This is a genomic window from Pseudomonas sp. Irchel 3H7, from assembly GCF_900187605.1.
GTDB lineage: Bacteria > Pseudomonadota > Gammaproteobacteria > Pseudomonadales > Pseudomonadaceae > Aquipseudomonas.
In genome coordinates this window covers 371017-414075 of sequence record NZ_FYEA01000004.1, presented here as the reverse complement: position 1 = coordinate 414075, position 43059 = coordinate 371017, and the positions used below count along the sequence as shown (strand labels likewise).

41 protein-coding genes and 1 pseudogene (1 of these 42 only partly in view) are annotated in these 43059 nt (G+C 59.4%); 24 read left to right on the top strand and 18 right to left on the bottom strand.

Features of this window, described 5'->3' with window-relative positions:
- Nucleotides 1-514 precede the first annotated feature (514 nt).
- Nucleotides 515-880 carry a DUF6124 family protein gene (locus CKW38_RS10415; RefSeq protein WP_256588361.1) on the top strand — a complete coding sequence of 122 codons (366 nt, stop codon included), beginning with the start codon at nucleotides 515-517 and terminating at the stop codon, nucleotides 878-880.
- 169 nt (nucleotides 881-1049) lie between these two features.
- Here the strand turns inward: CKW38_RS10415 and CKW38_RS10410 are convergent, their stop codons facing one another.
- The gene (locus tag CKW38_RS10410) at nucleotides 1050-1766 is read right to left on the bottom strand and encodes an SIMPL domain-containing protein (RefSeq protein WP_095112689.1); all 717 of its coding nucleotides are present in this window, start codon (nucleotides 1764-1766) and stop codon (nucleotides 1050-1052) included.
- A gap of 317 nt (nucleotides 1767-2083) precedes the next feature.
- Between CKW38_RS10410 and CKW38_RS10405 the strand changes: the two genes are divergently transcribed.
- The 4 genes from CKW38_RS10405 to CKW38_RS10390 all read left to right on the top strand — a co-directional run bounded on the left by CKW38_RS10405 (nucleotide 2084) and on the right by CKW38_RS10390 (nucleotide 6661).
- Nucleotides 2084-3346: an ATP-binding protein gene (locus CKW38_RS10405; RefSeq protein WP_007915316.1), complete on the top strand. Its 1263-nt coding sequence runs from the start codon at nucleotides 2084-2086 to the stop codon at nucleotides 3344-3346.
- Complete coding sequence (locus CKW38_RS10400) at nucleotides 3339-3899, top strand: response regulator transcription factor (RefSeq protein WP_003221630.1); 561 nt, start codon at nucleotides 3339-3341, stop codon at nucleotides 3897-3899. The genes CKW38_RS10405 and CKW38_RS10400 overlap by 8 nt, the downstream gene beginning before the upstream one ends.
- A 96-nt stretch (nucleotides 3900-3995) precedes the next feature.
- A complete protein-coding gene (locus CKW38_RS10395) occupies nucleotides 3996-5723 on the top strand; it encodes an ABC transporter ATP-binding protein/permease (RefSeq protein WP_095112688.1) in 1728 nt (575 codons plus the stop codon).
- 191 nt (nucleotides 5724-5914) lie between these two features.
- Nucleotides 5915-6661 carry a FadR/GntR family transcriptional regulator gene (locus tag CKW38_RS10390; protein WP_176472316.1) on the top strand — a complete coding sequence of 249 codons (747 nt, stop codon included), beginning with the start codon at nucleotides 5915-5917 and terminating at the stop codon, nucleotides 6659-6661.
- Between the two features lie 6 nt (nucleotides 6662-6667).
- Here the strand turns inward: CKW38_RS10390 and CKW38_RS10385 are convergent, their stop codons facing one another.
- The gene (locus CKW38_RS10385) at nucleotides 6668-7030 is read right to left on the bottom strand and encodes a hypothetical protein (RefSeq protein WP_095112687.1); all 363 of its coding nucleotides are present in this window, start codon (nucleotides 7028-7030) and stop codon (nucleotides 6668-6670) included.
- Between the two features lie 207 nt (nucleotides 7031-7237).
- On the bottom strand, nucleotides 7238-7618 hold the full coding sequence (locus CKW38_RS10380; RefSeq protein WP_095112686.1) for a hypothetical protein: 381 nt from the start codon (nucleotides 7616-7618) through the stop codon (nucleotides 7238-7240).
- A 297-nt stretch (nucleotides 7619-7915) separates the two neighbouring features.
- Between CKW38_RS10380 and kdgD the strand changes: the two genes are divergently transcribed.
- From kdgD to CKW38_RS10355, 5 genes and pseudogenes are all read left to right on the top strand, one after another.
- Entirely contained in the window at nucleotides 7916-8827 is a 912-nt protein-coding gene (gene kdgD / locus CKW38_RS10375) for a 5-dehydro-4-deoxyglucarate dehydratase (RefSeq protein WP_007915340.1), read from the top strand.
- A 75-nt stretch (nucleotides 8828-8902) separates the two neighbouring features.
- A complete protein-coding gene (locus CKW38_RS10370; protein WP_095112685.1) occupies nucleotides 8903-10348 on the top strand; it encodes an aldehyde dehydrogenase family protein in 1446 nt (481 codons plus the stop codon).
- Nucleotides 10349-10479: 131 nt separating this feature from the next.
- Nucleotides 10480-11871: pseudogene (locus CKW38_RS10365) on the top strand (MFS transporter); the annotation flags it as partial.
- A gap of 11 nt (nucleotides 11872-11882) precedes the next feature.
- Complete coding sequence (gene garD / locus CKW38_RS10360) at nucleotides 11883-13436, top strand: galactarate dehydratase (RefSeq protein WP_077571106.1); 1554 nt, start codon at nucleotides 11883-11885, stop codon at nucleotides 13434-13436.
- A 646-nt stretch (nucleotides 13437-14082) separates the two neighbouring features.
- Entirely contained in the window at nucleotides 14083-15024 is a 942-nt protein-coding gene (locus CKW38_RS10355; RefSeq protein ID WP_007915344.1) for an AEC family transporter, read from the top strand.
- 83 nt (nucleotides 15025-15107) lie between these two features.
- Here CKW38_RS10355 and CKW38_RS10350 read toward each other — a convergent pair whose 3' ends face one another.
- The 6 genes from CKW38_RS10350 to gatC form a co-directional block, all read right to left on the bottom strand.
- Nucleotides 15108-15485, bottom strand: a complete 378-nt coding sequence (locus CKW38_RS10350; protein ID WP_007915345.1) for a carboxymuconolactone decarboxylase family protein — start codon at nucleotides 15483-15485, stop codon at nucleotides 15108-15110.
- Nucleotides 15482-16543, bottom strand: a complete 1062-nt coding sequence (locus CKW38_RS10345) for a calcium/sodium antiporter (protein ID WP_095112683.1) — start codon at nucleotides 16541-16543, stop codon at nucleotides 15482-15484. Before CKW38_RS10345 ends, CKW38_RS10350 begins: the two co-directional genes overlap by 4 nt.
- A 46-nt stretch (nucleotides 16544-16589) precedes the next feature.
- On the bottom strand, nucleotides 16590-16964 hold the full coding sequence (locus CKW38_RS10340) for a septal ring lytic transglycosylase RlpA family protein (RefSeq protein ID WP_095112682.1): 375 nt from the start codon (nucleotides 16962-16964) through the stop codon (nucleotides 16590-16592).
- A gap of 145 nt (nucleotides 16965-17109) precedes the next feature.
- Complete coding sequence (gatB, locus tag CKW38_RS10335; RefSeq protein ID WP_007915352.1) at nucleotides 17110-18555, bottom strand: Asp-tRNA(Asn)/Glu-tRNA(Gln) amidotransferase subunit GatB; 1446 nt, start codon at nucleotides 18553-18555, stop codon at nucleotides 17110-17112.
- Nucleotides 18556-18565: 10 nt separating this feature from the next.
- Nucleotides 18566-20017, bottom strand: coding sequence for an Asp-tRNA(Asn)/Glu-tRNA(Gln) amidotransferase subunit GatA (gene gatA / locus CKW38_RS10330; RefSeq protein WP_095112681.1), 1452 nt, complete (start codon nucleotides 20015-20017; stop codon nucleotides 18566-18568).
- A gap of 16 nt (nucleotides 20018-20033) precedes the next feature.
- The gene (gene gatC, locus CKW38_RS10325; RefSeq protein ID WP_007915356.1) at nucleotides 20034-20321 is read right to left on the bottom strand and encodes an Asp-tRNA(Asn)/Glu-tRNA(Gln) amidotransferase subunit GatC; all 288 of its coding nucleotides are present in this window, start codon (nucleotides 20319-20321) and stop codon (nucleotides 20034-20036) included.
- Nucleotides 20322-20532: 211 nt separating this feature from the next.
- Here gatC and mreB point away from each other — a divergent pair, with 211 nt between their 5' ends.
- The 8 genes from mreB (at nucleotide 20533) to tldD (ending at nucleotide 31810) form a co-directional block, all read left to right on the top strand.
- Entirely contained in the window at nucleotides 20533-21570 is a 1038-nt protein-coding gene (mreB, locus tag CKW38_RS10320; protein ID WP_002555108.1) for a rod shape-determining protein MreB, read from the top strand.
- Nucleotides 21571-21711: 141 nt separating this feature from the next.
- Nucleotides 21712-22854 carry a rod shape-determining protein MreC gene (gene mreC, locus CKW38_RS10315; protein ID WP_081498748.1) on the top strand — a complete coding sequence of 381 codons (1143 nt, stop codon included), beginning with the start codon at nucleotides 21712-21714 and terminating at the stop codon, nucleotides 22852-22854.
- The gene (mreD, locus tag CKW38_RS10310; RefSeq protein WP_077571118.1) at nucleotides 22854-23345 is read left to right on the top strand and encodes a rod shape-determining protein MreD; all 492 of its coding nucleotides are present in this window, start codon (nucleotides 22854-22856) and stop codon (nucleotides 23343-23345) included. Before mreC ends, mreD begins: the two co-directional genes overlap by 1 nt.
- Before the next feature lie 37 nt (nucleotides 23346-23382).
- Complete coding sequence (locus CKW38_RS10305) at nucleotides 23383-23979, top strand: nucleoside triphosphate pyrophosphatase (protein ID WP_095112680.1); 597 nt, start codon at nucleotides 23383-23385, stop codon at nucleotides 23977-23979.
- A 58-nt stretch (nucleotides 23980-24037) separates the two neighbouring features.
- A complete protein-coding gene (rng, locus tag CKW38_RS10300) occupies nucleotides 24038-25495 on the top strand; it encodes a ribonuclease G (protein WP_007915369.1) in 1458 nt (485 codons plus the stop codon).
- A 75-nt stretch (nucleotides 25496-25570) separates the two neighbouring features.
- On the top strand, nucleotides 25571-29377 hold the full coding sequence (locus tag CKW38_RS10295; RefSeq protein ID WP_095112679.1) for a YhdP family protein: 3807 nt from the start codon (nucleotides 25571-25573) through the stop codon (nucleotides 29375-29377).
- A gap of 125 nt (nucleotides 29378-29502) precedes the next feature.
- Nucleotides 29503-30363: a carbon-nitrogen hydrolase family protein gene (locus CKW38_RS10290; RefSeq protein WP_095112678.1), complete on the top strand. Its 861-nt coding sequence runs from the start codon at nucleotides 29503-29505 to the stop codon at nucleotides 30361-30363.
- 4 nt (nucleotides 30364-30367) lie between these two features.
- A complete protein-coding gene (gene tldD / locus CKW38_RS10285) occupies nucleotides 30368-31810 on the top strand; it encodes a metalloprotease TldD (RefSeq protein ID WP_007915374.1) in 1443 nt (480 codons plus the stop codon).
- Between the two features lie 51 nt (nucleotides 31811-31861).
- On the opposite strand, the gene yjgA is transcribed toward tldD, so the two are convergent.
- Nucleotides 31862-32386: a ribosome biogenesis factor YjgA gene (yjgA, locus tag CKW38_RS10280; RefSeq protein WP_007915377.1), complete on the bottom strand. Its 525-nt coding sequence runs from the start codon at nucleotides 32384-32386 to the stop codon at nucleotides 31862-31864.
- A 108-nt stretch (nucleotides 32387-32494) separates the two neighbouring features.
- Here yjgA and pmbA point away from each other — a divergent pair, with 108 nt between their 5' ends.
- The 6 genes from pmbA (at nucleotide 32495) to CKW38_RS10250 (ending at nucleotide 37864) form a co-directional block, all read left to right on the top strand.
- Nucleotides 32495-33841 (top strand): metalloprotease PmbA, encoded by a 1347-nt coding sequence (gene pmbA / locus CKW38_RS10275; protein WP_095112677.1) that lies wholly within the window; start codon nucleotides 32495-32497, stop codon nucleotides 33839-33841.
- Nucleotides 33842-34091: 250 nt separating this feature from the next.
- The gene (locus CKW38_RS10270) at nucleotides 34092-34499 is read left to right on the top strand and encodes a hypothetical protein (RefSeq protein WP_007912436.1); all 408 of its coding nucleotides are present in this window, start codon (nucleotides 34092-34094) and stop codon (nucleotides 34497-34499) included.
- The gene (locus CKW38_RS10265; RefSeq protein ID WP_095112676.1) at nucleotides 34480-35856 is read left to right on the top strand and encodes a lyase family protein; all 1377 of its coding nucleotides are present in this window, start codon (nucleotides 34480-34482) and stop codon (nucleotides 35854-35856) included. Before CKW38_RS10270 ends, CKW38_RS10265 begins: the two co-directional genes overlap by 20 nt.
- Nucleotides 35857-35886: 30 nt before the next feature.
- Nucleotides 35887-36327 carry a hypothetical protein gene (locus tag CKW38_RS10260; RefSeq protein ID WP_007912432.1) on the top strand — a complete coding sequence of 147 codons (441 nt, stop codon included), beginning with the start codon at nucleotides 35887-35889 and terminating at the stop codon, nucleotides 36325-36327.
- 1 nt (nucleotide 36328) lies between these two features.
- Nucleotides 36329-36940 (top strand): superoxide dismutase, encoded by a 612-nt coding sequence (locus CKW38_RS10255; protein WP_042704935.1) that lies wholly within the window; start codon nucleotides 36329-36331, stop codon nucleotides 36938-36940.
- Between the two features lie 30 nt (nucleotides 36941-36970).
- Nucleotides 36971-37864, top strand: a complete 894-nt coding sequence (locus tag CKW38_RS10250; protein ID WP_007912429.1) for a ZIP family metal transporter — start codon at nucleotides 36971-36973, stop codon at nucleotides 37862-37864.
- A gap of 94 nt (nucleotides 37865-37958) precedes the next feature.
- On the opposite strand, the gene CKW38_RS10245 is transcribed toward CKW38_RS10250, so the two are convergent.
- The 8 genes from CKW38_RS10245 to lptC all read right to left on the bottom strand — a co-directional run.
- A complete protein-coding gene (locus CKW38_RS10245; protein ID WP_007912428.1) occupies nucleotides 37959-38234 on the bottom strand; it encodes an HPr family phosphocarrier protein in 276 nt (91 codons plus the stop codon).
- 15 nt (nucleotides 38235-38249) lie between these two features.
- Nucleotides 38250-39107 carry an RNase adapter RapZ gene (gene rapZ, locus CKW38_RS10240; RefSeq protein ID WP_007912427.1) on the bottom strand — a complete coding sequence of 286 codons (858 nt, stop codon included), beginning with the start codon at nucleotides 39105-39107 and terminating at the stop codon, nucleotides 38250-38252.
- A 2-nt stretch (nucleotides 39108-39109) separates the two neighbouring features.
- On the bottom strand, nucleotides 39110-39574 hold the full coding sequence (ptsN, locus tag CKW38_RS10235) for a PTS IIA-like nitrogen regulatory protein PtsN (RefSeq protein WP_007912426.1): 465 nt from the start codon (nucleotides 39572-39574) through the stop codon (nucleotides 39110-39112).
- A 12-nt stretch (nucleotides 39575-39586) separates the two neighbouring features.
- On the bottom strand, nucleotides 39587-39895 hold the full coding sequence (gene hpf, locus CKW38_RS10230; RefSeq protein ID WP_007912419.1) for a ribosome hibernation-promoting factor, HPF/YfiA family: 309 nt from the start codon (nucleotides 39893-39895) through the stop codon (nucleotides 39587-39589).
- Nucleotides 39896-39968: 73 nt separating this feature from the next.
- Nucleotides 39969-41462, bottom strand: coding sequence for an RNA polymerase factor sigma-54 (locus CKW38_RS10225; protein ID WP_042704934.1), 1494 nt, complete (start codon nucleotides 41460-41462; stop codon nucleotides 39969-39971).
- A 187-nt stretch (nucleotides 41463-41649) separates the two neighbouring features.
- Nucleotides 41650-42375 (bottom strand): LPS export ABC transporter ATP-binding protein, encoded by a 726-nt coding sequence (gene lptB / locus CKW38_RS10220; protein WP_007912415.1) that lies wholly within the window; start codon nucleotides 42373-42375, stop codon nucleotides 41650-41652.
- Nucleotides 42375-42920, bottom strand: coding sequence for a lipopolysaccharide transport periplasmic protein LptA (gene lptA / locus CKW38_RS10215; protein WP_007912414.1), 546 nt, complete (start codon nucleotides 42918-42920; stop codon nucleotides 42375-42377). The genes lptB and lptA overlap by 1 nt, the downstream gene beginning before the upstream one ends.
- On the bottom strand, nucleotides 42907-43059 hold the final stretch of the coding sequence (lptC, locus tag CKW38_RS10210; protein ID WP_007912413.1) for an LPS export ABC transporter periplasmic protein LptC. It continues 420 nt past the right edge of the window; only the last 153 of its 573 coding nucleotides appear in the window; its start codon lies beyond the right edge, outside the window — the gene reads right to left on this strand; its stop codon occupies nucleotides 42907-42909. The genes lptA and lptC overlap by 14 nt, the downstream gene beginning before the upstream one ends.

Below are 43059 nucleotides of genomic sequence, written 5' to 3'. Positions count from 1 at the left end.
ACATCGTTGGGTTTTACAACAACGAACGGCTGCACTCGAAACTGGGATATCTGCCACCGACCGTTTACGAGCGGGCGATGGCGTCAAAACCACCTATCGAGGTGTCCGGAATTAGTTGACCACTGCAACTCTCCCAAACACCACGGTCAGTCCCCTCTCCCTCTGGGAGAGGGCTAGGGTGAGGGTTGGCTTTTGGCTGTTTAAATCTGTGTCAGATAACCAGAACCTTCCCACAAGGTTTTCAGGTTGTCCGTCGGACGTGCGCTCTCTAGGCTCTGGGTGTCGCTGAATGTTCAGTGATCGGGTGTGAGAACCCGCCGAGCTTGAAACTAGCACCAGTAAGACCATAATTGCGGCCGGTTTATTAGCCGTCGCAATGCCTTATGGCGGCTGTGTGCGGGCAGACTTCGGTCTGGCCGGTTTTCTGCTCACCGGTTTCTCACTCCGCACATAGCTGCCACCCTTTGCCACGTGAGAAATGGCTAAGGGCGGCTCGAATGACGAGCAGATTTTCATGAAAGATAAAATTGTCCCCGATCCCCCTATCGATCCCACATCCCCACTCGAAGAAGCCATCCGCGCCGACGACCAGATCAAAACCCGCGAAGCCATCAAACGCGCCCTGGATTTCTATCTCAGCCCCGACCCGGTCAAGCCCCGGCAACCCAGCACGATGTTCCTGATCCAGCCAAACATCGACACCGAAAGCCTGCTGGCGCATGCCTGTGAATCACTGGCGTCGGCGAACACGTTAACCGGTAACTTTGCCGATCAACTGGGCCGGCCCGAGCGTAATACGGCGTTGGCGATTCAGCAGATCATCATGCTGGCCGAGTTGGCGGTGAATCGGGCGCTGGATCGGGTTGATCCGCAGACCTGAGACCGCGTTATCGTTCTTCGCGAGCAGGCTCACTCCTACAAGGGAGCGCATTCCAAACTGTAGGAGTGAGCCTGCTCGCGATGGCGGCGGAACATTCACCACAAAATCCAGGCACAAAAAACCGCCGACCCTTCACAGATCGGCGGTTTTTCATTCAGCCCTCTTCAAATCACTGCATCAACACTTCAATCGAGCCATCGGCGGTCATGCTGACCTGGCTGGTACCCGCTTCAACTTCTGGCGTCACTGGCGCCGAGTCCATCGCCGCCGCTTTCATCATCATCGGTGCGCGCAGGTACGGTTGTGGATAACCGTTGCTGTTGAGGTTCAGGTTGACGATTTTGTAACCCTTGCCGCCCAGTGCATCGGTGGCCAGTTGCGCGCGGTTTTTGAAGGCGGTCACGGCTTCTTTGAGCAACTGGTCTTCGCTGGCCTTGCGGGTCGGGTCGGCGATGGCGAAGTCCATGCCGCCCATTTTCAGGTCGCCCAGCAGTTCGCCGGTGAGTTTGGACAGGGCGGCGAAGTCAGAGCTTTCCAGGCGCAGTTCGGCGCGTTCACGCCAGCCGGTGATCTTCTGGCCTTTGGTGTCGTAGATCGGGTAACTGTTGCGGCTGCCTTGGCGCAAGGTGATGTCTTTGACTTGCTTGGCCTGGGCCAATGCCTTGTTCATGGTGGTGCTGACGTCGGCGGCGAGTTTGGCCGGGTCGGTGTTTTGCTCTTCGGTGTAGAGGGTGACGATCATCAGGTCGCGGGCGACTTCCGTGCTGACTTCGGCGCGCAGGGAAATCTGGTTGTAGTGCAGCTCATCGGCGGCCAGGGCCGGAAGGCTGGCGATGCTGCCGACGGTCAGGGCGAGAAGGGCGGCGCTGCGGCGGAATGTGTGCATGAAAGCTCCTTGATGAGGGCGCAGGTGATGGTTCGGGGGCCTGCGTGAAACCATCAGACTCTAGCTTTTATGATCCGGTTCGCCCAGTTACAACTTCTATACACATCGGCGGGTCAGCTGTGCAGCCCTTCGCGAGCAGGCTCGCTGCCACCTTTGAAATGCATTCCCCCCTGTGGGAGCGAGCATGCTCGCGAAGAGGCCCTTATAGCCGCCGAAGATGTCTTCGCCATGTGGTCGTTTGCCGCACTTTCGCCTCTCAAGGCCGTGGCTTGGTTATACTCCGTGCGATCCGCCTGGAGCGCTCATCAGGAGAGCTCATGCTCGCCCCCGTACAATTGACTTCCGCCACTCGCCAGAACCTCTGGCGGCTGACTTTTATTCGCACTCTGGTGCTCGCCGCGCAGGCCGGTTCTGTAGGCCTGGCCTACTGGCTGCAACTGCTGCCGTTGCCGTGGGTGCAACTGGCAATGACCCTTGGCTGCTCGACGCTGCTCTGCGTGTTTACCGCGGTGCGTTTGCGTACCTCGTGGCCAGTGACCGAACTCGAATATGCGCTGCAACTGGCCTGCGATCTGGTGATCCACAGTGCGCTGCTGTACTTCTCCGGCGGTTCGACCAACCCGTTTGTTTCCTATTATCTGGTACCGCTGACCATCGCCGCGGTGACACTGCCGTGGCGCTATTCGGTGATCCTCTCCGGCATCGCGCTGGCGCTGTACACGGTGATGCTGACGCGGTTCTATCCGCTGGAAACCCTGCCGGTCGCCCGCGAGAATCTGCAGATCTACGGCATGTGGCTGAGCTTCGCGCTCGCCGCGGCGGTGATCACCTTCTTCGCCGCGCGTATGGCTGAGGAGCTGCGCCGTCAGGAAGAATTACGCGCTATCCGCCGTGAAGAAGGCCTGCGTGATCAGCAATTGCTCGCCGTCGCCACCCAGGCCGCTGGCGCCGCCCATGAACTGGGCACACCGCTGGCGACCATGAGCGTGTTGCTCAAGGAAATGCAGCAGGACCATCCCGACCCGATGCTGCAGGACGACCTGAAGGTGCTGCAGGATCAGGTCAAACTCTGCAAAGAAACCTTGCAGCAACTGGTGCGCGCCGCTGAAGCCAACCGGCGTCTGGCGGTCGAGATGCAGGACGTCACCGACTGGCTCGATGAAGCGCTGAACCGCTGGCACCTGATGCGTCCGGAGGCCAGTTATCGCTTCCACCGTCTCGGCCAAGGCACCGTGCCGCGCATGGCGCCGCCGCCGGATCTGACCCAGGCCTTGCTGAATCTGCTCAACAACGCCGCCGATGCCTGCCCGGAAAACCTCAAAGTGACCCTGGACTGGGACGTCGAGAACCTGACCATCAGCATTCGTGACCACGGCGCCGGCGTGCCGCTGGCCATCGCTGAGCAGATCGGCAAACCGTTTTTTACCACCAAGGGCAAAGGTTTCGGCCTGGGCCTGTTTTTGAGCAAGGCCAGCGTGACACGCGCCGGCGGCTCAGTGAAACTCTATAGTCATGAGGAAGGCGGCACGCTCACCGAGCTGCGCCTGCCCCACGGCGCCCGAGGAGACCAACATGAGTGACGAAATCCAAGTCGAAGGCGAAGAACTGCCGCATTTGCTGCTGGTCGACGACGACGCAACCTTCACCCGCGTCATGGCCCGTGCCATGGCTCGCCGTGGCTTTCGCGTCAGCACCGCCGGTTCCGCCGAAGAAGGCCTGACCATCGCCCAGGCCGATCTGCCTGATTACGCTGCGCTCGATCTGAAAATGGACGGCGATTCCGGTCTGGTACTGCTGCCCAAGTTGCTGGAGCTGGACCCGGAAATGCGCGTGGTGATTCTCACCGGATATTCGAGCATTGCCACCGCAGTCGAAGCGATCAAGCGCGGCGCCTGCAACTACCTGTGCAAACCGGCCGACGCCGACGACGTGCTGGCCGCGTTGCTCTCCGAGCATGCTGATCTCGACAGTCTGGTGCCGGAAAACCCGATGTCGGTTGACCGCCTGCAATGGGAACACATCCAGCGTGTGCTCACCGAACACGAAGGCAACATCTCCGCCACTGCCCGTGCCCTGGGCATGCACCGCCGCACCCTGCAGCGCAAACTGCAGAAGCGCCCGGTTCGTCGCTGAACCTGCGCTGAACGACTATCGCCAGCCCTCGCGATAAAACGCACCGATCATCTATGATCGGTGCGTGTCTGTTCTTTTCTATATCGAGCCTTATCCATGAATCAGAACGCTGAATATTCCGCGGTCAACGATGCTGTGCGCGGGCAGTTTTTTCGTAAAGTGTGGGCGATGACCACGCCTTACTGGCGCAGCGAAGAGAAGGGCAAGGCCTGGACATTGCTGATTGCCGTGATCGCGTTGTCGCTGTTCAGCGTGGCGATCTCGGTGTGGATCAACAGTTGGTACAAGGATTTTTACAACGCTCTGCAAAAGAAGGACGAAGCGGCGTTCTGGCAGTTGATCCTGTATTTCTGCGGCATCGCCACGGTGGCGATTCTCGGCGCGGTGTATCGCCTGTACCTGACGCAGATGCTGACGATTCGCTGGCGGGCGTGGCTGACCGAGAACCACTTCAAGCGCTGGCTCGGCCACAAGAACTACTATCAGCTGGAGCAGGGCGGTTACACCGATAACCCCGACCAGCGGATTTCCGAAGACCTCAACACCTTTACCGCCAACACCCTGAGCCTTGGCCTCGGGCTGATTCGCACGGTGGTCAGTCTGGTGTCGTTCTCGATCATTTTGTGGGGCGTTTCCGGCAGCATCGAAGTGTTCGGCATCGAGATTCCCGGCTACATGTTCTGGTGTGCGCTGATTTATGCCGCCGTCGGCAGTTGGCTGACGCACCTGATCGGTCGACGCTTGATCGGCCTGAACAACCAGCAACAACGTTTCGAAGCAGACCTGCGTTTCTCCATGGTGCGCGTGCGCGAGAACGCTGAAAGCATCGCCTTGTATAACGGTGAACCGAACGAAAATCGTCGTTTGAGCAGCCGTTTCGGGCTGGTCTGGCACAACTTCTGGGACATCATGCGCGTATCCAAGCGCCTTACGTTCTTCACTTCCGGCTACGGCCAGATCGCAATCATCTTCCCGTTCATCGTCGCGGCCCCACGTTATCTGGCGGGCAAGATCGAACTGGGTGAGCTGATGCAAATCAACTCGGCATTCGGCAACGTGCAGGAGAATTTCAGCTGGTTCATCAGTGCGTATTCGGATCTGGCCGCGTGGCGCGCAACCTGTGATCGTTTGCTGAGTTTCCGCCAGGCCATGACCGACAACGAAGAGCGCACCCCGGCGATCGACGTGCAGAATCAGGGCAGCGAACTGCAGGTGCATAACCTTGGTCTGGACCTGGCCGATGGTCGTCATCTGTTGACCAATGCCGACATGACCGTGGAGCCGGGTGATCGGGTCATGCTCAGCGGCCGTTCCGGCAGCGGCAAGTCGACGCTGTTGCGGGCGATGGGGCATTTGTGGCCGGGGGGGCACGGCAACATCCGCTTGCCGGCGGCGCGGTATCTGTTCCTGCCGCAAAAGCCGTATCTGCCGATCGGCACCCTGCGCGAGGCACTGAGTTATCCACAACCGGGTGACACCTACGCGTCTGAACGTTATGCACAAGTGCTGGAAACCTGCCGTTTGCCGCATCTGGTCGCGCGGCTGGACGAGGCCAATCACTGGCAACGCATGCTCTCGCCGGGTGAACAGCAACGCTTGGCCTTCGCCCGTGCGCTGCTTTACGCACCGCAGTGGTTGTACATGGACGAGGCGACTTCGGCGATGGACGAGGAAGATGAAGCGACGCTGTATCAGGCGTTGATTGATCAGATACCGGGGCTGAGCATTGTCAGCGTCGGCCATCGTAGCAGTCTGAAACGCTTCCATCCACGGCATGTGCGGATCGACAGCGGCCATTTGGTTGAACAGACCGTGACTGCCTGATCAACACACATCCCATGTGGGAGCTGGCTTGCCAGCGATGGCGTCGGTTTAGTCGACATCTTCATCGACAGGTATGGCCTCATCGCTGGCAAGCCAGCTCCCACAGGTTTTGTATGGAAATGGAAAGTGATCGTACAACCCGCTTGAGCTATGATGCCCACAAGCCGAATTTTCGAGACTAGATGCACACCATGGAAAACCTGATCGACACCCCGCGTCTCCCGCGCAAGCGCCGCAGTCTGGCCCAGGAACTGGTGACGGTGCTGAGCGAGCAGATCCGCGATGGCCTGCTTAAACGCGGTGACAAATTGCCTACCGAGTCGGCGATCATGGAAGCCCATGGCGTCAGCCGCACCGTGGTGCGCGAGGCGATTTCCCGTTTGCAGGCAGCCGGCCAAGTGGAAACTCGCCACGGCATCGGCACCTTCGTACTCGACACGCCAAGTCCGAGCGGTTTCCGTATCGATCCGGCCACCGTCGTCACCCTGCGTGATGTTCTGGCCATCCTCGAATTGCGCATCAGCCTCGAAGTCGAATCTGCCGGCCTTGCCGCGCAACGTCGCAGCGCCGAGCAACTGGCGACCATGCGCGCCGCGCTCGATGCGCTTAATGAAAGCGCTGCCCATGCCAGTGATGCTGTGGCGTCGGACTTTGCTTTCCACCTGGAAATCGCCCTGTCCACCGGCAACCGCTACTTCACCGACATCATGACCCACCTGGGCACCAGTATCATTCCGCGTACGCGGCTGAATTCGGCGCGATTGGCCCATGATGATCAACAGCACTACATGAGTCGCCTGAGCCGTGAGCACGAAGAAATCTACGACGCGATTGCCCGTCAGGATTCCGATGCAGCGCGTGCGGCGATGCGTCTGCACCTGACCAACAGCCGTGAAAGACTGCGCCAGGCCCATGAAGAGGCGCAGGCGCAGGGTTAGTATTTATTAGTGTTTGAGGTAAACCCGCAGCTCCGGAGACTCAGCCGTATTACCTGACGAGGTCTGCACGCTATAACTCAATTTAGCGGTGGCACTTGGTACGATCTTTTCTGCAAATATCTTTTTCGGGATCTCGAATACAAATGGAGCATCGGCGGGTGACCCTACGGCAAGTTCCCAGCTGTATTCATTCCCTGTGGAAGTGCTGACCTTGAATGTGATCTTGTCTCCCTTGCTAACATTTGGATATGACTGGACTTCGCCGTGGGCAGGATCAACCAGGTTGTGAACGTAGAGTGTGAACTCTCCATTGTGCTCGATGGCTTCGCGGAGGCGGGGGGTAGCGAGGGCTTTTACTTGAACATTCATGATCGAAATTCCTTTTATAACCAATCAAACCTTTGCAATCGCGTAGTGATGACACACTACGATCGGAGTCGGTTTGTTATCTCCTGAAGTCATTAGCTCAGGAATACCCATTCTTACGCACCTGTACGAAATACCAGTCTCGACGAACGGTTATCACGCGAAGCGCCTGTGCCAAAGCGTTGTGAGCTGGTCAATCGAAAATCATGATCAAGTTTCGATCCGCAACCTCAACACTTCCGAAAACGGCTCCATGCTCGACTCGTCGCAAAACTTGTAGCGCAGTTCAACCACCCTGTTCAGGTACGGCCGCAGCGCCTCTTTAGGTATCTGCAACTCGATCCCCGTGAGCTTTTCCATCTCGTCCTCGGCATCGTCCCAAGTGCCCGTGTCCACTTCTTCACCAATCCATTCCGGCTCTTCCGGGTCGCCGCCGAGAATCGGGTAGACGCTCCAGTTCGCCGGAAAATCGCTGGAATCCGGGACTTGTACGATCAAGACATCAGGCAGCGTCGATAGCTGAAGCGTGAGGGTGCAGGAGGACTGAGCAGCCATTTTCGAGAGAGTCGGAGCAGCGTAATTCGTGGACATTTCGGGTTCCTTCGAGTGATCCGCCACGATACTTCGTGGCGGTCGTCACACATTACGCGGCGTAGCAACGGCGCTCAGTAAACGAATCTTGACCAGACGTTTCTGCAATCGAACCCAGTAATCACGGGCCTTTGCGAGAATTCGCGCTAGGGCTTAAACACTTTTGTCCGACAAAAAACCACCCACAACGATGAAATGCAGTTGACGGTTATCTTTTAAGTTGTACGATGACCTACAACTTCAGCGAAGGCTGAACGATCAACTCACAAAAAACGTTGCTACCAGGGTGTTCGAATAATGAATCCACAAGAACTGAAGTCCATCCTCTCTGCCGGCCTGCTGTCTTTCCCGGTGACCGATTTCAACGCGCAGGGCGATTTCAACCGCGCGGGCTATATCAAACGCCTGGAATGGCTGGCTCCGTATGGCGCTTCAGCCTTGTTCGCCGCCGGTGGCACTGGTGAGTTCTTCTCCCTCGCCGCCAGCGAATACTCGGAAATCATCAAGACTGCCGTCGACACTTGCGCAACGAGTGTGCCGATCCTAGCCGGTGTCGGTGGTTCGACTCGTCAGGCCATCGAATACGCTCAAGAAGCCGAGCGTCTGGGCGCCAAAGGTCTGTTGCTGCTGCCGCACTACCTGACCGAAGCGAGCCAGGATGGTGTTGCCGCTCACGTTGAAGCCGTGTGTAAATCGGTCAACATCGGCGTGGTCGTCTACAACCGCAACGTTTGCCGCCTCAACGCACCGCTGCTGGAACGTCTGGCCGAGCGCTGCCCGAACCTGATCGGCTACAAGGATGGTCTGGGCGATATCGAGTTGATGGTGTCGATCCGTCGCCGCCTCGGTGATCGCTTCAGCTACCTGGGTGGTCTGCCGACCGCCGAAGTCTACGCCGCAGCCTACAAGGCGTTGGGCGTGCCGGTTTACTCCTCGGCGGTGTTCAACTTCATCCCGAAAACCGCGATGGACTTCTACCACGCGATCGCTCGAGAAGATCACGCCACCGTCGGCAAGATCATCGACGACTTCTTCCTGCCGTACCTCGACATCCGCAACCGCAAGGCCGGTTATGCCGTGAGCATCGTTAAGGCAGGCGCGAAAATCGCTGGCTATGACGCAGGCCCGGTGCGGGCACCGCTGACCGACCTGACTGGCGAAGAGTACGAAATGCTCGCCGCGCTGATCGACAAGCAAGGTGCGCAGTAACACCCGATAAAAGCGAGGCCGCTGAGCAATCAGCGGCTTTTTGCGTGAAGGCTTTGAGATTTGAGGGCTGCCCCTGTGACAACTGCAAAACGCTACGACAACTACATCAACGGCGAATGGGTTGCCGGTGCCGACTACTCGGCCAACATCAACCCGTCGGAACTGAGCGACACCATCGGCGACTATGCCAAGGCTGACCTGACTCAGGTTCACGCCGCCATCGACGCTGCTCGCGCGGCATTCCCGGCGTACTCGACTTCGGGCATTCAAGCCCGTCACGATTCGCTGGATAAAGTCGGCACGGAAATTCTCGCCCGTCGCGAAGAACTCGGCACCTTGCTGGCCCGCGAAGAGGGCAAGACTCTGCCCGAAGCCATCGGCGAAGTGACCCGCGCCGGTAACATCTTCAAGTTCTTCGCTGGTGAATGCCTGCGTCTGTCCGGCGACTACGTGCCGTCGGTGCGTCCGGGCGTCAACGTCGAAGTGACCCGCGAAGCACTGGGCGTGGTCGGTCTGATCACCCCGTGGAATTTCCCGATTGCGATTCCGGCGTGGAAGATTGCTCCGGCGTTGGCCTACGGCAACTGCGTGGTGTTGAAGCCCGCCGATCTGGTGCCGGGTTGCGCTTGGGCACTGGCGGAAATCATCTCCCGCGCAGGCTTCCCGGCCGGCGTGTTCAATCTGGTGATGGGCAGCGGCCGTGTGGTCGGTGATGCCTTGGTGCAGAGCCCGAAAGTCGACGGCATCAGCTTCACCGGTTCGGTGGGCGTGGGTCGTCAGATCGCGGTCAACTGCGTCTCGCGCCAGGCCAAGATTCAGCTGGAAATGGGCGGCAAGAACCCGCAGATCATTCTCGATGACGCCGACCTCAAGCAAGCGGTCGAGCTGTCGGTGCAGAGCGCGTTCTACTCCACCGGCCAGCGTTGCACAGCGTCGAGCCGCTTGATCGTCACCGCCGGGATTCACGACAAGTTCGTTGAAGCCATGGCCGAGCGCATGAAGTCGATCAAGGTCGGCCACGCCCTGAAATCCGGCACCGACATCGGTCCAGTGGTTTCCCAGGCGCAGCTGGAACAGGACATGAAGTACATCGACATCGGCCAGTCCGAAGGTGCGCGTCTGGTCAGCGGTGGTGGTCTGGTGACCTGCGATACCGAAGGCTACTTCCTCGCGCCAACGCTGTTTGCCGACAGTGAAGCGTCGATGCGCATCAGCCGCGAAGAGATCTTTGGCCCGGTGGCCAACATTGTTCGCGTGGCCGATTACGACGCGGCGCTGGCGATGGCCAACGACACCGAGTTCGGTCTGTCGGCGGGTATTGCGACCACTTCGCTGAAGTACGCCAACCACTTCAAACGTCACTCGCAAGCCGGGATGGTGATGGTCAACTTGCCGACCGCTGGCGTCGATTACCACGTTCCGTTCGGTGGCCGTAAAGGTTCATCCTATGGATCACGTGAGCAAGGCCGTTATGCGCAAGAGTTCTACACCGTGGTGAAAACCAGCTACATCGGCTCCTGATAAACGCAATAACCCTGTAGGAGCTGCCGAAGGCTGCGATCTTTTAAGATCAAAAGATCGTCCGATCGCGGCCCGAGCCTTCGGCAGCTCCTACAGGGAATAGATGCAAGACCAAAGAAGATTCACCCGCGCATAAAAATAATCAGTGGGAGTACCTCTACATGCAATCGTCCAAGCCGACTCACGTCCGCTATTTGATCCTGCTCATGCTGTTTCTGGTGACCACGATCAACTACGCCGACCGTGCCACGATCGCCATTGCCGGCTCCAGCCTGCAAAAAGATCTGGGCATCGACGCAGTCACCCTCGGCTATATCTTCTCCGCATTCGGTTGGGCCTACGTGGCCGGGCAAATTCCCGGTGGCTGGCTGCTCGATCGCTTCGGCTCGAAAAAAGTCTATGCCCTGAGCATTTTCACCTGGTCGCTGTTCACCGTGCTGCAAGGCTTTGTCGGTGAATTCGGCATGTCCACCGCCATCGTTGCGCTGTTCATGCTGCGTTTCCTCGTCGGTCTGGCTGAAGCGCCTTCGTTCCCCGGCAACGCGCGTATCGTCGCCGCATGGTTCCCGACCGCTGAACGCGGCACCGCTTCGGCGATCTTCAACTCGGCGCAATACTTTGCCACCGTGTTGTTCGCACCGCTGATGGGCTGGATCGTGTATTCCTTCGGTTGGGAGCACGTGTTTATCGTTATGGGGATTCTCGGGATCATCTTCTCGCTGGTCTGGCTGAAAGTGATCTACAGTCCGCGTGAACACCCGCGTATCAACGAAGCCGAGTTCAAACACATCGCTGAAAACGGCGGCATGGTCGACATCGATCAGAAGGGCAAAAAGTCCGACGGTCCGAAGTGGGATTACATCCGTCAGCTGCTGACCAACCGCATGATGCTCGGCGTGTATCTGGGCCAGTACTGCATCAATGGCATCACCTATTTCTTCCTGACCTGGTTCCCGGTGTATCTGGTGCAAGAGCGTGGCATGACCATTCTCAAGGCTGGTTTCATCGCCTCGTTGCCGGCAATCTGCGGCTTTATCGGTGGGGTGCTCGGCGGGGTGATTTCCGATTACCTGCTGCGCAAGGGCCACTCGCTGACCTTCGCGCGCAAAGCGCCGATCATTGCCGGCCTGCTGGTTTCCAGCAGTATCGTTGCCTGCAACTATGTTGAAGTGGAATGGATGGTGGTTGGCTTCATGGCCCTGGCCTTCTTCGGCAAAGGCGTTGGCGCGCTGGGTTGGGCGGTGGTTTCCGACACTTCGCCAAAACAGATCGCCGGTCTGAGCGGTGGCCTGTTCAACACTTTCGGCAACATTGCTTCGATCACCACGCCGATCGTGATTGGCTACATCATCAGCTCCACCGGTTCGTTCAAATGGGCGCTGGTGTTCGTCGGTGCCAACGCACTGGTCGCGGTGTTCAGCTATCTGGTCATCGTTGGCCCGATCAAACGTGTGGTACTCAAAGAGCCGCCAGCCAACGGCGGTGTTGAAGCCAGCGGTAAATTGTCCCAAGCGCATTCCTGAGGAGCGGCGTCATGCAGTTGATTGAACATTCCGACTCGCCGCGCCACATCCGCCTGCACGAGCGGGACAATGTGGTGGTCGTGGTCAACGACCAGGGCGCACCGGCCGGCACTGAGTTTGCCGATGGCCTGGTGACGCTGGAATTTGTGCCGCAGAGCCACAAGGTCACCCTCGAAGACATTCCCGAGGGCGGCCAGGTGATTCGCTACGGTCAGGTGATCGGCTACGCATTGCAGCCGATTCGCCGTGGCAGTTGGGTCAAGGAAGATCAACTGCGCATGCCGACCGCGCCGCCGCTGGACAGCTTGCCGCTGTCCACCGAGGTGCCGGACGCGCAGGCACCGCTGGAAGGCTTCACCTTCGAGGGCTATCGCAACGCTGACGGCACCGTCGGCACGCGCAATATTCTCGGGATCACTACGACCGTGCAGTGCGTCACCGGCGTGCTTGATCACGCGGTAAAACGCATCAAGGAAGAGCTGCTGCCGAAGTACCCGCATGTCGATGACGTCGTGGCGCTGACCCACAGTTATGGCTGCGGCGTGGCGATTACTGCCACCGACGCTTACATCCCGATTCGCACCGTGCGCAATCTGGCGCGTAATCCGAACCTCGGTGGCGAGGCGTTGGTGATCAGCCTCGGTTGCGAGAAATTGCAGGCCGGGCAGGTGATGCACGAAGACGATGCTTCGGTGGATCTCAGCGATCCGTGGCTGTATCGCTTGCAGGATTCCAGTCACGGCTTCACCGAGATGATCGAGCAGATCATGGAATTGGCTGAGGTCCGTTTGAAGAAGCTCGACCAGCGCCGCCGCGAAACCGTGCCGGCGTCCGAGTTGATCCTCGGCATGCAGTGTGGCGGCAGCGATGCGTTCTCCGGGATCACCGCCAACCCGGCGCTGGGTTATGCCTCGGACTTGTTGTTGCGTGCAGGGGCGACGGTGATGTTTTCCGAAGTCACCGAAGTGCGCGATGCGATTTACCTGCTGACTTCACGCGCCGAAAGCAAAACCGTCGCCGAGGAACTGGTGCGCGAGATGGACTGGTACGACCGTTACCTGGCCAAGGGTGAAGCGGATCGCAGCGCCAACACCACGCCGGGCAACAAGAAGGGCGGGCTGTCGAACATTGTCGAGAAGTCGCTGGGTTCGATCGTCAAATCCGGCAGCAGCGCAATCAACGGCGTGCTCGGCCCGGGCGAGCGGTTCAAGCAGAAGGGTTTGATTTTCTGTGCAACGCCGGCGAGTGATTTTGTTTGCGGGACGTTGCAGTTGGCGGCGGGGATGAACTTGCATGTGTTCACCACCGGGCGGGGTACGCCGTATGGTTTGGCGATGGCGCCGGTGGTGAAGGTATCGACGCGGACGGAATTGGCGCAGCGCTGGCCTGATCTGATTGATATCGACGCCGGAAGGATTGCGACCGGGCGCGCGACGATCGAGGAACTGGGTTGGGAGTTGTTCCACTACTACCTGGATGTTGCCAGCGGCAAACAGCAGACGTGGGCGGAGAAGCACAAGCTGCATAACGACATTACGTTGTTTAACCCGGCGCCGATTACTTGATGCGTGACCGGCTCGGCCCTCACCCCAGCCCTCTCCCGGGGGGAGAGGGGGCCGATCCGGAGATATTTTAGAAGTACATCGACTTGAAAGTGCTTTGCCGAATCCATAATCGACTCGGTCTTGCAGGTCGATGTATGACACAAGACACCTCGGTCAGTCCCCTCTCCCTCGGGGAGAGGGAGCCGATCCGGAGATATTTTAGAAGTACATCGACTTGAAAGTGCTTTGCCGAATCCATAATCGACTCGGTCTTGCAGGTCGATGTATGACACAAGACACCTCGGTCAGTCCCCTCTCCCTCGGGGAGAAAGAGCCGATCCGGAGATATTTTAGAAGTACATCGACTTGAAAGTGCTTTGCCGAATCCATAATCGACTCGGTCTTGCAGGTCGATGTATGACACAAGACACCTCGGTCAGTCCCCTCTCCCTCGGGGAGAGGGAGCCGATCCGGAGATATTTTAGAAGTACATCGACTTGAAAGTGCTTTGCCGAATCCATAATCGACTCGGTCTTGCAGGTCGATGTATGCCGCAAAACACCTCGGTCAGTCCCCTCTCCCTCGGGGAGAGGGTTAGGGTGAGGGGCTTTTCAAGCTTTTGGCTTATCATTAGCCCCCTAACGACGCTCACCCAAGGCTCCCCGGCATGCTGGCAATCTTCCTCGAAACCCTGAACATCACCGCGCCGGTGTTTGCCATGCTGTTTCTCGGTGTGCTGCTCAAGCGCATCGACTGGATCAACGACAACTTCATTCACACCGCTTCGTCGCTGGTGTTCAACGTCACCATGCCGGCGCTGCTGTTCCTCGGCATTCTGCATGCCGATCTGCACGCCGCGTTGCAACCGTCCTTGCTGATCTACTTCTCCCTCGCCACGCTGGTGAGCTTTGCCCTGGCCTGGGGGTGGGCGATTTTCCGTTGCCCGCGCGAAGATCGCGGCATCTATACCCAAGGCGCGTTTCGCGGCAACAACGGCGTCATCGGTTTGGCACTGGCGGCGAGCATGTATGGCGATTACGGGATTTCCCTCGGGGCGATTCTCGCGGCGCTGGTGATCCTGTTTTACAACACGCTGTCGACCATCGTGCTGGCGGTGTACAGCCCGGTGATCAAGTCCGATCCGTGGAGCATCTGCAAAAGCGTGTTCAGCAATCCGCTGATCATCAGCGTGATTGCGGCGGCGCCGTTTGCCTATTTCAAGATCGGTTTGCCGGGATGGCTGGAGACCTCCGGTCAGTATCTGGCGCAGACCACCTTGCCGCTGGCGTTGATCTGCATTGGCGGCACGCTGTCGCTGGCGGCGTTGCGCAAGAGCGGCAGCATGGCGCTCAGTTCCAGCCTGGTGAAGATGATCGGGTTGCCGGTGCTGGCAACGCTGGGAGCGTGGTTGTGGGGTTTTCGCGGCGCGGAATTGGGGATTCTGTTTTTGTACTTCGGCAGCCCGACGGCGGCGGCAAGTTTTGTCATGGCCCGGGCGGCGCAGGGCAATCATGAACTGGCGGCGGCGATTATCGTGATGACCACGTTGATGGCGGCGATCACCACCAATGTCGGGATCTTTGTTTTGCAGTGGGGTGGGTGGATATAAAGGCAAGATCAAAAGATCGCAGCTGCGGCAGCTCCTACAGGAGACCGCATTTCCATGTAGGAGCTGCCGCAGGCTGCGATCTTTTAGCTTTTCTCGTAACTGTCGATCACTTCCTGCGCCGCGCGAAACGCATCAATCGCCGCCGGCACGCCGGCATACACCGCGCAATGCAGCAACGCCTCACGAATCTCGTCCACCGTGCAGCCATTGTTCAGCGCACCGCGCACATGGCCTTTCAATTCCTGCGGGCACTTCAGTGCCGTCAGGGCGGCGAGGGTGATCAGGCTGCGGGTTTTCAGCGGCAGACCTTCGCGATTCCACACACCGCCCCAAGCGTGTTCATTGACGAAATCCTGCAACGGTTGAGTGAACTCGGTGGCGTTGCCCAAGGCGCGATCAACAAACGCATCGCCCATTACCTGACGGCGGACTTCAACCCCGGACTTCTTCGATTCGGTCATGGCATATCCCTCTTGTGGTGCTGGCGGCGCCAGGCGCGTATCGACGTGAACAACAAGAACGTCAGCAGCGTTGGCAGGACATAAAACAACATCATTCGCTCAAGCTTGCCGGCCAGGGGCATGCCGGTGGTGAACGACACCACGTGCAGCCCGTACGCCAGATACAAACCGAGCAGCAACAGACCTTCGGCTCGCGTCACGCGGTAACCGGAATAAAACACCGGCAGGCACAGCGCGGCGACGCCGAGCATCACCGGCAGATCGAAATCCAGTGCGTTCGGCGACACCGACAGCGGCGTCGGCGCGATCAATGCGGTCAGGCCGAGTACCCCGAGCAGATTAAACAGGTTGGCACCGATCACGTTGCCGACGGCAATATCCCGTTGCCCGCGCAGTGCGGCGATCAGCGAGGTCGCCAGTTCCGGCAGCGAGGTGCCGACAGCGACAACGGTCAGGCCAATGACACGCTCGGAAAATCCAAGATCAGTTGCCACCACCACGGCAGCTCCGAGCAAAAGGTGCCCGGCAAATACCAGCATCGCCAAACCGACGATGATCATCAGCGAACTGCCGATCCACGACGCTTGGCTTGTTTCAATGCGCTCCGTGTGCGGCCGCGTCGAGTGTCGTGACTGGCGCAGCAGCAAGCCGAGATACAGCGCCAATGCGGCCAACAGCAGGATGCCGTCGAAACGCCCGATCTCTTCGTTCCAGGCCAATACGAACACCAGCAGGCTGGCGCCGATCATCAGCGGAATATCGAGGCGCACCAATTGCCGCGAAACGCGCAGAGGAATGATCAGCGCGGAAAGGCCGAGGGTGACAAGGATGTTGAAGATGCTGCTGCCGACTACGCTGCCAACGGCAATGTCCGGGTTATGCGCCAGTGCCGCTTGAAGACTGACGGCCATTTGCGGCGCACTGCTGCCGAGGGCGACGATGGTCAGACCGATGATCAGCGGCCGCACATGCAGACGCGCCGCCAGACGCACCGCCGCACGCACCATCAGCTCTGCGCCGAAGATCAGCAGGCACAGGCCGGCGAGCAGTTCGATCACGCTGATCAGGGGTAAGTCGGCTAATCCGAAAATGGTCAGCGCTCCATCAGTCGTCGAGGGCCTGCACGCGAACCCGTGCGGTGCCGCTGCGCAGCATGCCGAGTTGTTCGGCAGCCTCGCGGGACACGTCGATCAGGCGTCCACGGGTATGCGGGCCACGGTCATTGATGCGGACCACGACGGATTCATCGTTTTTCAGGTTGGTGACCTTCACCCGTGTGCCGAAGGGTAACTGGCGATGGGCGGCGGTCAGGGAATTCTGGTTGAACGGCTCGCCACTGGCGGTGCGTTTACCGTGGTGCTTGGCACCGTAATAGGAGGCGACGCCGGTCTGGTCGTAACCGTGCGGGTCGATGATATCGGTGCTGGCGCAACCGGCCAGCAAGGAGAGCAGGGCGCAGGCGCCGAGCAGACGTTTCATTCAGATACTCCAAAGTGATCGTTCCCACGCTCCAGCGTGGGAATGCATCCCGTGACGCTCTGCGTCACACCGCAATGGACGCGGAGCGTCCGGGGCGGCATTCCCACGCAGAGCGTGGGAACGATCCCCGAGCGCGGGGCCGGAATCAGCCTTCGAGCTTGCTTTTCAGCAGTTCGTTCACCTGCTGCGGGTTGGCTTTGCCTTTCGACGCTTTCATCGCCTGGCCGACGAAGAAGCCGAACATCTTGCCGCGTTTGGCTTCATCCGCCGCACGATACTGTTCAACCTGCTCGGCGTTAGCCGCGAGCATTTCGTCCAGTACGGCCGAGATCGCGCCGCTGTCGGTCACTTGCTTCAGGCCGCGTTTTTCGATGATCTCGTCCGCGCTGCCTTCGCCGTTGGCCATCGCTTCGAACACCACTTTGGCAATCTTGCCGGAGATGGTGTTGTCCTTGATGCGTTGCAGCATGCCGCCCAACAGTTCAGCGGAAACCGGCGACTCGTCGATGTCCAGGCCTTGCTTGTTGAGCAGGCTGCCCAACTCGACCATCACCCAGTTCGCCGCCAGTTTGGCGTCGCCGCCGATGGCTGCGACTTTCTCGAAGTAGTCCGCTTGCTCACGGCTGGTGGCCAGCACGTTGGCGTCGTACGCCGACAGACCGAACTGGCTCTGGAAGCGCTCGCGTTTCTGCGGAGGCAGTTCCGGCAGGGTGGCGCGCACTTCGCCGAGGAACGACTCTTCGATGACCACCGGCAGCAGGTCCGGATCGGGGAAGTAACGGTAGTCGTTGGCTTCCTCTTTCGAACGCATCGGACGGGTCTCGTCCTTGTTCGGATCGTACAGACGGGTCTGCTGGATCACTTTGCCGCCGTCTTCGATCAGCTCGATCTGACGCTGGATCTCGGAGTTGATCGCCTTCTCGATGAAGCGGAACGAGTTGACGTTCTTGATCTCGCAGCGCGTGCCGAATTCAACCTGGCCTTTCGGACGGATCGACACGTTGCAGTCGCAACGCAGCGAGCCTTCGGCCATGTTGCCGTCGCAAATACCCAGATAACGTACCAGCGCGTGGATCGCCTTGACGTAAGCCACGGCTTCCTTGGCACTGCGCATGTCCGGCTCGGAAACGATTTCCAGCAGCGGCGTGCCAGCACGGTTCAGGTCGATGCCGGTGGCACCGTTGAACTCTTCGTGCAGGCTCTTGCCGGCGTCTTCTTCCAGATGCGCGCGGGTGATGCCGACACGTTTGACCGTGCCGTCTTCGAGGGCGATGTCCAGGTGACCCTTGCCGACAATCGGCAATTCCATCTGGCTGATCTGGTAGCCCTTCGGCAGATCCGGGTAGAAATAGTTTTTACGCGCGAACACGTTGTGCTGACCGATCTCGGCGTCAATCGCCAGACCGAACATCACCGCCATACGCACCGCTTCCTGGTTCAGCACCGGCAGAACGCCGGGCATGCCCAGGTCGATCAGGCTGGCCTGGGTATTCGGCTCGGAACCGAATGTGGTGGAACTACCGGAAAAGATTTTCGACCGGGTAGTGAGCTGAGTGTGAATCTCCAGCCCGATCACGACTTCCCATTGCATGTGTGTCTCCTCAGAAGCCGGTTGGGGTGCGGGTGTGCCAGTCAGTGTTCAACTGATACTGGTGCGCAACATTGAGCAAACGGCCTTCCTGGAAATACGGCGCGAGCAACTGCACGCCAACCGGCAGACCGTCGACAAAACCGGCGGGCATCGACAGGCCCGGCAGGCCGGCGAGGTTGGCGGTGATGGTGTAGACGTCTTCCAGATAAGCAGCGACCGGGTCGCTGTTCTTGGTGCCAAGCTTCCAGGCCGGGTTCGGCGTGGTCGGGCCGAGGATGATGTCGACTTCATTAAAGGCAGCCATGAAATCGTTCTTCACCAGGCGACGGATCTTCTGCGCTTTCAGGTAGTAGGCGTCGTAGTAACCGGCGGACAGCGCGTAGGCACCGACCATGATCCGGCGCTGGACTTCCGCGCCGAAGCCTTCGCCACGGGAGCGCTTGTACAGGTCGATCAGGTCTTTCGGGTGCTCGCAGCGATGACCGAAACGCACGCCGTCAAAACGCGACAGGTTCGAGGAGGCTTCTGCCGGCGCGATCACGTAGTAGGCAGGAATCGCGTGCTGCATGTTCGGCAGGCTGATTTCCTTGATCACCGCACCGAGCTTCTGCAGCTCTTTGATGCTGTTCTGAATTAGCTCGGCGATGCGCGGGTCGAGACCGGCGCTGAAGTATTCCTTCGGTACGCCGATGCGCAGGCCTTGCAGCGATTCGTTGAGGCTGGCGGAGTAATCCGGCACCGGCTCATCGATGCTGGTGGAGTCGTTCTGATCGAAGCCAGCCATACCTTGCAACAAAATCGCGCAGTCTTCGGCCGTGCGCGCCAACGGGCCACCCTGATCGAGGCTGGAGGCGTAAGCGATCATGCCCCAGCGCGAAACGCGACCGTAAGTCGGTTTCAGGCCGGTGAGGTTGGTGAATGCCGCCGGCTGACGAATCGAACCGCCAGTGTCGGTGGCCGTCGCCGCTGGCAACAGACGAGCAGCAACCGCCGCCGCCGAACCGCCGGACGAACCGCCCGGTACGTGCTCCAGGTTCCACGGGTTTTTCACCGCGCCGTACCAGCTCGACTCGTTGGCCGAACCCATGGCGAATTCGTCCATGTTGGTCTTGCCCAGGGTCACGGCACCGGCAGCGGCCAGCTTCGCGACGACAGTAGCGTCGTACGGGGCTTTGAAATTGTCGAGCATCTTCGAGCCGCAGCTGGTGCGAATGCCCTGGGTGCAGAACAAGTCTTTGTGAGCGATCGGCGCACCGAGCAGGGCGCCGCTCTCACCGTTGGCGCGGCGGGCATCGGCGGCTTTCGCCTGCTCGATGGCCAGCTCTTCGGTGAGGCTGATGAAACTGTTGAGCTGCGGATCAAGCTGGGTAATGCGCGCCAGCAGGACTTTGGTCAGCTCTTCGGAGGAAAACTTTTTATCGGCGAGACCGCGGGCGATCTCGGCCAGAGTCATTTGATGCATTGCAGGCTCTTTCCCTTTAGTCGATGACTTTCGGAACCAGATACAGGCCGTTTTCGACCGCTGGTGCGATGGACTGGTAGGCCTCGCGGTGATTGCTCTCGGTCACGACGTCGGCGCGCAGGCGCTGACTGGCTTCCAGCGGGTGGGCCAGAGGCTCGATTCCGTCGGTATTAACAGCCTGCATTTCGTCGACCAGACCGAGAATGCTGTTGAGAGCGGAAGTAATGTGTGGAAGATCGGCATCATTGAGGCCAAGGCAGGCCAGATGAGCGATTTTTTCCACGTCGGAGCGTTCTAGCGCCATCGGGATTCTCCTGTGGAAAACAGAACGGACGGCGTCCGTGTGTTAGATTGTCGGAACACTACCGCACTTCTACGGTCATAAGGCCGCGATTGTGGGGCTTGGTGCACAGAAAAGCGGCCAATTTAACATATTGGCGCCTTGCCCAAAATCCCTGTCGTTGTTAGAGTTTGCCGCACTTTTTTACCCACGCGTTGCCTAGGGTCCCTTTCCCATGTTCAAGAAACTGCGTGGCATGTTTTCCAGCGATCTTTCCATTGACCTGGGCACTGCCAACACCCTTATTTACGTGCGCGAGCGCGGTATCGTCCTGAATGAGCCATCGGTTGTGGCCATTCGGACACACGGTAACCAGAAAAGTGTCGTTGCTGTCGGCACCGAGGCCAAGCGCATGCTCGGCCGTACGCCGGGCAACATTGCTGCCATTCGTCCGATGAAGGACGGCGTGATCGCCGACTTCAGCGTCTGCGAAAAGATGCTGCAATACTTTATTAACAAGGTTCACGAAAACAGCTTTCTGCAGCCTAGCCCTCGTGTGCTGATCTGCGTTCCATGCAAATCCACTCAGGTTGAGCGTCGTGCCATCCGTGAATCGGCCCTTGGCGCCGGTGCCCGTGAAGTGTTCCTGATCGAAGAGCCGATGGCTGCTGCGATCGGTGCCGGCCTGCCGGTCGAAGAAGCACGCGGTTCGATGGTCGTGGATATCGGTGGTGGTACCACTGAAATCGCGCTGATCTCCCTGAACGGTGTGGTCTATGCCGAATCCGTGCGCGTTGGCGGCGACCGCTTCGACGAAGCGATCATCACCTACGTGCGTCGTAACTACGGCAGCCTGATCGGTGAATCCACCGCTGAGCGCATCAAGCAGGAAATCGGCACGGCCTACCCGGGCGGCGAAGTTCGCGAAGTCGACGTTCGCGGTCGCAACCTGGCCGAAGGCGTTCCACGCGCATTCACCCTGAACTCCAACGAAGTGCTGGAAGCTCTGCAAGAGTCTCTGGCTACCATCGTTCAGGCTGTGAAAAGCGCGCTGGAGCAATCGCCGCCGGAACTGGCTTCCGACATCGCCGAGCGTGGCCTGGTGCTGACCGGTGGTGGCGCGCTGCTGCGTGATCTCGACAAGTTGCTGGCCCAGGAAACCGGTCTGCCAGTCATCGTTGCCGAAGATCCGCTGACCTGTGTTGCTCGCGGCGGTGGCCGTGCATTGGAAATGATGGATAAGCACACCATGGATCTGCTCTCGAGCGAATAAGTCGCCGAGTGCAATACGTGGGTGAGCGCGCAGGCAGCACTTTGCAGTGCTGCCTGTTGGCGTTTATCTTCTGTCAGTCTTCATCCAGGCCGGTTTGATGCCGTATGAATAAACAGAACATTTGCCTGGGAGGAGCGGCTTATTAAACCGCTTTTCGCCAAAGGCCCTTCGTTGGGTGTGCGCCTGTTGGTGCTGGCCGTGCTGTCGGTCGCGCTGATGGTGGTCGATGCCCGCTTCGACTTGCTCAAGCCCGCGCGCAAACAAGCGTCGCTGGTGTTGATGGACGCCTACTGGATTACCGACCTGCCCGGACGGCTCTGGGAAGGGATTGCCAGTCAATTCGGCAGTCGCACCGAACTGGTCGCCGAAAACGAAAAACTCAAGACCGAAAACCTGCTGTATCAGGGTCGCATGCAGAAGCTTGCCGCCCTTACCGAGCAGAACGTTCGGCTGCGCGAGTTGCTCAATTCCTCTGCGCTGGTCAATGAAAAGGTCGAAGTGGCCGAGTTGATTGGTATGGACCCCAATCCCTTCACTCATCGCATCATCATCAATAAGGGTGAGCGCGATGGCGTGGTGCTGGGTCAACCGGTGCTCGATGCACGCGGCTTGATGGGCCAGGTGGTCGAGTTGATGCCTTACACTTCCCGTGTATTGCTGTTGACCGATACCACCCACAGCATTCCAGTACAGGTTAACCGTAACGGTCTGCGCGCGATTGCCAGTGGCACCGGCAACCCGGAGCGTCTGGAGTTGCGTCACGTCGCTGACACGGCCGATATCAAAGAGGGCGATCTGCTGGTCAGCTCCGGCCTTGGCCAGCGCTTCCCGGCCGGTTACCCGGTCGCCACGGTGAAGGAAGTGATCCACGATTCCGGCCAGCCGTTCGCGATTGTCCGCGCCGTGCCGACTGCCGCACTCAACCGCAGCCGTTACCTGTTGTTGGTATTCAGCGACAACCGCACCGCCGAAGAGCGCGCCAACGATGCCGCGCAAGCGCAGGAAAATCTTGATGCCTTTGGCGGTGGTCCGATTATTCCGGCCACTGTGCCGAAGTCCGTGACTGTGCCTGCGGCGGCTGCTCCGACGCCCGCAACACCTGCCGCACCGACCGCTGCAGCCAGCGCCACACCGGCCAAACCCGCTGCCAGTAAACCGCCTGCGCCTGCTAAACCACCGGCAGCTACGCCGGCGGCAACCAAACCTCCAGCTGCCCAGCCTGCTGCGCGACCTGCGGTCAAACCGCCTGTCAGTGCACCGGCGACAACCGGGAGACAAGAATAATGGTCGGGGCTACCGCATCGCGAAACGGCTGGATTGTCTGGCTGACGTTTCTCATCGGCATGTTGCTCAGTGTCTCGCCGTTGCCGCAGTTCATGGAAATTCTGCGTCCGCTGTGGCTGGCGCTGCTCCTGACATTCTGGGCACTGTACATGCCGCAAACGGTCGGCATGGTCACAGCGTTTTGCCTCGGACTGGCTGAAGATGTGCTCTACGGCACGCTGCTTGGGCAGAACGCATTGATCCTGACACTGATCACCTTCCTCGTGCTCTCATTGCAACAACGCCTGCGAATGTTCCCGATGTGGCAGCAATGCCTGGTAATTCTGGTGATTTTCGGCCTCGCGCAGCTGGTGCAATTGTGGCTCAGCGCGTTGACCGGTAATCGTCAGCCGACCCTGGCGCTGGTACTTCCGGCGCTGGTCAGTGCCTTGCTCTGGCCTTGGGTCAGCTTTGCCCTACGCGGATTGCGCCGACGCTACAAAATCAATTGAGCCGGTGAAGCAGGGCACTGAACAGGGAGATGTTTTGATGAAGCCGCTTTACCTCGCCTCCGGATCGCCGCGTCGCCGTGAATTGCTCACGCAGATCGGCGTTCCGTTTTCCGCCATCAGTGCGGATATCGACGAAACCCCATTACCCGAAGAATCGCCGTCGGCCTATGTCGAGCGCTTGGCGCGCGGCAAGGCCGAGGCCGGGCGCCGTAGCGTCGTGTCTGCTCAGCCATTCTGCGTGCTGGGTGCCGACACCGCCGTGGTACTGGACGGCAAAATTCTTGGCAAACCGGTGGACGAAGCCGACGCATGCGCCATGCTGATGATGTTGTCCGGCAAGGAGCATGAAGTGCTGACCGCCATCGCTGTGCTCGAAGACGAGCGCTGCGAGTCGCGGGTGGTGCGCAGTCTGGTGCGGTTTCGCCCGATCAGCAGTGAAGAAGCCGCCGCCTATTGGGCCAGTGGCGAGCCACGGGACAAGGCCGGCGGTTATGGCATTCAGGGGCTCGGCGCGGTGTTTGTCGCCGGCCTCAATGGCAGTTACTCGGCTGTGGTCGGGTTGCCTGTTTGCGAAACCGCAGAACTGTTAGGCCATTTCGGCATACCCTGTTGGCAAAACCTGAACGCGCAATGAGCGTCGTACGAATCCAGATGCGGCCATTATCGTGAACATGCCTGAACGAGATCCTGCCATGAGTGAAGAGATTCTGATCAACATCACGCCGATGGAATCGCGCGTGGCGGTGGTCGAAAACGGTGTGCTGCAAGAAGTCCACGTTGAGCGCACGCAAAAACGCGGGATCGTCGGCAACATCTATAAAGGCAAGATTGTTCGGGTATTGCCGGGCATGCAGGCCGCATTCGTCGACATCGGTCTGGATCGCGCGGCGTTCATTCACGCTGCCGAAATCTCCCTGCGCGAAGGCCCTGCGGTGGAAAGCATCAGCGCGCTGGTGCACGAGGGCCAAAGTCTTGTGGTGCAGGTCACCAAGGACCCAATTGGCTCCAAAGGCGCGCGCTTGACCACACAACTGTCGATCCCGTCGCGCTATCTGGTGTACATGCCGCGTACTGCCCACGTCGGCATTTCCCTGAAAATCGAAGACGAAGCCGAGCGTGAGCGCCTCAAACAGGTGGTCAGCGATTGCGTGGCCAAAGAAGGCATCAAAGAGGCGGGCGGTTTCATTCTGCGCACCGCCGCAGAAGGTGCTGGCGCCGACGAAATACTCATGGACATCCGATATCTGCGTCGCCTGTGGGATCAGATCAACGAGCAGATCAAAACCATCGCCGCACCGAGCGTAATTTACGAAGACCTCGGTCTGGCGTTGCGTACCCTGCGTGATCTGGTCAACCCGAAAATCGAGAAGATTCGCATCGATTCCCGGGAAACGTTCCAGAAAACCACGCAGTTCGTTGCCGAATTGATGCCGGAAATCGCCGATCGTCTGGAACATTACCCGGGTGAACGGCCGATTTTCGACCTGTACGGCGTCGAAGACGAAATCCAGAAAGCCCTCGAACGCAAGGTGCCGCTGAAATCCGGCGGCTATCTGGTGGTGGATCCGGCAGAAGCCATGACCACCATCGATGTAAACACTGGCGCTTTCGTCGGTCATCGCAACCTCGAAGAAACCATCTTCAAGACCAATCTCGAAGCGGCCACCGCCATTGCCCGGCAAATGCGCCTGCGCAATCTGGGCGGGATCATCATCATTGACTTCATCGACATGGAAGATGAAGAACACCAGCGCCAGGTGCTGCGCACTTTGGAAAAACAGCTGGAGCGTGACCACGCCAAGACCAACATCATCGGCATCACCGAGTTGGGTCTGGTGCAGATGACCCGCAAGCGCACCCGCGAAAGTCTCGAGCAAGTGCTATGCGAGCCGTGCAGCAGTTGTCAGGGGCGCGGCAAACTGAAAACCGCGGAAACCATCTGTTACGAGATTTTCCGCGAGATCCTCCGTGAAGCGCGGGCCTATCAGGCCGAGGGTTATCGGGTGCTGGCGAACCAGAAAGTGGTCGATCGCCTGCTTGACGAAGAATCCGGTAACGTCGCTGAACTTGAAGGGTTTATCGGGCGCACCATTCGCTTCCAGGTGGAAACCATGTATTCCCAGGAACAATATGACGTGGTGTTGCTCTGATCCCCTGCGTCACGTTTATTCCACCGCGGCTGGCCTCAGCTTTTCGCAGTATTTTTGCCATGGGAGCCATCTGACATGGAGCGTCTGACACGCATTCTGGCCGCACTCACCCGCTGGGGGCTGGGCCTGTGCGCGTTGGTTCTGGTGTTGATGGCGTTGTACGTCAGTCTTGGCCGTGAGCTGACCCCGCTGGTGGCCGAATATCGCGCCGACATCGAGGACAAGGCCAGCGCCGCCCTTGGCATGCCGTTGCAGATTGGTGAACTGGAAGGGAACTGGAGCGGTTTTGCGCCGATCCTGCTGGCTCATGACGTGATGGTCGGGGCCGGTACCAATGCATTGCGTCTTGATCACGTGCGGGTAGTACCGGATTTGTGGGCCAGTCTGTTGGCTCGCGAGGTGCGCATTGCCCACCTGGAACTCAATGGTCTGAAGATCAGCCTGAAAGAGGCCGAAGACGGCAGTTGGGCACTGGAAGGCTTGCCGGTGCAGAACGATCAGCCGCTCGATCCGCAGCAGTTGTTCAATCGCTCGCAGATGATTCAACAACTGTCGGTGCTCGACAGTCAGGTGACCTTGCAGCCGCTGGATCACGCGCCGCTGACGCTCACCTATGTCGGCCTCAATCTGAAAACCGGCGCCAGCCGCCAGCGACTCGATGCCCGTCTGACCCTGCCGGACGGCCAGCCCGTTGCGCTGAGCCTGCGCACGCGAATTCGTCCTGATCAATGGCAGGACAGTGTGGTGGAGGGTTACGCCAGCCTGCCGCAGAGCGATTGGTCGAAGTGGCTGCCGGAGCGTCTGACCCAACAATGGAATTTTTCCGAGATCAAGGCCGGCGGTGAGCTCTGGGTCAATTGGGCCAAGGGCACGCTGCAAAGTGCAGCGCTCCGTTTGAACGCGCCGCAACTGACCGGCGCCTATGCCGATCGCAAGCCGATCCAGATCAATAATCTGGCGCTGAATGCCTACTACGAGAACAGTGCCGAGGGCGCGACTCTCACCCTCGATTCGCTGGCGATGAATTTCGCTGAAAAACGTTGGGAGTCGCATGTACAGCTCAAGCAGACGCGCGCGACCGACAAGGTGGACGAGCTCTGGCACTTGCAGGCGGATCGTCTCGATCTGACCCCGATCACGCCACTGCTGAATGCGTTGGGGCCGTTACCACAAGGTTTCGCCACGGCCGTTGATCATTTGAAAGTCACCGGTGGTCTGCGCAATGTGTTGCTGGATTTTCGCCCCAACGCTACCGACGGCAACAAATTCAGTTTCGCCACCAACCTGGATAACGTCGGTTTCGACGCCTATCACGGCGCTCCGGCAGCACGAAACGTCAGCGGCAGCCTCAGCGGCAACCTCGACGGTGGCGAACTGCGCATGGACAGCAAGGATTTTGTCCTGCACCTCGACCCGATTTTCTCCAAGCCATGGCAGTACCTTCAGGCCAACGCCCGTCTGACCTGGAAACTCGATAAAGACGGTTTCACCCTGATCGCTCCGTACCTGAAGGTGCTCGGCGAAGAGGGCAAGATTGCCGGCGACTTCCTGATTCGCCTGCATTTCGACCATAGCCAGGAAGACTACATGGACCTGCGGGTCGGTCTGGTCGAGGGCGATGGTCGCTACACGGCCAAATACCTGCCCGAAGTCTTGAGCCCGGCGCTCGACGAGTGGCTGCGTACAGCAATCCTCAAAGGTGCAGTCGACCAGGGTTTCTTCCAGTATCAGGGCTCGCTGAGCAAGAATGCCGGTGAGGCCGACCGCAGCATCAGTCTGTTCTTCAAAGTGCATGACGCTGAACTGGCCTTCCAGCCGGGCTGGCCGCACGTGAGCAAGGTCAGTGGTGACGTGTTCATCGAAGACAGTGGCGTGCGGATCTGGGCTGACAAGGGGCAGTTGCTCGACACTCAGGTCAGCGATGTGTTCGTCAATATCCCGCATGTGCCGGCTGGACAACACACGCACATGTATCTCGATGGCGGCTTTGCCGGCGGCCTCGGTGATGGACTGAAAATTCTTCAGGACGCACCGATCGGCACAGGTGAAACCTTTGCCGGTTGGGAAGGGGCCGGGGATCTGCAAGGCAAGCTCAAGCTCGATATCCCGCTGGACAAGGGTGGCGACCAGCCGAAAATCCTCGTCGACTTCAAAACCGCCAACGGGCGCCTGAAGCTGGCTGAGCCGAAGCTGGAGCTGACTCAGCTCAAGGGCGATTTCCGCTTTGACAGCGCCAAAGGGCTGAGCGGGCAGAACATCGCCGCGCGCGCATTCGACAAACCGGTGACTGCGCAGATCTTCGCCGATGGCAGTCCCGGCAAGCTCAAGACTCGGGTGGCGGCATCCGGGCAGGTCGAAGTGAAGAAACTCACCGACTGGTTGGGTGTCACGCAGCCATTGCCAGTGTCGGGGGTGATTCCGTATCAACTGCAGTTGAATCTGGATGGCGCCGACAGTCAGTTGATGGTCAGCTCCAATCTCAAAGGCGTTGCCGTGGATCTGCCGGCACCGTTCGGCATGACGGCGGATGTCGGGCGCGATACCGTGTTCCGCATGACATTGCAGGGGCAGGAACGGCGTTATTGGGTCAATTACGACCAATTGGCCAACTTCACCTTTGCGGCACCGCCGACCAATTTCGCCGAGGGCCGTGGCGAGCTGTTCCTCGGAGCGGGCGAAGCAGTGCTGCCGGGCGCCAAGGGTTTGCGGATTCGCGGTGTGCTCTCGGAACTGGACGTCGCACCGTGGCAGGACCTGGTCAACAAATATGCCGGGCAGGATCCGGGCGGCAGCGCCAAGCAATTACTCAACAGTGCTGATTTCAAGGTCGGCAAGCTCACCGCATTCGGGACCACGCTGGATCAGGCGTCGGTACAGCTCAACCGCAAGCCGGGCGCGTGGAATCTGGCGCTCGACAGCCAGCAGGCGAAAGGCTCGGCCAGTCTGCCGGACGCCAAGGGCGTGCCGATCGCGGTCAATCTGCAATACGTGAAACTGCCGGCGCCGGACCCGACGGTGCAGGCTGACGAGAATTCGCCGGACCCTTTGGTCTCTGTCGATCCGACGAAGATTCCGGCACTGGATATCACCATCAATCAACTGTTCCTCGGCCCGGATCTGGTCGGCGGCTGGTCGCTCAAGGTGCGTCCGACCGCCAAAGGCATCGCCCTGAACAACCTCGACATGGGTCTAAAAGGCATCCTGTTGCAGGGCAATGGTGGCTGGGAAGGTGCGCCGGGTGCGACCAACAGTTGGTTCAAAGGTCGCATTGGTGGCAAGAACCTCGCCGACGTCCTCAAGGGCTGGGGTTTTGCCCCGAGCGTAACCAGCGAAGAATTCCACATGGACGTCGATGGCCGTTGGCCGGGCTCGCCGGCGTGGCTGGCGACCAAGCGTTTCTCCGGCACGCTTGATGCGTCGCTGAACAAAGGCCAGTTCGTTGAAGTGGAGGGCGGCGCGCAGGCGTTGCGGGTGTTCGGCCTGCTCAACTTCAACTCTATCGGCCGGCGTTTGCGTCTGGACTTCTCTGATCTGTTCGGCAAAGGCTTGAGCTACGACCGGGTCAAAGGTTTGCTGGTGGCAAACAACGGTGTGTATGTCACCCGCGAGCCGATTCGCCTGACCGGTCCTTCCAGCAACCTTGAGCTGGACGGTACGCTGGATCTGGTCGGCGACAAGGTCGATGCCAAGTTGCTGGTAACGTTGCCGGTGACCAACAACCTGCCGATTGCTGCGCTGATCGTTGGCGCACCAGCGGTTGGCGGTGCGTTGTTCCTTATCGACAAGTTGATCGGTGACCGCGTGGCGCGCTTCGCCAGTGTGAAGTACACCGTCAAGGGCCCTTGGAAAGAGCCGAAAATCACCTTCGACAAGCCTTTTTAACTAGCAGACACTACGCCTTGGTAGGAGCTGCCGAAGGCTGCGATCTTTTGTTTTAAGAGTCAGATCAAAAGATCGCAGCCTGCGGCAGCTCCTACAGATTTATGTGCAGATTCCGAGGAGCGGCCATGTCTTTAGCGGTAATTCAAATGGTCAGCCAAAGCGACGTGCTGGCCAATCTGGCTCAGGCCCGACGCCTGCTCGAACAGGCTGCTGCTGGCGGCGCGAAGCTGGCGGTGCTGCCGGAAAACTTCGCCGCCATGGGCCGTCGCGACATCGCTGACATCGGCCGCGCCGAAGCATTGGGCGAAGGACCGATCCTGCCATGGTTGAAACAGACCGCCCGCGACCTCAAGTTATGGATAGTGGCCGGCACCTTGCCGTTGCCGCCGGTGGATCAACCGACGGCCAAGTCCAATGCCTGCTCGCTGCTGGTCGATGATCAGGGTGAAATCGTTGCACGCTATGACAAGTTGCATCTGTTCGACGTCGATGTGGCGGACAATCGCGGCCGTTACCGCGAATCCGATGACTATGCTTATGGCAGTGGCGTGGTGGTTGCCGACACGCCGGTAGGCCGACTTGGTCTGACCGTGTGTTACGACTTGCGCTTTCCCGAGCTTTACAGCGAGTTGCGCGCCGCCGGTGCCGAGTTGATTACCGCACCGTCGGCCTTTACTGCGGTAACCGGAGCAGCGCATTGGGATGTGCTGATTCGCGCCCGGGCCATCGAGACCCAGTGTTATGTGCTGGCCGCAGCGCAGGGCGGGAGCCATCCAGGACCGCGAGAAACCTTCGGTCATGCGGCGATTATCGATCCGTGGGGGCGCGTGCTGGCGAGTCAGGATCAAGGCGAAGCGGTGTTGTTGGCCGAACGCGACAGTATTGAACAAGCGTCCATCAGGGCGCGAATGCCGGTGGTGAGCCATCGGCGGTTTTTCTCGCAGGGCGCACAGCGGCCTGCTTCAGAACACGAATTTAAGGCGTAAACCTATGAGCGAGTTGTTGTCCTCAGTCAGTGATCACCTGTTGGCGCCCGGTGGCGTGACGATCGAGAGCCTGCAAGGCGTGCTCGGTGATCTGGCCGGTCCTGGTATCGATGCGGCCGACCTGTATTTCCAGGGCCAGATCTCCGAGTCGTGGGCGCTGGAAGACGGCATCGTCAAGGAAGGCAGCTTCAACCTGGACCAGGGTGTGGGCGTGCGTGCGCAGTCCGGTGAGAAAACCGGTTTTGCCTACAGCAACGCGATCACCCTCGAAGCGCTCGGCGCAGCGGCCCGTGCCGCGCGTTCGATCTCCCGGGCCGGGCAGAACGGCACGGTGCAGGCGTTCACCACGCAGGATGTCGCACAGTTATACGCGCCGGATAACCCGTTGGAAGTGCTGACTCGTGCCGAGAAAGTCGAGCTGCTCAAGCGCATCGATGTGGCTACCCGTGCCCTCGACCCGCGTATCCAGCAAGTCAGCGTCAGCATGGCCGGTGTCTGGGAACGCATTCTGGTGGCATCCACCGACGGCGGCCTGGCGGCGGATGTGCGGCCACTGGTGCGTTTCAACGTCAGCGTCATCGTTGAGCAGAATGGTCGTCGCGAGCGCGGCGGGCATGGCGGCGGCGGGCGTACCGACTATCGTTATTTCCTCGCCGAAGACCGCGCCATGGGCTATGCCCGTGAAGCGCTGCGCCAGGCGCTGGTAAATCTGGAAGCGATTCCGGCGCCGGCCGGTACGTTGCCGGTTGTGTTGGGTTCGGGCTGGTCTGGCGTGCTGCTGCACGAAGCGGTCGGCCACGGTCTGGAGGGTGACTTCAACCGCAAGGGCAGCTCGGCGTACAGCGGTCGCATGGGTGAAATGGTTGCCTCGAAGCTTTGCACCATCGTCGATGACGGCACCTTGAGCGGCCGTCGCGGTTCGCTGAGCGTCGACGACGAAGGCACGCCGACCGAGTGCACCACGCTGATCGAAAATGGCGTACTGAAAGGCTACATGCAGGACAAACTCAATGCGCGCTTGATGGGCGTTGCTCGCACCGGTAACGGTCGTCGGGAGTCCTATGCGCATCTGCCGATGCCGCGCATGACCAACACGTACATGCTCGGCGGCGAAAGCGATCCGGCAGAAATCATCGCCTCTGTGAAGAAGGGCATCTACTGCGCCAACCTTGGCGGTGGTCAGGTCGACATCACCAGCGGCAAGTTCGTGTTCTCCACCAGCGAGGCGTACCTGATCGAAGACGGCAAGATCACCGCGCCAGTCAAAGGCGCGACGTTGATCGGCAACGGCCCCGAGGCGATGAGCCGGGTGTCGATGGTCGGTAACGATCTGGCGCTGGACAGCGGTGTGGGCACGTGCGGCAAGGATGGGCAATCGGTGCCGGTAGGTGTGGGTCAGCCGACGCTGAAAATCGATGCGATCACCGTGGGTGGCACGGGCGCATAAGAAGAGGTGGAGCTTCGGGTGGCGCGCAGGGCGGCCACCCGGTGGCGAATATCAACGCAGGCCGCGTTGAGTCTCGTCCAGCTCACGGATGTACTTGAAGATCTTGCGGCTGGAAGCAGGAGGTTTGTTTTGCGCAACCTCATGCTGAGCCTGACGGATCAGGGAACGCAGTTGCTGGCGATCGGCGTCCGGGTACTCGACGACGAATTTCTCCAGCACGGCATCGTCGCCTGCAATCAGGCGATCACGCCAGCGTTCCAGGTTATGGAAACGCTCGTTGTACTGACGAGTCGAGGCATCGAGTTGATCGAGCAAGGTCAGAATCGCGTCAGTGTCCTGATCGCGCATCAGTTTGCCGATGAACTGCAAGTGCCGTTTACGCGCGATGTTCGCGGTGTGCTTGGGCGCATCGGCCAGAGCCCGGCGCATAGCGTCGGTCAGCGGCAGTTTTGCGATCAAGTCTGGCTTGAGTGTTGTCAGGCGCTCGCCGAGGTCAACCAGAGCATGCAGCTCGCGTTTGACCTGAGATTTGCTTTTTTCTCCCGTATCGAGGGAGTCGTCGTAAGAATCAACCATGGTGGCAGTCCGCAAAGAAACGCCGCCATGATAACCAGTCGGGGGCCGCTTGTCCGGCCCGGTCGCTCGATGACCCCAGCCGAAAGCAGAATTTGAGTGGAGATGAGCATGAGTGCAGTTGAAAGCGTCGGCCCGCAGGCATTGCCGGCACTGCAGGAACAGGTCGAGCAGATCATCGCCGAAGCCAAGCGTCAGGGCGCCAGCGCCTGTGAAGTAGCGGTGTCGCTGGAGCAGGGCCTGTCGACGTCGGTGCGCCAGCGCGAAGTCGAAACCGTTGAATTCAACCGCGATCAGGGCTTTGGCATCACGCTGTACGTGGGCCAGCGCAAAGGCTCGGCCAGCACCTCGGCAACCGGCCCGGATGCGATTCGCGAGACCGTCGCAGCGGCACTGGCCATCGCCAAACACACCTCCGAAGACGAAGCCTCGGGTCTCGCCGATGCGGCGTTGATGGCCAAGGAGCAGCACGATTTCGATTTGTTCCACGAATGGGACATCACTCCGGAGCAGGCCATCGAGAAGGCCCTGCTCTGTGAAGCAGCGGCCTTCGACGCCGATGCGCGGATCAAGAACGCAGACGGCACTACCCTGAGCACCCATCAGGGCTGCCGCGTTTACGGCAACAGCCACGGCTTTATCGGCGGTTATGCGTCGACCCGACACAGCCTGAGCTGCGTGATGATCGCTGAGGCCGACGGCCAGATGCAGCGTGATTACTGGTACGACGTGAACCGTCAGGGCAGTCTTCTGGCCGATCCGGTGAGCATCGGCCAGCGTGCCGCGCAACGGGCGGCGAGCCGCTTGGGCGCGCGCCCGGTACCGACGTGCGAGGTGCCGGTGCTGTTTTCCGCAGAGCTGGCGGGCGGTTTGTTCGGCAGTTTCCTCTCGGCGGTGTCGGGCGGCAGTCTGTATCGCAAGTCGTCGTTCCTTGAAGGCACCCTGGGGCAGAAGTTGTTCCCGGAATGGCTGACCATTGATGAGCGTCCGCACCTGATGCGCGCAATGGGCAGTGCTTCGTACGACGGTGATGGTCTGGCGACGTATGCCAAACCGTTCGTCGAAAAGGGCGAGTTGGTGTCGTACATCCTCGGCACGTACTCCGGGCGCAAACTCGGCATGCCAAGCACGGCGAACGCTGGTGGGGTGCATAACCTGTTCGTTACCCATGGTGATGAAGACCAGGCGGCGCTGCTGAAGCGTATGGGGCGTGGCTTGTTGGTTACTGAATTGATGGGCCATGGCCTGAACATGGTCACCGGCGACTATTCGCGCGGGGCGGCAGGCTTCTGGGTCGAGAACGGCGAAATCCAGTTCGCCGTGCAGGAAGTGACGATCGCCGGCAACATGCGCGACATGTTCAAGCAGATCGTTGCGGTGGGTAATGACCTGGAACTGCGTAGCAACATCCGCACCGGCTCTGTGTTGATCGAGCGGATGACGGTGGCGGGCAGCTAAACCCCATTCGTCAGAACTAAAAAGGCGCGCCACCCCATCGGGTGGCGCGCCTTTTTTATTGTCTCCACACAAAACCCTGTGGGAGCGAGCCTGCTCGCGAAAGCGATTTAACAGCCGACCGCAGCGGTGACCAACAGGACGCCTTCGCGAGCAGGCTCGCTCCCACAATAAACTCTGCGTAAATCGGAGCTCTTGTTTTGGTTCTCATTATCATCTAATAATAAATCTCATTATCGGATGAGCCCGGATCATGAGTTCTGCCTTGCACGAGCAGCCGTATCTCGAAAGTTGGCGCTGGATGAGTCGCCAGATCCGTTGCGCGATGGATCCTGACGAGCCGCGCGTGATCGAACATTACTTGGCCGAAGGCCGGTATCTGGCCTGTTGTACGGCCACTTCTCCCTGGACCATCGCTGAAACCTCCTTCCGCCTTCTGCTCGACACGGCCACCGACATCGCCTTGCCGTGGCACTGGCGTAGCCTCTGTCTCGATCAAGCCTGGCGCCCATTGCGTGAAATGGAACGCCTGTCCCTGTGCAAATGCCGGCTCAAACGTTGGCAACGCTATACCTGGCAGCTCGCCACTTGCGAACTGCTTCCCTCGATTCCTCTTATTGAACTGGTGCAAGGATTTTCAGATGACCAAGACACGTATTGAGCGCGACAGCATGGGCGAACTGCAGGTGCCGGTGGACGCTCTCTACGGTGCGCAAACCCAGCGCGCAGTGGATAACTTCCCGATCAGCGGCAAACCGATGCCGACGCAATTCATTCGCGCACTGATCCTCGCCAAAGCCGCCGCCGCGCGCGCCAACGTTGAACTCAACCAGATCACAGCCGCGCAGGGCAAAGCCATCAGCGACGCCGCGCAAGGCTTGCTCGAAGGCGATTTCATGCAGCATTTCCCGGTGGATATCTTCCAGACCGGTTCCGGCACCAGTTCCAACATGAACGCCAATGAAGTGATTGCCACTCTCGCCAGTCGCCTGCTCGATGAGCCGGTGAATGCCAATGATCACGTCAACTGCGGCCAGAGCAGCAACGACATCATCCCGACCACCATCCACGTCAGCGCCGCGCTGGCCCTGCACGAACAATTGCTGCCGGCGCTGCTGCACCTAGTGCAAGTGATCGAGCGCAAGGCCGGGCAAGTGCATCATCACGTCAAAACCGGCCGCACGCATTTGATGGACGCCATGCCGGTGCGCATGAGCCAGGTGCTCAACGGCTGGGCGCAGCAAATCAAAGCCAACATCGCTCACCTGCAGGATTTGCTGCCAAGCCTGCAATCCCTGGCGCAGGGTGGCACGGCGGTCGGCACCGGGATCAACGCACATCCTGAATTCGCCGCGCGTTTCAGTCGTCAGCTCAGCCAACTGACCGACGTGCAATTCACCCCGGGCAAGGATCTGTTCGCGCTGATTGGCTCGCAGGACACCGCCGTCGCCGTCTCCGGTCAGCTAAAAGCCACCGCTGTGTCGTTGATGAAAATCGCCAACGACCTGCGCTGGATGAATTCCGGCCCGCTCGCCGGCCTCGGCGAAATCGAACTGGAAGCCCTGCAACCGGGCTCGTCGATCATGCCGGGCAAGGTCAATCCGGTGATCCCGGAAGCCACCGCCATGGTCGCCGCGCAAGTCATCGGTAACGATTCGGTGATCACTGTCGCCGGCCAGTCGGGCAATTTCGAACTCAACGTGATGCTGCCGATCATCGCGCAAAACCTGTTGAGCAGCATCGAACTGCTGGCCAACTCCAGCCGTCTGCTCGGCGACAAGGCCATCGCCAGCTTCAAGGTCAACGAGTCGCGCCTGAAAGAGGCGCTATCACGCAACCCGATTCTGGTCACCGCGCTCAACCCGATTATCGGTTACCAGAAAGCCGCCGAGATCGCCAAGCAGGCCTACAAGGAAGGCCGCGCGGTGATCGACGTCGCACTGGAACACACCGACCTGTCGCGCAGCCAACTGGAAGAGTTGCTCAACCCCGAGAAACTCACCGCCGGCGGCGTGTAAACCCTGCAACCGCTTTGGAGGAGGCTCACCATGGAGCACTGGAAACGCACGATCGAACGGGCCAATCGCTGCTTCATGCTGGGCGAATTGATCGACGCCCGTGAGGCTTATCTGCAAGCCCTGGCCCTGGCGCAAGTGTTGTTCGAACGCTGGGCCGATGCCGACGAAGCGGTGGCGGCCTGCGTCATCTCCCATCACAACCTGGCGGATCTGCACTTGCGCCTGAACCAGCCGGAGGAGAGTGCCGAATACCTCTGCGCCATCCACCAACGGCTGTTGCAGACCATGCAGGACGAACGTCAGCGCCTTGCATTACGTGAAGCGGCGCTGCGCCAGAGCAGCAAGACCTACGTCGAGCTGCTGAATTTCATCAGTGAACACGGCGAATACCCGCGCACCCAGCGCCTGCTGCACCCGGATACCGGCAATGCGCGCCGCGCGCCTGTCCCACATCACCATGGAGTCCATTGAAATGGCTTTTACCTTGCCTGCCTTGCCTTACGCCTACGACGCCCTCGAACCGCATATCGATGCGCAGACCATGGAGATTCACTACACCAAGCATCACCAGACCTACATCAACAACCTCAACGCCGCCGTAGAAGGCACTGAATATGCGGAGTGGCCGGTAGAAAAACTGGTCGCCAGCGTTAAGGATCTGCCGGAAAAACTCCGTGCGGCCGTGATCAATCAGGGCGGCGGTCACGCCAACCACTCGCTGTTCTGGGAAGTGATGGTGCCGAGCGGCGGCGGTAAACCGGATGGCGCGCTGGCCAAGGCGATTGATGAGCAACTGGGTGGTCTCGACAGCTTCAAGGAAGCCTTCACCAAAGCCGCACTGACCCGATTCGGCAGCGGCTGGGCCTGGCTCAGTGTGACGCCCGAGAAAAAGCTGATCGTGGAGAGCAGCGGCAATCAGGACAGTCCGCTGATGAACGGCAACACACCGATTCTCGGTCTCGACGTGTGGGAGCACGCCTATTACCTGCGTTATCAGAACCGTCGTCCGGAATACATCAGCGCGTTCTACAACGTGATCAATTGGCCTGAAGTTGCTGCGCGCTATCACGCCGCACTGGTTTAAGTCTTTTATAAAAACAATCCAAGGCTGACTATGGGCACTGAAACACTGGCGATCGGAAGTGGGCGTATGTTTCGCTACGCAGTGGGCTCGCTATTGCTGTTGGCGGGCATGACCTTGCTGGTTGCCCACGGACTGGAATGGCTGAATCTGGAACCGAGACTGTCACGGGCGCTTCAGGGCGGCGCGATCTGCGCCCTCGGCACGGCGCTTGGCGCTGTTCCGGTGCTGGTGATTCGGCGCATGCCGCAGGCACTCAGTGACACCTTGCTGGGGTTTGGCGCGGGGGTGATGCTGGCGGCGACGGCGTTTTCGCTGATCGTGCCGGGCATTGCCGCCGCCGAAAATCTGGGTCTGACACCTTGGTCATCCAGCGGCCTGATTTGCTTCGGCATCATGCTCGGTGCATTCGGTCTGTATTTGGTTGATCGTCAGTTATCCGGAGCTTCGCCGGAAATGTTGGTCGGCACACCTGAGCATCCGGTAATTGCGCCGCGTATCTGGCTGTTCGTGTTCGCCATCATTGCCCATAACATCCCGGAAGGTATGGCCGTCGGCGTTTCCGCCGGCGGCGGCATGCCGGATGCGGACAGTCTGGCCATGGGCATCGCTTTGCAGGATGTACCGGAAGGTCTGGTGATTGCCTTGGTGCTGGCCGGGGCGGGGATGTCGCGGATCAAGGCGTTCCTGATCGGCGCGGCGTCTGGTCTGGTTGAACCGGTGTTTGCACTGTTGTGTGCCTGGCTGGTCAGTCTGGCGCAGGTGTTGTTGCCGTTAGGTCTGGCGCTCGCGGCAGGGGCGATGTTGCTGGTAGTGACCCACGAAGTGATTCCCGAGTCGCGACGCAATGGTCATGACAAGCTGGCCAGTCTTGGTTTGCTGATCGGGTTTTGTCTGATGATGGTGATGGATACGGCTTTGGGTTGAAGCAGAACGAAAGATCGCAGCCTGCGGCAGTTCCTGCAGGGAACGCATTCCAGTGTAGGAGCTGCCGCAGGCTGCGATCTTTTGACTTTGGCTGTCAGCCGCCTTCGTCGAAGTAGTTGTTGATCAACGCCACCAGCGCATCCAGGGCTTCCTGTTCCTGATGCCCTTCAGTACTCAGATAGATTTTGGTGCCCTTGCCAGCCGCCAGCATCATCATCGCCATGATGCTTTTGCCATCAATCGTGGTCTCTGGTGTACGACCCACTCTGATCGTGCAATCCGGATACTGCCCGGCCACTCCAACAAACTTGGCCGATGCGCGGGCATGCAGGCCCAGCTTGTTGATGATTTCGATTTCCAGAGCAGGCATCGCGGTGTGAATCCTTTAAGTGAGGTCGCGGTGGCGAACCTGGACGTTCTTCAGGGTTTTCTGCAGGGCCTGACCCAGGCGTTCGGTCAGGTAGACGGAGCGGTGATGCCCGCCGGTGCAGCCAATGGCAATGGTGACGTAGGCGCGGTTGCTCGCAGCGAAGCGCGGCAGCCACTTGTGCAGGTAAGTGAAAATGTCCTGGAACATTTCTTCGACCTCTGGCTGCGCCGCAAGGTACTCAGCCACCGGCGCATCGAGACCTGATTGCGCGCGCAGTTCCGGCTTCCAGTACGGATTGGGCAGGCAGCGCACATCGAATACCAGATCCGCGTCGACCGGCATGCCGCGCTTGAAGCCGAAGGACTCGACCAGAAATGCGGTCCCCGGCTCCGGCTGGTTCAGCAGGCGCAGCTTGATGCTGTCGCGCAGCTGATACAGGTTCAGATTGGTGGTGTTGATCTTCAGGTCCGCGAGGTCGGCAATCGGGCCGAGCAGGGCGGTTTCATCCTGGATCGCCTCGGCCAGCGAGCGGTTGGCGTTGCTCAGTGGATGGCGACGGCGAGTCTCGGAGAAACGCTTGAGCAGGGTTTCTTCGTCGGCGTCCAGATACAGAACGTCGCACTGGATGTGCTTTCCCCGGACATCTTCAAGCAGCTCCGGAAAGCGCGTCAGGTGGCTCGGCAGGTTGCGCGCATCGATGGACACGGCCACCAGCGGTTGCGCCAGCTCAGTGTGAATCAGCGCGCGTTCGGCCAGTTCCGGCAGCAAGCCTGCAGGAAGGTTGTCGATGCAGTAATAGCCGTTGTCCTCAAGGACATCCAGAGCCGTACTTTTACCCGAGCCGGAACGGCCGCTGACGATGATCAAGCGCATGATTAATGCCCGTTCTGCTCGTCCAGGACAACCTGATACAAGGCTTCGTTGCTCGCGGCGCTGCGCAGTTTATCGCGCACGTCCTTGCGGTCGAGCATGCTGGCGATCTGACGCAGCAACTCCAGGTGCGCATCGGTGGCGGCTTCCGGGACCAGCAGTACGAACAGCAGGTCAACCGGAGCGCCATCAATGGCGTCGAAATCGATTGGCGTATCAAGGTGCATCAAGGCGCTGATAGGCGACTGGCAACCCTTGAGACGGCAGTGAGGAATGGCGATGCCGTTACCAAAACCGGTGGAGCCGAGTTTTTCACGGGCAATCAACGCCTCGAAGACATCTTGCATCTCCAGATCCGGCACTTCGCGGGCGATCAGGTTGGCAATTTGTTCGAGGGCTTTCTTTTTACTGCCGCCCGGCACGTTCACGAGGGAACGGCCGGGGGTCAGGATGGTTTCAAGTCGGATCATGGATTAGGGATGTTAACGACCGGTAGCGCCCTGAAGGAGGCTCTGGGTCTTTTCCTTATGCTTTTTGAGTTGGCGATCCAGCTTGTCGGTCAGTGAGTCGATCGCAGCATACATATCAGTATCTTCTGCGTTAGCGACCACTTCGCTGCCGGGTATATGCAAGGTGGCTTCAATTTTCTGCTTCAGCTTTTCGACGCACATCGTGACTTGCACGTTGGTGATCTTGTCGAAATGTCGCTCCAGTCGTTGGAGTTTTTCCTCGATGTAGGAACGCAGAGGTTGGGTCACTTCCAGTTGGTGTCCACTGATGTTGACTTGCATACAGCTTCTCCTTCGTTGCCAGTGCATAAAGCGGCAGGCCGAAAAGCCTGCCACTGGAACGCTGTAACGTGGCTTACATCAACCGCTTGCGTTCGCTCGAAGGCGCGATCCCGAGGGATTCGCGGTACTTGGCGACGGTGCGGCGAGCCACCTGAATGCCTTGTGCCTCCAGTAAACCAGCGATCTTGCTGTCACTCAACGGCTTTTTCTGATTTTCCGCTGCAACCAGTTTTTTGATGATCGCGCGGATCGCTGTGGACGAGCATTCGCCGCCTTCGGAGGTGCTGACGTGGCTGGAGAAAAAGTATTTCAACTCATAAATACCGCGCGGGGTATGCATGAATTTCTGTGTGGTCACCCGTGAAATCGTTGATTCGTGCATGCCGACCGCTTCGGCGATGTCATGCAGGACCAGCGGCTTCATGGCTTCGTCGCCGTACTCCAGAAAACCGCGCTGATGCTCGACGATCTGGGTGGCAACTTTCATCAGGGTTTCGTTGCGGCTCTGCAGGCTCTTGATGAACCAGCGGGCTTCCTGCAACTGATTGCGCATGAAGGTGTTGTCGGCGCTGGTGTCGGCGCGACGCACGAAACCGGCGTACTGGGCATTGACGCGCAGGCGTGGCACCGACTCCTGATTGAGCTCGACCAGCCAGCGCTCGTTGTCCTTGCGCACGATAACGTCAGGGACAACATATTCGGCTTCAGTCGACTCGATTTGCGAGCCTGGGCGCGGATTCAGGCTCTGCACCAGTTCGATGACCTGACGCAGTTCGTCTTCCTTGAGCTTCATGCGACGCATCAACTGGCTGTAGTCGCGGCCGCCGAGCAGGTCGATGTAATCGCTGACCAGACGCTTGGCTTCAGCCAGCCAAGGCGTCTTGGCTGGCAGCTGGCGCAATTGCAGCAGCAGGCATTCGCCGAGGTTGCGGGCGCCGATGCCGGCTGGTTCAAATTGTTGAATGCGGTGCAGGACGGCTTCGATTTCGTCCAGTTCGATGTCCAGTTCCGGATCGAACGCCTCGAGGATCTCTTCGAGGGTTTCATCCAGGTAGCCCTGATTGTTGATGCAATCGATCAGGGTGACGGCGATCAGGCGATCGGTGTCGGACATCGGTGCAAGGTTCAGTTGCCACAGCAGATGGCTTTGCAGGCTCTCGCCGACGGAGGTGCGTGTGGTGAAGTCCCACTCGTCATCGTCGCTGCTCGGCAGGCTGCTGGCACTGGTCTGGTAGACGTCTTCCCAGGCGGTGTCGACCGGAAGCTCGTTGGGGATGCGCTCGTTCCATTCGCCCTCCTCGAGGTTGTCCACCGTCGGGGCAGTTTCCTGATAGGACGGTTCCTGGATTTCGGTGGCGGGCTTCTGTTCGGCGTTGTCGGCCATGGGGTCGGAATTGTCGAAGTCGTCGCCTTCTTCCTGGCGTTCGAGCATCGGATTGGATTCCAGAGCCTCCTGGATTTCCTGTTGCAGATCCAGGGTCGACAATTGGAGCAGACGGATGGCCTGTTGCAGCTGCGGTGTCATCGTCAGCTGCTGGCCCATTCTCAAGACTAGCGATGGTTTCATGGCAGGGGCTTAACACCTTATTCGCCGGCGCTATGCGCCATCCACTACAGGGCGCCGAAGCGCCAAACTTAAGCAAATTATATGCCTGAAACTGAAGTGTTTGCCTAGAGCGCTGTAACAATTAAAGCGTATTAAATCCTGCTTGAATCGATACAGCGCCCGGGCGGCGCACCGGGCACTGTTGCGCTTACAGGCGGAACTCGTGGCCCAGATACACTTCCTTGACCAGATCGTTGGCCAGGATGGTTTCTGCATCGCCCTCGGCAATCAACTGACCGTCGTTGACGATGTAAGCGGTTTCGCAGATGTCCAGCGTCTCACGGACGTTGTGGTCGGTGATCAGTACACCAATGCCCTTGGCCTTGAGGTGGTGGATGATCTGCTTGATGTCGCCGACCGAAATCGGGTCGACACCGGCGAACGGTTCGTCGAGCAGGATGAATTTCGGTGCCGTTGCCAGCGCGCGAGCGATTTCCACACGGCGGCGTTCACCACCGGACAGGCTCATGCCGAGGTTGTCGCGGATGTGACTGATGTGGAATTCCTGCAGCAGGTTTTCCAGCTCTTTGCGACGGCCGGCCTTGTCGAGCTCCTGGCGGGTCTCGAGGATGGCCATGATGTTGTCGGCCACCGACAGTTTGCGGAAGATCGACGCTTCTTGCGGCAGATAGCCGATACCGGCCTTGGCACGACCGTGCATCGGCTGGTGGCTGACGTCCAGATCATCGATCAGCACGCGACCCTGATCGGCCTGTACCAGGCCGACGATCATGTAGAAGCAGGTCGTCTTGCCGGCGCCGTTCGGGCCGAGCAGGCCGACGATCTGGCCGCTGTCGATCGACAGGCTGACATCACGCACGACCTGGCGGCTTTTATAGGCCTTGGCCAGGTGCTGAGCTTTCAGAGTTGCCATTACTGGGTTTTCTCGTCGGTTTTCTTCTTCGGCTGGATCACCATGTCGATGCGCGGACGCGCCTCGGTGACCTTGCTGCCGGTAGCGCGACCGGCGCTGGCCAGTTTCTTCACGGTGTCATAGACGATTTTCTCGCCTTGCGTCGTGTTGTTGTCCTTGTCGACAACCTTGGCCTTGTCGATCAGTACAACGCGGTTTTGCGCGGCGTGGTACTGGATCGTTACGCCCCAGCCCTGTACAGGCTTGGCATCACCTTGAGTCTGCAACTGTTCGAAGTAGGCGAGGTTGCCCACCGACGTCACGACATCGATATCGCCAGCCGGCGTACGGGTGATGGTCACCGTGTTGCCTTTAACGATCATCGAGCCTTGGGTGATGATCACATCACCTTTGTAGGTGGCGATGCCGTTCTTGTCATCCAGTTGGGCGTCGTCGGCCTGAATGCGGATAGGTTGCTGCTGATCGTTCGGCAGAGCCCAGGCGCTCACGCTTCCCAGTGCTGCGCCCAGACTGAGCAAAATAGGGAGGGTTTTAACGAGCCTCATACTGTCCTCTTACGTTCGATTGCAGGTGTATCCTGCTTTCCTTCAGGTACGCTTTCATTCCGACGCCAGTCGATACACCGCCAGCACCCTCGATTCTAACGGGTTGCTCGGTCTGCGCATATTCTTGCTGCGGGAACAC

What these genes read in the sequence shown, in the direction of transcription:
- CKW38_RS10390 (WP_176472316.1), top strand. Translation starts at nt 5,915, where the DNA reads ATGGAAAACCTGATCGACACCCCGCGTCTCCCGCGCAAGCGCCGCAGT.
- ptsN (WP_007912426.1), bottom strand. Translation starts at nt 39,574, where the DNA reads ATGATCCGACTTGAAACCATCCTGACCCCCGGCCGTTCCCTCGTGAAC.
- CKW38_RS10400 (WP_003221630.1), top strand. Translation starts at nt 3,339, where the DNA reads ATGAGTGACGAAATCCAAGTCGAAGGCGAAGAACTGCCGCATTTGCTG.
- garD (WP_077571106.1), top strand. Translation starts at nt 11,883, where the DNA reads ATGCAGTTGATTGAACATTCCGACTCGCCGCGCCACATCCGCCTGCAC.
- mreD (WP_077571118.1), top strand. Translation starts at nt 22,854, where the DNA reads ATGGTCGGGGCTACCGCATCGCGAAACGGCTGGATTGTCTGGCTGACG.
- CKW38_RS10250 (WP_007912429.1), top strand. Translation starts at nt 36,971, where the DNA reads ATGGGCACTGAAACACTGGCGATCGGAAGTGGGCGTATGTTTCGCTAC.
- CKW38_RS10340 (WP_095112682.1), bottom strand. Translation starts at nt 16,964, where the DNA reads ATGAAACGTCTGCTCGGCGCCTGCGCCCTGCTCTCCTTGCTGGCCGGT.
- CKW38_RS10265 (WP_095112676.1), top strand. Translation starts at nt 34,480, where the DNA reads ATGACCAAGACACGTATTGAGCGCGACAGCATGGGCGAACTGCAGGTG.
- CKW38_RS10405 (WP_007915316.1), top strand. Translation starts at nt 2,084, where the DNA reads ATGCTCGCCCCCGTACAATTGACTTCCGCCACTCGCCAGAACCTCTGG.
- CKW38_RS10410 (WP_095112689.1), bottom strand. Translation starts at nt 1,766, where the DNA reads ATGCACACATTCCGCCGCAGCGCCGCCCTTCTCGCCCTGACCGTCGGC.
- mreB (WP_002555108.1), top strand. Translation starts at nt 20,533, where the DNA reads ATGTTCAAGAAACTGCGTGGCATGTTTTCCAGCGATCTTTCCATTGAC.
- rapZ (WP_007912427.1), bottom strand. Translation starts at nt 39,107, where the DNA reads ATGCGCTTGATCATCGTCAGCGGCCGTTCCGGCTCGGGTAAAAGTACG.
- gatA (WP_095112681.1), bottom strand. Translation starts at nt 20,017, where the DNA reads ATGCATCAAATGACTCTGGCCGAGATCGCCCGCGGTCTCGCCGATAAA.
- CKW38_RS10270 (WP_007912436.1), top strand. Translation starts at nt 34,092, where the DNA reads ATGAGTTCTGCCTTGCACGAGCAGCCGTATCTCGAAAGTTGGCGCTGG.
- CKW38_RS10295 (WP_095112679.1), top strand. Translation starts at nt 25,571, where the DNA reads ATGGAGCGTCTGACACGCATTCTGGCCGCACTCACCCGCTGGGGGCTG.
- tldD (WP_007915374.1), top strand. Translation starts at nt 30,368, where the DNA reads ATGAGCGAGTTGTTGTCCTCAGTCAGTGATCACCTGTTGGCGCCCGGT.
- pmbA (WP_095112677.1), top strand. Translation starts at nt 32,495, where the DNA reads ATGAGTGCAGTTGAAAGCGTCGGCCCGCAGGCATTGCCGGCACTGCAG.
- lptB (WP_007912415.1), bottom strand. Translation starts at nt 42,375, where the DNA reads ATGGCAACTCTGAAAGCTCAGCACCTGGCCAAGGCCTATAAAAGCCGC.
- CKW38_RS10350 (WP_007915345.1), bottom strand. Translation starts at nt 15,485, where the DNA reads ATGACCGAATCGAAGAAGTCCGGGGTTGAAGTCCGCCGTCAGGTAATG.
- CKW38_RS10380 (WP_095112686.1), bottom strand. Translation starts at nt 7,618, where the DNA reads ATGTCCACGAATTACGCTGCTCCGACTCTCTCGAAAATGGCTGCTCAG.
- gatB (WP_007915352.1), bottom strand. Translation starts at nt 18,555, where the DNA reads ATGCAATGGGAAGTCGTGATCGGGCTGGAGATTCACACTCAGCTCACT.
- CKW38_RS10255 (WP_042704935.1), top strand. Translation starts at nt 36,329, where the DNA reads ATGGCTTTTACCTTGCCTGCCTTGCCTTACGCCTACGACGCCCTCGAA.
- yjgA (WP_007915377.1), bottom strand. Translation starts at nt 32,386, where the DNA reads ATGGTTGATTCTTACGACGACTCCCTCGATACGGGAGAAAAAAGCAAA.
- CKW38_RS10260 (WP_007912432.1), top strand. Translation starts at nt 35,887, where the DNA reads ATGGAGCACTGGAAACGCACGATCGAACGGGCCAATCGCTGCTTCATG.
- CKW38_RS10395 (WP_095112688.1), top strand. Translation starts at nt 3,996, where the DNA reads ATGAATCAGAACGCTGAATATTCCGCGGTCAACGATGCTGTGCGCGGG.
- kdgD (WP_007915340.1), top strand. Translation starts at nt 7,916, where the DNA reads ATGAATCCACAAGAACTGAAGTCCATCCTCTCTGCCGGCCTGCTGTCT.
- gatC (WP_007915356.1), bottom strand. Translation starts at nt 20,321, where the DNA reads ATGGCGCTAGAACGCTCCGACGTGGAAAAAATCGCTCATCTGGCCTGC.
- CKW38_RS10355 (WP_007915344.1), top strand. Translation starts at nt 14,083, where the DNA reads ATGCTGGCAATCTTCCTCGAAACCCTGAACATCACCGCGCCGGTGTTT.
- CKW38_RS10305 (WP_095112680.1), top strand. Translation starts at nt 23,383, where the DNA reads ATGAAGCCGCTTTACCTCGCCTCCGGATCGCCGCGTCGCCGTGAATTG.
- CKW38_RS10245 (WP_007912428.1), bottom strand. Translation starts at nt 38,234, where the DNA reads ATGCCTGCTCTGGAAATCGAAATCATCAACAAGCTGGGCCTGCATGCC.
- CKW38_RS10385 (WP_095112687.1), bottom strand. Translation starts at nt 7,030, where the DNA reads ATGAATGTTCAAGTAAAAGCCCTCGCTACCCCCCGCCTCCGCGAAGCC.
- rng (WP_007915369.1), top strand. Translation starts at nt 24,038, where the DNA reads ATGAGTGAAGAGATTCTGATCAACATCACGCCGATGGAATCGCGCGTG.
- hpf (WP_007912419.1), bottom strand. Translation starts at nt 39,895, where the DNA reads ATGCAAGTCAACATCAGTGGACACCAACTGGAAGTGACCCAACCTCTG.
- CKW38_RS10290 (WP_095112678.1), top strand. Translation starts at nt 29,503, where the DNA reads ATGTCTTTAGCGGTAATTCAAATGGTCAGCCAAAGCGACGTGCTGGCC.
- CKW38_RS10225 (WP_042704934.1), bottom strand. Translation starts at nt 41,462, where the DNA reads ATGAAACCATCGCTAGTCTTGAGAATGGGCCAGCAGCTGACGATGACA.
- lptA (WP_007912414.1), bottom strand. Translation starts at nt 42,920, where the DNA reads ATGAGGCTCGTTAAAACCCTCCCTATTTTGCTCAGTCTGGGCGCAGCA.
- CKW38_RS10415 (WP_256588361.1), top strand. Translation starts at nt 515, where the DNA reads ATGAAAGATAAAATTGTCCCCGATCCCCCTATCGATCCCACATCCCCA.